The sequence below is a fragment of the Bradyrhizobium sediminis genome (assembly GCF_018736105.1).
In the GTDB taxonomy this organism is placed as follows: domain Bacteria; phylum Pseudomonadota; class Alphaproteobacteria; order Rhizobiales; family Xanthobacteraceae; genus Bradyrhizobium.
Genome location: NZ_CP076135.1, coordinates 4,098,760 through 4,156,084, shown reverse-complemented (window position 1 = coordinate 4,156,084; position 57,325 = coordinate 4,098,760). Strand labels below are relative to the sequence as shown.

Below are 57,325 nucleotides of genomic sequence, written 5' to 3'. Positions count from 1 at the left end.
ATGTGATGTACGGCCCGCGCCAGCAGGGCGTGAAGCCGGCGGAAGCCGAGGCGCAAAGCCGGGCGCTGATCGAGATGGTCGGGCTCAAGGGCTATGAGCATTTCTACCCGAAGGAATTGTCCGGTGGCATGAAGCAGCGCGTCGCGCTGGCCCGCACGCTCGCCTATCACCCCGCGGTGCTCTTGATGGACGAGCCGTTCGGCGCGCTCGATGCCCATACCCGCACGCGGTTGCAGAATGACCTGCTCAACATCTGGGAGCGCGACCGCAAGACGGTGCTGTTCGTCACCCATTCGGTCGACGAGGCGGTGTTCCTTTCCGACAAGGTCGTGGTGATGACGCGCTCGCCCGGGCGCATCAAGGTAACAGTTGATATCGACCTGCCGCGCCCGCGCCGCCGCTCCGAGCTGCTGCTCGATCCCCGTTACCAGAAATACGTGGTCGATATCGAGCGCATGATCGACGACACCGGCGCCGACGAGTTGCGGCCATGATCGCGGTGCGCGGCATCGTTTCGCGGCTGGCGCCGCTGCTCGCCTGCCTCGGCCTGCTCGGGATCTGGCAGGTCGGCGCGCTGATCCTGAATACTGAAAGCTTTCCGACCGCGGTCGAGGCGATTCGCGCGGTGCCCTCGATCCTCGGCGACAGGGAATCGCTGATCAACATCCTCGACTCGCTGCGCCGCATGGCGATTGCCTTCGCCGTCGCGCTGGCCGTCTCCGTTCCGCTCGGATTGATGATGGGCCGCTCGCGCGCCGTGGCCTCGTTCTTCAATCCGTTGCTGATGATCACCTATCCGGTGCCGAAGGCGGCGCTGATGCCGATCATCATGCTGTGGCTCGGCGTCGGCGATCTCGCCAAGATGCTGGTGATCTTTCTGGGCGTCAGCCTGCCCGTGATCTATCACAGCTTCCAGGGCGCCAAGGCGGTCGAGGAAAAGATGCTGTGGTCGGGCGCCGCGATGGGGCTGTCGGCGGCGCAGCGCATGATACGGATCGTGCTGCCGGCGGCGCTGCCGGAAATTCTCACGGGATGCCGCACCGGCCTGGTGCTGGCGCTGATCACTATGGTCACCTCCGAGATGATCGCGCGGCAGTCCGGCGCCGGCAACATCCTGTTCAATTCGCTCGACATGGGACAATACGACACCGTCTACGCCATGATCATCATCATCGGCGCGATGGGGATCGGTCTCGACGCCGCGTTCGAAAACCTGCGCAGCCGGCTGGTCAAATGGTCCGAGCCGGGCTTCGACATACCCTTGAGCTTTGCATGAACGCGCGCGCGCTCACCGCGGATGTTCTGTTAGGGATCGCGCCGATCGCGCTGCTGGTCGCGTTGTGGCAGGCGATTTCATCGTTCGGCTATGCGCCGGTGACGCTGTTGCCGCCGCCCGGTCAGGTGTTCATGCGGCTGGCGCAGCAGCTCGCCACCGGCACCTTCCAGCACGAGATCGCCGCCACCCTGTTCCGGCTGTTCGCGGGATTTTCCGTCGCGGTGATATCAGGCGTCGGCATCGGCCTTGCCGCGGCCGCGAGCCCGGCCGTCAACGCCGTGGTGCGGCCGATCGTGCGGGTGCTGGCGCCGCTGCCCAAAGTGGCGCTGTATCCGGCGCTATTGTTGCTGCTCGGCTTCGGCCATGAATCCAAGATCACGCTGGTCGCCGCGGACGCGCTGTTTCCGATCCTGCTCTCGACCTATTACGGCGCCTCGATGGTGGAGCAGAAGCTGATCTGGTCGGCAATGGCGGCGGGAACACCGCGCCGCCAGATCCTGCTCAAGGTGGTGTTGCCGGCGGCGATGCCCTCGATCCTCACCGGTTGCCGCATAGGGCTTGTGATTTCCTGCATTGTGGTGTTTCTCGCCGAAATGATCACCTCGACCGAGGGCCTCGGCCATCTCCTGGTGACGGCGGCGCGGACCTTCCAGGCGGTCGACATGTTCGTGCCGCTGATCACGATCTCGCTCTTGGGACTGATCCTCAACGGCCTGCTGCAGGGCCTGCGGTCCTGGCTGCTGCGCGGCTTTCCGGAAGTGTGATGCAATTCTTGAAGTGGAGATGGATATGTTCGCAGATCGCATAGAGGCGAAGTGGATCGACGCGTTCTGCGAGATTTTCGAGCGTTGCGCGGTCAAGCCGGGTGACACCGCGGCGATCCTGTCTGAGACGCAGTCGCGCGCGCTCAACATTCACCTCGCCGAGCTGGCGCTGCTGCGGATGGGCGCCAAGCCGTTTCACATCGTGGTGCCGACGCCGCGCAACCGCGAAGCTGTCCCGATCCGCTCGACCGGCGCCAGCATTGCCATCCAGAAGCTCGGGCCGGTGGTCTCGGCGCTGCAGCAGGCCGGATTCGTGGTCGACTGCACCATCGAGGGGCTGATGCACGCGGCGGAGACGCCGGAAATCCTGAAAGCGGGCGCGCGCATTCTCAACATATCCAATGAACACCCGGAGGCGCTTGAACGCATGGTGCCGGATACCGCGCTGGAAAAGCGCGTTCGTGCGGCCGTGAAAATGCTGCGCGGGACCAAGCGCATGCGCGTGACTTCCAAGGCCGGCACCGAGCTCGACGTCGATATGGTCGGCGCCTCCACCGCCGGCGTCTGGGGCTGGACCGACCGGCCGGGCACGCTGGCGCACTGGCCCGGCGGCATCGTCGTCAGCTTTCCCAAGAGCAAGACCGTCAACGGCACGATCGTGATGGCCCCCGGCGACATCAATCTCACCTTCAAGCGCTACCTGACCTCGCCGATCAAGATGACGCTGAAGGACGATTATGTCACCGACCTCGAAGGCGAGGGTACCGATGCGGCGATGATGCGGTCCTACCTCGCGGCATGGGGCGACCGCGAGGCTTATGCGGTGTCGCATGTCGGATGGGGCATGAATCCCGGCGCGCGCTACGAAGCGCTGACCATGTACGACCAGCGCGACACCAACGGCACCGAGCTGCGCGCGGTTTCCGGCAACTTCCTGTTCTCTACCGGCGCCAATGAATTCGCCGGACGCTACACCTCGGGGCATTTCGACCTGCCGATGATGGGAACCACCATCGAGCTCGACGGCGTCGCCGTGGTGCGCAACGGCGTGCTGCAGGACGTGTTCGGGTAAATCGTCAAGACTCCGAACGAGCCACACACTCCGCGTCGTCCCTGCGAACGCAGGGACCCATAACCATGAGTGCTGGCGTTTGGCTAAAGCCGTCCAACAGCGCCCTGCACAACAAGCGACGCGGCGTATGGGTCCCTGCGTTCGCAGTGACGACGATGAACCAATCTACTCGCCGTCCAGCACCGGCGGCCGGGCCAGCCCGAAATGCCTGAGCAGTTCGACCATCTCGGCGAGGCGCTTCTCGCGGTAGGCATCGACGTCGAGGCCGGAATAATCGAGGAAGCCGGCGCCGGTGCGCATGCCGATGCGGCCATCGCGCATGTTGTTCGAGATCACTTCGGGCGCGCGGTAGCGGTCGCTGTGCAGCGCGCCTTCGAGATAGCGGCTGGCGTAATAGAGGATGTCGCCGCCGCCCCAGTCGATGAATTCCAGAAGACCCAACACCGCATAGCGGAAACCGAAGCCGTAGCGGATCGCCTTGTCGATATCCTCTGCGCTGGCGACGCCTTCCTCGACCATCCGCGCCGCCTCGTTCATGGCGAGCGCCTGGATCCGCGGCACGATGAATCCGGGCGTGGCCGCGCACACCACCGGCACCTTGCCGATGCCTTCGAGCAGCGCCCTGACCCGTGCGGTGACATCCGGATCGGTCGCAGCACCCGGCGATATCTCGACCAGCGGGATCAGATAGGCGGGGTTGAGCCAGTGCACGTTGAGGAAGCGGTTGGGATTCTCGACCGCGCCGGAGAGATCGTCGACCAGAATGGTCGAGGTGGTCGAGGCGATGACCACGTCAGGCCCGACGCATTTCGACGCCGCCGCCAGCACCTCGCGCTTCAAGTCGACCACTTCAGGCACGCCCTCGAAGACGATCCCGGCGCCGGCGAGCGCGGCAGGCATATCCCGCGCGGGCGTCACCGAGACGCGGGCGATGACGGTGTCGGCGTCATGCTCGGCCAGTAATCCGAACCGCGCCAGGCTCGCCAGCGTCTTCCTGATCTCGCCGAGCGCCTCGGCCTGGAGCGCCGCGAAGCCGTCCGGGGAACGCTCCTTGACGTCGATCATGGTGACGGCGTGGCCGGCATAGGCGAAGGCCACCGCGATGCCGCGGCCCATGCGGCCGGCGCCGAGGCAGGCGATGGTGGCGCGAGGCCCGGTCATCGGCCAAAGCCCTCGCGCAACAGGGTCTGCAGCGCGGCGCGATCGAGATGGCCGAGCCCGAGAGCTGCGAGCGTGCGTCCGCTTTCCGAAAAATCCTCGCCGCAGATCGCGCCGCCGATGGCCAGAAAGCCCCTTGCCAGCGGCGTCGCGACGCCGGCCAGTCCGGCCACCGACACCAGAAACGACAGACCGAGATGCAGATCCTCGCGCATATAGCGATGCTCCCGGAGCACGATCCGCTCGCGCCAGTCGCCGGAATCGGTCAGGCGGTCGTGCGAGCCGCGGCCGTACATCCATTGCTCGCCTTCGCTGGCGTAATGATGCGCCAGCGGAAAATGCGGGGCGCCATAGCCAAGACCTTCGCGCACCGCGATGCGCTCGGCGTCGAGCGCGTCGGTGACCCGGCGGATCGATCCTTGCGTGCCTTCCTTGTGAATGTCCCAGCGCTCGAAATGCTCGATCGGGCCCGCATTCATCACGATCAGCGGCGGGTGGATGATCGGCCCGGCATTCATCAGCGCGCCCGACAGCGCGTCGCCGCAGGGTTCGATCACGCCCGGAAAAGCCCGCCCGATCACGTCGAGCGCATGAGGCGCGGCATCGAGCGGGAATACGCCGACCGGCAGCCGTTTGGCACGGATGGTGATGGCGACTTCGAACGGCCCGTGCTTGCGGGTCAGCCAGGGCAGCGTGCCGGTTTCGGCGAAGCTGACGTTGGCACGATTGCCGGCGTCGTGCGCAGCCTTGGCAAAGATCATCGAGCCGAAGGTGGCCGGCGGCAGGAACACCACCTGGCCGTCGGCGAGATGCGGCGCGATCAACCGCGCGATATCGGACTGGGCAAAGGCCGGGGCGGGACACAGGATCAGCTCGGCGCCGCGGATAGCCTCGGCGATGTCGGTGGTGACCAGCGCCAGTTGCACGTCGTGCCGGCCATTGATGTCTTTGAGCAGGATGCGGGAGCCCGTCGCGCGATGCTGCGCGACCTCAGCCGCGTCGCGCCGCCACAGCCGGACGTCATTGCCCTGCAAGGCAAAATCGCCAGCGGCCGCGAACGAACCATTGCCGCCGCCGAGCACTGCGATCTTCAAATGGCTTCTCCTTGCGAGGATTCCGGCGCGTCGAGCCGGCGCAGCATGAAGTGCTGCACCTTGCCCAGAGCCGTGCGCGGCAGGTCGTCGACGAAAACGATATCGCGCGGCACCTTGAAGCGGGCGAGCTCAGTCAGCACATGCGCCTTGAGATCCTCCGCCTCGACCGAACATCCCTTGCGCCGGATCACGTAGGCGACCGGCACCTCGTCCCATCTGGGATCGGGCCGGCCGATCACGCCGCATTCGACGACGTCGGGATGTTCCAGCAGCACGCGCTCGACTTCCGCCGGATAGACGTTTTCGCCGCCGGAAATGATCATGTTCTTCTTGCGGTCGTGGACATAGAAATAGCCGTCGGCGTCGCGCAGCCCGATGTCGCCGGTGCGGTACCAGCCGTCACGCAGCGCCTCGCGGGTGGCTTCCTGGTTGCCCCAATATTCGTAGAACACGTTGGGGCCGCGCACCGCGATTTCGCCCGGCGTGCCCGGCGGCAGCTCGGCGCCATCGTCGTCGATGATGGTGGCTTCGCAGCACAGGCCGGGAAGGCCGGTCGAGCCGATGCGCGAGAGATCGCCGCCGAGCCGGGTATAGACCGCGACCGGGCAGGTCTCGGTCGAGCCATAGACCTGCAGCACTGGCACTCCGCGCGCGACGAAGCGCTCGATCAGATGCGGCGGCACGATGGTCGATCCGGTCGAAATCGCCTTCAGCGAGGACAGGTCTGTCGTGGCCCAGCCGGGATGCTCGGTTACCGCCTGAATGGTCGCGGGCACCAGCACCGTCAGGGTCGGCCGGTCGCGCGCGATAGTCGCGAGCGTCGCATCCGGCGTGAAGCGCGGATGAATGGTCACGGTAGCGCCATGGTGCAGCGCCGGCGTGGTCTGAATGTTGAGGCCTCCGACATGGAAGAACGGCAGCACGGTGAGCACATGATCATCGGAGGTGAGGCCATGCATGTGCTGGCTCATCACTCCGTTCCACAGCAATGCCTCCTGCCGCAGCACCGCGCCCTTGGGCCTGCCTGTGGTGCCGGAGGTGTAGACGATCAGCAGCGGACAGGTGAGATCGGTGTGCGGATTGCGGCCATCGCCGCGGGCGCGGGTCAGCAACTCGTCGAATGCGCTGCCCTGCAGTGGCGCGAAATCGAGCCCGACGATGCTGGCCTCGGGCAGGCTGGTTTCCAGGGCGGGGAGGACTTCCGCGAAGGCCCGTTCCAGCACCAGCACCTTCACCGAAGCATCCGACAGGATGAACAATTGTTCGGCCACCGCGAGCCGCCAGTTCAGCGGCACCAGCATGGCGCCGAGCCGCGCGCAGGCATAGAGCAGCACGAGGTAATCGGGCCGATTCTGGCTGAGGATCGCGACGCGGTCGCCGCGGCTGACGCCGTATTCGGCCTTCAGCGCCTGCGCGGTCTGCGCGATGCGGGTACCAAACGCCGCGTAGCTCAGAACCTCGCCCTCGAAAATGGTCGCAGGCTTGTCCGGCGTGAACGCCGCGTTCCGTTCGATGAGATCGGAAAGGTCCATCTCGAACTAGTCGTCCGTCTCGCCGGCCTCGTACAGCGCCTCGCGGCCGATGCGGTCGAGACAGAGCTCGGCGGTCCATGGCAGCATCAGCGCGCCGCAACGGCTGTCGCGATAGATTCGCTCCAGCGGCAGCGACTTCAGCATCGCCTGGCCGCCGCAGGTGCGGATCGCCAGGGTCGCGATCTCGTTGGCGCCTTCCATGGCGGAATATTGCGCGGCATAGGCGCGCAGCACCTGTTCCTTGCTCGGGTTGGGCCCGGCCTCGGTGATCGCCTGGAACCAGATCGACTTGATCTGCTCGAGCTTGATCTGCATCTGCGCGACCGCGATCTGCTTGGTCGGATACATTCGCCGCTTGACCGGCGGCGTGCCCGGCACCTCGCCACGCAGGTAGCGCACGGTGAAATCGTAGGCGGCTTGCGCGAGGCCCATATAGGTCGGCGACAGCGTCAGGAACATGTGCGGCCAGCGCATCGCCGCCTGGAAATAGACGCCGCGCGGCATCAGCGCCGCATCCTCCGGCACGAACACATCCTTGAACAGCAGCGTGCGCGATACCGTGCCGCGCATGCCGAGCGGATCCCAGTCGCCGACCACCGATACGCCGTCGGTCTTGGCGGGGATCGCGAGATAGAGCGTGTTGCGCCGGGAGGCCGTCTCACCTTCGGCGACTTCGGTGCAGAGCACGCCGTAGTAGTCGGCGTGGCCCGCGAGCGAGGCGAAGATCTTCTTGCCGTTGACGATCCAGCCGCCCTTGACCGGCTTGGCCTCGGTGCCGAATGCGACGCCGCCCGCCGCCGCCGCGCCGCCTTCCGAGAACGGCTGCGAGTAAACCGCGCCATCGTCGACGATGCGCTTGTAATGCACCGCGCGGCGGCGCTCGTGCTCGTCGCGGGTGGCGGCGTCCATGTCGAGGTCGTCGGCCAGCGGCCCGGACCACAGCGTCGAGCAGACGTGCATGTTCCAGGTCAGCGCGGTCGCGCCGCAATAGCGGCCGATCTCGGCGGCGGCCAGCGCATAGGTCTGGTAGTCCGCGCCGAGGCCGCGGTGCTTCTTGGGAATGGCGACGCCGAGCAGGCCGGTGCGATGCAGGTCCCGGTAATTCTCGGTCGGGAATTTCGCCTCGCGATCGTAGGCCGCGGCGCGGCCGGCGAGCACGCTCTGGCCGAGCTGGCGCGCCCGCGCAATGATCTCGGCCTGTTCGTCGTTGAGGCGAAACGCATTGGGATCGAAGATCGGCGCATCCAGTACGATCCCGTTCATGGTCGCCACGCTCTTGCTTGCCTGTACCGTCATCATGCCGTCACTTGGGTTGCTGCCACATGGGCCTTCAGGAATCGATCCAGCGCGGCATTGAAGGCGCCGGGGCGCTCCAGATTGACGAGGTGCCCGACGCCTTCGAGCTCGACGTATTTTGCCGACGGAATATAGGTCGCCATCTTCGCCATCATCGGCGCCGGCGCATTCTTGTCCCTGGAGCCCGACAGCACCAGCGTCGGCACCGCGATATTCTTGAGCGCGGCGCGCTGGTCGAACCCCATCAGCGCCAGCATGGTGGCGCGGTAGGTGGCCTCGGGAACGGAGGCCATGCAGTCGCGGGCGAGCTTCATGCCGGTCTCGTCGGGATCGTCGCCGACTAATTCCTTCACCAGGGTCGGCGCCAGCGAAACCATGGTTTCACCGCGGTCGAGCGGGCCGAGCCGCGCCTCCAGGAACGATTTCTGCCAGTCGCCATCGGGTTTTCCGAACGCCGGGCTGGTCTGCGCAAGGACCACAGCGCCGGCGATGCCGGGCTCTTTCACCAGCAATTCTTGAACGATCATGCCGCCGATCGAATGCCCGACCAGGATCGGCTTTTTAGCGCCGACCTGCCGCAGGAAATCGGCCAAGGCGTCCGCGAGTGCGGCGATGCTGACGGCCGGAAGCGGCGCCGAGCCGCCATAGCCGGGCATGTCCCAGGCCATGGCGCGATAACGATCGCCGAAAAAATTCAGCTGGCCCCGCCACGCCCGCGCCGCGCCGCCGATTCCATGCAGAAACACCAGCGAAGTTCGGGCGGGATCGCCCGCGGCCTCATAGCCGAAGCGGCCGTCGCTGGTTTTCATCGCTGCAGAATCGGGCACGCCGGGCCTCCGCCAAGTCGGACCTGCCGATGCCAGCAGACCTCTCCAAGTCCGGCTGACGCTACCTGCAGGGTCCGCTCTGTCAAGCTTATCGCACGCCGGTTTCTTGCAAAAGCTTTAAGTTTAAAATATACGAAAGTTTCGATGCCGATGAACCGTTCAGGGAGGCCGCGCATGTCCGGACTGCCGCAATCCTCGCATGCGCTGGTTACCGGTGGCGGGCGAGGTATCGGTCGCGAGATCGCCTCCGCGCTGGTGCGAGCCGGGGCAACCGTCACGGTACTCGGCCGCAATCGCGCTGTTCTGGATGAGGCCATTGCCGCCGGCGCTGCACATTTTGCAGACGTCGCCGATGTCGCGGATCAGGCGGCTGTCGGCGCCGCGATTGCGCAAGCTGCCAGTCGCCAGCCGATCGATATCCTGATTGCCAACGCCGGCAGGGCCGAATCCGCGCCGTTCGGAAAGTCCGATGCGGCGCTGTTTCGGCGGATGATGGACGTCAATTTCATGGGCGTGGTTCACACCGTTCAGGCTGCGTTGCCTTCGATGAAGGGCCGCAGCTATGGCCGGATCGTTGCCGTCGCCTCGACCGCCGGTCTGAAGGGATACGCCTATGTCAGCGCCTACAGCGCCGCAAAGCATGCAGTGGTCGGGCTGGTGCGCTCGCTGGCGCTGGAGCTGGCCAATACCGGTGTGACCGTCAATGCGGTTTGCCCCGGCTTCACCGACACCGATCTCGTCGCCGGCAGCATCGACAACATCATGCAGAAGACCGGCCGCAGCCGCGAGCAGGCAATCGCCGAACTGGCCAGGCACAATCCGCAGGGCCGCCTCGTCACCCCTGCGGAAGTCGCCGACGCCGTGGTTTGGCTGTGCGGCGAGGGAGCAAGCGCCGTTACCGGACAGGCGATTGCGGTGGCCGGCGGAGAGATTTGAGACGAAAGGCGCCTTCGGTTAAGCCGTCATTGCTTCGTCGCAAGAGCTCATCGCAATGACGACGATGAGCAATAAGAGAACATCAAGGGAGATCCCATGAGCACCCCGGCCAATCCCGTCACGCTGCCACTGGCGCAGTATTCGCCCAAACATTTCCTGCTGGCGGTGACGGACGGCGTCGCGACAGTGACGCTGAACCGGCCCGAGCGCAAGAATCCGCTGACGTTCGAGAGCTATCGCGAGCTGACGGATTTCTTCCGCGCCTGTGCGATGGACGATGAAGTGAAGACCATCGTCGTGACCGGCGCCGGCGGCAATTTTTCCTCGGGCGGCGACGTGTTCGAGATCATCGGTCCGCTGGTCAAGATGGACACCAAGGGCTTGACCGCCTTCACCCGCATGACCGGCGATCTCGTCAAGGCGATGCGGGCCTGTCCGCAGCCGGTCGTCGCCGCGGTCGAGGGCATCTGCGCCGGCGCCGGCGCGATCATCGCGATGGCCTCCGACATCCGCCTCGCAGCCATCGGCGCCAAGGTCGCGTTCCTGTTCAACAAGGTGGGGCTCGCCGGCTGCGACATGGGCGCCTGCGCGATCCTGCCGCGCATCATCGGACAGTCGCGGGCCTCGGAGCTGCTCTATACCGGCCGCTTCATGACCGCGGAGGAGGGCGAGCGTTGGGGTTTCTTCAGCCGTATCGTTGCGCCGGAACAGGTGCTGTCGCAGGCGCAATTGCTGGCAAGGCAGATCGCGGAGGGCCCGACTTTCGGCAACACCATGACCAAGCGCATGCTGGCGATGGAATGGGCGATGTCGGTGGAGGAGGCGATCGAGGCGGAGGCGGTGGCACAGGCGCTGTGCATGACCACGGCGGATTTCGCCCGGGCCTTCGAGGCGTTCTCGAACAAGGTGAAGCCGGTATTCCAGGGCAATTGAGGTGCCGCTACGGGCTTGCGGGAAAAATGCTTTAGGTTTAAAGTAATTTCATGTCCCGCTAGGCCGGAGGCTCCTATGAAGATCGCGATCATCGGTGGTGGACCGGCAGGTCTCTATTCCGCGATCCTGCTCAAGAAGCAGCGGCCGGAGGCGGAGATCACTGTCTACGAGCGCAACCGCGCCGACGACACCTTCGGTTTCGGCGTGGTGTTCTCCGACGCGACTCTCGACACTTTCGAGAAAAGCGATGCCCCGAGCTATCGCCGCATCACCGAGCAATTCGCCTATTGGGACGACATCGCCGTGCACTTCCGCGGCACGGTGCACCGGGTCGGCGGCAATGGGTTCTGCGGCTGCTCGCGCCGTACGCTGCTGCTGATCCTGCAGGAGCGGGCGCGCGAACTCGGCGTCGCCGTTCTGTTCGAGGCCGATATCGAGGACGAAGCGCGCTTTGCCGATGCCGATCTGGTGGTGCTGGCCGACGGCATCAACAGCCGCTTCCGCGAAAAATATATCGAGCATTTCCAGCCCGAGGTGGATCTGCGCTCCAACAAGTTCGCCTGGATGGGTTCGACCCGGCCACTCGATGCCTTCACCTTCATCTTTCAGGAGACCGAGTGGGGTCCGTTTATCGCCCACGCTTATCAGTATGAAGTGGGGCACTCGACCTGGATATTCGAGACCGATCCCGCCACCTTCAAGCGCGCCGGCCTCGAGGGGCTGGACGAAAGACAATCCGCCGATCGGATGGCGCAGATTTTCGGCTGGTTCCTCGAAGGTCATCCGCTTTTGATCAACCGCTCGATGTGGCGCAATTTTCCGATGATCCGCAGCAAGCGCTGGGTCAAGGACAATATGGTGCTGCTCGGTGACGCCAAGGCGACCGCGCATTTCTCGATCGGTTCCGGGACCAAGCTGGCGATGGAAGACGCCATCGCGCTGGCGGAAGCCATGAATCGCGCGCCGACGGTCGAGGCTGCGCTGCAGCGGTACGAAGAGGGGCGACGCGAGGAAGTCGAGAAGATCCAGCACGCCGCCGACGTGTCGCTGGTCTGGTTCGAGCATGTCGATCGGTTCTGGGATTTCGATCCCGTCCAGTTCGCGTTCGGTGTCATGACCCGCGCCAAGGCGATCACCTATGACAATCTGACGCTGCGGGCGCCGGATTTTGTCAGTGAGGTCGACAAGGCCTTTGCGAAGCAGGTCCGCGCCCGGGGCTTCGACGTCGACGCCGACAAGCCGGTGGCGCCGATGTTCCAGCCATTGCGGCTGCGCGAAATGGAACTTGCCAACCGCGCGGTGGTGTCGCCGATGTGCATGTATTCGGCCAGGGAGGGCGTGCCCGGCGATTTCCACCTGGTGCATTACGGCTCGCGCGCGGTCGGCGGCGCCGGCCTGATCTTCACCGAGATGACCTGCGTTTCCCGCGACGCCCGGATCACGCCGGGCTGCGCCGGGCTTTGGAACGACGAGCAGGAAGCCGCGTGGCGGCGCATCGTCGATTTCGTCCACGCCAATTCGGCGGCGAAAATCGCACTCCAGCTTGGCCATGCCGGCCGCAAGGGCGCCACCAAATTGATGTGGGACGGCATGGACCGACCACTGGAACAGGGCGGCTGGGACATCGTGTCGGCCTCGCCTTTACCCTACTTTCCCGACAGCCGGGTGCCGCGCGAACTGGACCGCGCTGCGATGGATGCGGTCAAGGCGGCGTTCGTTCAGGCTGCCGAGCGCGGGGAGGCTTGCGGATTCGACATGCTCGAACTGCATTGCGCCCACGGCTACCTGCTGGCGAGCTTCATTTCGCCGCTGACCAACCAGCGCACCGACGCCTATGGCGGCTCGCTCGAAGGTCGCCTGCGTTTTCCGCTGGAAGTGTTCGAGGCGCTGCGGTCGGTATGGCCGGCGCACAAGCCGATGTCGGTACGCATCTCCGCCACCGACTGGGCCGAGGGCGGCATCACCGGCGACGATGCGGTCGATATCGCGCGTGCCTTCGCCGAGGCCGGCGTCGATCTGGTGGATGTGTCCACCGGCCAGACCGTGCGCGACGCCCAGCCGGTCTATGGCCGCATGTTCCAGACGCCGTTCTCCGAACAGGTCCGCAACGAGGCGCGCGTCGCCACCATGTGCGTCGGCAACATCACGACGTCAGACCAGGTCAACACCATCCTTGCCGCCGGGCGGGCCGATCTGGTGGCGCTTGGCCGCCCGCATTTGATCGACCCCTCGTTTACGCTGAAGGCCGCGGCTTGGTATGGCGCAGAGGTTGCCTGTCCGCCGCAATATCTGCCCGGCAAGGAGCAGATCTTCCGCAACAGTGTGCGCGACAGGCAGGATTTCGACGACCTCAAAATTAAGGCTAAGCCCAAGACCCGGGCTGAGCTCAAGGCGGAGGCGACAAAGCCGCTTGCGGCCGAGTGACCGCCCATGCGAAGTTTAAGGCCTTCGCGTAGCGTCTCGGTATGAGTGGAGTAGGGCGATGAAGGCAATTATCGTCGGCGGCGGTATTGGCGGCCTTACCACCGCGCTGATGCTGCGGGCGCGCGGCATCGGCTGCGAGCTGTTCGAGCAATCGGACTCCATCCGCGAACTCGGCGTCGGCATCAACACCCTGCCGCATGCGATCCGCGAACTCGCAGGGCTCGGTCTCCTGCAACAGCTCGACGACGTCGCGATCCGCACCGACGAACTCTATTACCTCAATCGCCATGGTCAGGAAGTCTGGCGCGAAGCCCGCGGCATCGATGCCGGTCACGACGTTCCGCAGTTCTCGATTCATCGCGGCCGGCTGCAGAGCGTGATCCACCGCGCCGTCGAGGAACGGCTCGGACGTGACGCGATCCACACCGGCTGCAGGCTGGGCGCCTTCACCCAAGACGAGGGCGGCGTGTCAGCCTTTTTCTTCGATCGCGCAGGCAGACACACCGAGACCGTCCGCGGCGATATCCTGATTGGCGCTGACGGCATCCATTCGAGGGTGCGGGAAACGTTGTTTCCGGATGAAGGGCCGCCGTGCTGGAATGGGCTGATGCTGTGGCGCGGCGCGCGCGACTGGCCGGTGTTCCTGAGCGGCCGTTCGATGATTGTCGCCGGCGGCCTGCATGCCAAGGTCGTGGTCTATCCCATCGCGGAGGGATCGAGCCCGGCCAGCCGTCTGACCAACTGGGCGGTGCTGGTGAAGATCGGCGAAGGCAACGTACCGCCGCCCCGCCGTGAGGACTGGTCGCGGCCCGGCAGGCGCGATGAACTGATGCCGCATGTCGCGCGGTTCTCGGTGCCCCATGTCGACGTGCGCAGCCTGATCTCGGCAACGCCCGAATTCTACGAATACCCGACCTGCGACCGCGATCCGCTGCCGTACTGGTCGAGCGGCCGGGTCACGCTGCTCGGCGATGCCGCCCATCCGATGTATCCGGTTGGATCGAACGGCGCCTCGCAGGCCATTCTCGATGCGCGGTGTCTCGCCGACGCGCTGGTGCGCTCGGAACATCCGCGTCAGGCCCTGATGGCCTACGAGCAGAAACGATTGCCGATGACGGCGGAGATCGTGCGTTCCAACCGTCGCGGCGGGCCGGAAGGCGTGATCGATGCGGTCGAGCAACTGGCGCCCGACGGCTTCACCGACATCGACAAGGTGCTCAGTTACAGCCAGCGCGAGGCTATTGTGCGCGGCTATGCCAGCAAGGCCGGCTTTGCGGCGATGCCGGGATTGACGGCGGTGCGGGCGTAGTTAGCAGCGCGCACAGGCTTCATCCTGAGGAGCCGCGCTCTCGCGCGGCGTCGAGCACCAGTCCCTCTCATCCTTCGAGACGCGGCCAAGTGGCCGCTCCTCAGGATGAGGTCAATCACGCGCCCGGCGGCGGTGGCAGGAAGTGGATGTTGAATTCCGCGGCCATCGCCACGACGTCTTCGGGCTTCTGCTCCTTCATGTTGTGAAGGCCCCAGAACAGGTCGTAGAGTTTCTGGGTCGGTGTTACCCAGAACAGCACTTTCGCTGTTTGATCGGACTTGTTGAAGATGCCGTGGGGAACCCCCATGCCGAGGCGTATCAGGTCGCCCGGGGTTGCCTGGGCTTCGGCACCGCCCAGCACGAAATCGAGCTTGCCTTCCAGCATGTACAGATACTCGTCCTGATCCGGATGGATGTGCGGCGGCACGAAGGTGCCGGGCGGCAACGTCGCATGCCAGGAGAAGCAGTGGTCGGTGCGGTTTTTCGGCACATAGACCTGGCCGAGGATATTCCAGGAAATTCCCTGCATGCCCTCGTTGGCCCGGGTGATGCCGGTGATCTCGCTTGTCATCGTCTTGTTTCCTTCCCTGGTTCTCTGGTTGCCCGGCGTACAATTAGTTGCCCGGCGTACAATCCTTGGCGTAACGGTCGCCGTAGTTCTCGGACACTCTTTCAGCGATTTCGGTCTGGAATTTTCCATCCGGCCGTTTCGCGACCTTGGTCAGATAGAAATTCTGGATCGGATAGCCGTTGGTGTTGAACTTGAAGCTGCCGCGCAACGAAGTGAAGTCGGCCTTCCTCAAGGCCGCCGAGACCGCTTCCTTGTTGGAAAGGTCGCCCTTGACCGCCCTGACAGCACTGTCGATCAGCATGGCGGTATCGTAGGCCTGCATGGCATAGGTGCCGGGTACGCCGTTATAGGCGGCCTCATAGCCGGCGACGAATTTCTTGTTCTGCGGATTGTCGAGATTGGGCGCCCAGTTCGCGCCCCCGAACATGCCGACCGCGGCGTCCTGCTGCGCCGGCAGCGTCGACTCATCGACCGTGAACGCCGAGAGAACCGGAATCTTGTCGGCAAGGCCAGCCTGCCTGTACTGCTTCACTAATGTTACGCCCATGCCGCCCGGCATGAAGGTGAACACGGCGTCGGGCTTCAGCGAGGCGATCTTGGAGAGCTCGACCTGGAAATCCAGGGTGCCGAGCGGCATGTAGGACTCCTCGACGATTTCTCCCTTGTAGTCGAGTTTGAACCCGGCGACGGAATCCTTGCCGGCCTGATAATTCGGTACCATGACATAGATGCGCTTGTAGCCGCGGTCCTGGGCGACCTTACCGAGGACCTCGAACACCTGGTCGTTCTGGTAGGAGGTCGCGTAGAAGAACGGGCTGCAGTTCTTGCCGGCGTAGCTGGAGGGGCCGGCGTTCGGGCTGATCAGGAACGTCCTGGTGTCGGTCACCGGCTTGTGGATCGCCTGCAGGATATTGGAGAAGATCGGTCCCACCACGAAGTCGACCTTGTCGCGTTCGAGCAGGCCCTTGACCTTTGTGACGGCGCCGTCCGGCTTGAGTTCATCGTCGACCGCCACGACCTCGACATCCCGGCCGCTCATCTTGCCGCCGAGATCCTTGACCGCGAGCGTGAAGCCGTCGCGGACCTGCTTGCCGAGCGCCGCCGCCGGACCCGACAGCGTGACGATGACGCCGATCTTGAGTTTCTCCTGCGCGATGGCCTGTCCGGCCGCGACGCTCAGGAGCACCGCCATTCCGGCCAACTTCAACTGCTGCTTCATGGCTGTGTCTCCCGTTGCGCCAACCCTGATCCGGGTGCGAGCTTCAAGCTTATTCCGATGATGGCGGTCGCCGCAAGCAAGCCGCAATGCGCGCCGATCCGGTCACGAGGCGCCATGCAAGCCGCGCGCCAATTGTTTGAAACCTAAAGAAACCGGAAAATGCACATCAACCGCCGTCGGCCGGCGTTTTGACTTGCAGCCATCCGCGAATTATTTGAAGGTCGAAATATACGCGGACGGATGCAATATTGTCGGCACCGGCATCCGTGCTGCCGCGAGGCTTGGCAGGTATGATTGCATCATGATCCTTGATTCCGAGACCAAGGCGGTCGAACTACCTGAAGATCACGGCGATGAACTCAGGCTTTGGCTACGCCTCCTGACTTGCACGACCCTGATCGAAGGCGAGGTGCGCAGCCGGCTGCGCGAGCGGTTCGATGTCACACTGCCGCGCTTCGATCTGATGGCTCAGCTCGACAAGGTGCCGGAAGGCATGACGCTATCCGATGTCTCGAAGCGGATGATGGTCTCGAACGGCAACGTGACGGGGCTGGTCGAGCGGCTCGTCGAATCCGGCCATCTCGACCGGCGCACGTCGGATACCGACCGGCGCGTGCAGCTCATCCGATTGACCAAGACCGGCCGGGCCGAATTTCGCAAGATGGCGGCGGAGCACCAGACCTGGATCGCCGATATATTTTCGGATCTGTCGCCGAAAGACGTTCGCGAATTGATGCGGCTGTTGGCCAAGACCAAGGGCTCGGCGCAGAAGTCCGCGCAGAAAAGAGTGCCGTAAGCGGTGAGCGCGCCGGTCGACTACGAGGTCGAGTACAACAACCGGGCCCGGGTTCCGGAAAACCCGTCGCTGATCGCAGGCTGGGCGAGGGATGCGGCGGCCTATCGCGAGCGACAGCCGCCTCGGTCTGTCCGCTACGGCGCCGGCGCGCGCAATGTAATCGATTACTTTCCAGGCAGCCATGACGGGCCGATGGTCGTCTTTATCCATGGCGGTTACTGGCAGGCGCTGGACAGTTCGTTTTTCAGCCATCTTGCCGGCGGCTTGAACGCCCACGGCATCGGCTTCGCCGTTCCAGGCTATGACCTTTGCCCCGACGTCACTATCGACCGCATCATTGATGAAATGCGGGATGCTTGCCGCGAACTGGGAAAGACCGGGCAATCCCTCGTCGTCAGCGGCCATTCTGCCGGCGGACACCTTGCCGCCTGCATGCTGGCGACCGACTGGCCCTCGATTGATGCCTCCTTGCCGCGAGACCTCGTGCCGTCGGCCTACGCCATTTCGGGACTGTTCGATCTTGGGCCGCTGGTCGAGACCTCGATCAACCGGGCCTTGCATCTCGACGATGCAGCCGCGAGGGCCGCCAGCCCGTTGTTCTGGGGCGCGCCCGCAGCGAAAAGCTTCGATGCAGTCGTGGGTGAGAAGGAAAGCGCCGAGTATCTCCGGCAAAGCCGAACCATCGTCGACGCCTGGGGCGCCGCCGGCGTCGCAACGCGGTTCGCAGTGGTTCCCGGCGCCAACCATTTCACCGCCATCGCGCCGCTCGCCGATCCCGCCTCGCCAATGGTTGCACGGCTGAAGCAACTGGCGGGGCGCTAGGTTTCAAAAAAATGTCGGATGGCCCGGATCTGGGCTATTGCGCCAAATTGCTTTAAGTATAAAATGTTTGCGAATAGGGCGCTGCCGGACGGCCTGGATATTGGTCTCATCCCGAAAAACGAGGGGCGATGAAATGTCAGGTGCTATTCCCAGCCTTGAAGTTCAAAATCTTGGCCCATCGGGTCACGTCGACGACTTCGCGCGGCGAAATCTTCCGCCATTCGAGCAATGGCCGGAACTGCTTCTCGACCGGCCGGAGTTTCAGTATCCCGAATATCTCAACGTCGCGGTCGAGCTGACCGATCGGATCGTCGAGAAGGGCTACGGCGATCGCATTGCGCTGATCGGCAACGGCCGCCAGCGCACCTACAAGGAACTCGCCGACTGGTCGAACCGCCTTGCGCATGCGCTGGTGGAGAATTACGGCGTCAAGCCCGGCAACCGGGTTCTGATACGCTCGGGCAACAATCCGGCCCTGGTCGCGGCCTGGCTTGCAGCAACGAAAGCCGGCGCCGTCGTCGTCAATACCATGCCGATGCTGCGTGCCGGCGAATTGACCAAGATCGTCGACAAGGCGGAGATCGCTCTCGCGCTGACGGACAGCCGGATCGCCGACGAACTGGTCGCGTGCGCAAAGACCAGCCGGTTTCTCAAGCAGGTCGTGAATTTTGACGGAACCTCGAACCATGATGCCGAACTCGACCGGGTGGCGCTGAACAAGCCGGTCCGGTTCGATGCGGTGAAGACCGGACGGGACGATGTCGCGTTGCTGGGATTTACCTCCGGCACGACGGGCGAACCCAAGGCGACGATGCATTTCCATCGCGATCTCCTGATCATCGCCGACGGTTATGCCAGGGAAGTGCTCAACGTCACTCCGGATGATGTCTTCGTCGGGTCGCCGCCGCTTGCCTTTACGTTTGGACTGGGCGGTCTTGCGATCTTTCCATTGCGGTTCGGCGCCACCGCGACGCTGCTGGAAAACGCGGCGCCCGGCGAGATGGTCAAGATCATTCAGACCTACAAGGCGACGATTTGCTTTACTTCGCCGACCGCGTATCGGGCGATGATGACCGCGATGGACAAGGGCGCCGATCTGTCGTCGCTGCGTCTTGCGGTTTCGGCCGGCGAAACCCTGCCGGCGCCGGTATTCGAAAGCTGGACCCGCAAGACCGGCAAACCGATTCTCGACGGCATCGGCAGCACGGAACTGCTGCACATCTTCATCACCAACCGGATCGGCGACGCCGTCGCCGGAACCACGGGACATCCGGTTTCCGGCTATGAGGCAAAGGTCGTCGACGATGACATGAACGAATTGCCGCCGGGTACCGTCGGCAAACTCGCGGTTCGCGGCCCGACCGGATGCCGCTATCTCGCGGATTCCAGGCAGACGAGCTATGTGCGCAATGGCTGGAACCTGACGGGCGATGCGTTCATCCGCGACCAGAAGGGCCGCCTGTCTTTCGTGGCGCGGTCCGACGACATGATCGTTTCCTCCGGCTACAACATCGCCGGTCCCGAGGTGGAAGCCGCATTGCTGAGCCATCCGGCGGTGGCCGAATGTGGCGTCGTCGGCGCACCGGACGAGGCGCGCGGCATGATCGTCAAGGCTTATGTGGTCCTCGCTGCCGGCATAGAGGGCGACGCCGCGCTGGCGGCCGACCTCCAGGACCATGTCAAGCGCGAGATCGCGCCGTACAAATATCCGCGCGCGATCGAATTCGTCGCGCAACTGCCGAAGACGGAAACCGGCAAGCTGAGGCGGTTCGCCCTGCGGCAGATAGCGCAGGCCGGGGCGGCCTCGGCGGGCATGGCCGCGGAATAATGCATTCGATGGAGATTTGCTTGTGAGCACGCCAAAGGCGCCGACACTCGCCGTGTTGCCGTTGACGAAGGGCGAGACGCCGGCCACCGACCCGCAGATCCTGCAGCCGAGCGGTTGGCTGGCGCCGAAGGGATATGCCAACGGCATGGCGGCCGACGGCCGCCTCGTGGTGACCGGCGGCGTGATCGGCTGGGACCATCAAGGTCATCTGGCAACCGGCTTTGTCGCGCAGGTCCGCCAGACCCTGAGCAACATTTCCGCCATCCTCGCCGAGGGCGGCGCGCGGCCGGAACATCTGGTCCGTCTCACCTGGTATGTCGTCGATATGGAAGAATACCTGGCGAACCTGAAGGCGCTCGGCCGGATCTATCGCGAACTGTTCGGCACGCATTACCCCGCGATGGCGCTGGTCCAGGTCGTGCGCCTGGTCGAAAAGGCGGCGCGGGTCGAGATTGAGGCGACGGCGGTGGTGCCCCGTTGAACTATTCTCCCGCGCAATCGCCGTAGTTTTGCTATTTTGAAGCCTCAGGACCGCTGATTCGGCGCGTCAGGTAAGCGGGCAGGGGTATCAACAAAACTGTGCAGATCGCGAAACGCGCGGTTTTTGCGCAAGTTTCGCAATACTGTCTGCGATGCGAATCAACCTACAGGAGCCCAAATGGCCGTACAGATGACAAAGTCGCAGCTGATCGAAAAAATCGCTGCCGAGAACGAAGTGGCAAAGAAGGACGTCAAGGGCGTGCTCGAGACCCTGGCGACGATCGGTTACAAGGAGCTCAAGAAGAGCGGCGTCTTCCTGGTTCCCGGATTTGCCAAATTCGTGGTGATCAAGAAGCCCGCCACCAAGGCGCGCAAGGGCACCAACCCGTTCACCGGCGAGCCCATGATGTTCAAGGCCAAGCCGGCCCGGAAGATCGTCAGAGCGCGCCCGGTCAAGGCGGCAAAAGACGCGGTGTGAGTTTCAAAAGGTCCCTTGCGGGACCTTTTGCATTTCGCGACTAGCCGAGTTCGAGGAAGCGCGCGCGGCCGGGCATCGATGGTGGCTGGACGGCGGACGAGGGATCGTCCGCCGCGCTCAGGCCACGGGACGGAAGTGTCCGGGCGCGTGTCTGGTATCGCGCCGGATCAATCGGCGAAGGGTCGAGGGCTCCGCATACCCGACCTTTCGCGCGATTTGATCGACGGGCAGGCGCGTGGTCTCGAGCAGCAGGCGCGCCGTCTCGACCCTGATCCGCTGCACGAACTGAATAGGGGTGAGGCCGCAGGTCGCCGCAAGCCGGCGCGCGAAGGTGCGGGGCGCCAAAGCAACCGCCCCGGCGAGTTCGTCGATACTGAAGTCCCGGGCAATATTGTCGCGAGCCCAGCTTTCGGCCTTCGCCATCCTGGGGTCCTGACCCGCCAGATAGGTGACGGCCATGAACGGCGCCTGTGAACGCCGTTCATCGAGAAGAAGATAGTTGGCGCAGGCCTTGGCCAGGCTTGTTCCGGCGAACCGGCTCACCACCGCAAGCATCAGATCCATCTGCGCCATCGCGGCGCCGCCAGTGGCAATGGGCCAATCGGCCACGACGATCTGGTCGGTCACCAGTTCGACCTCGGGATAGCGGCGCTGGAACACCGGCGCGAGCCACCATGTCGTGGTCGCCCGCCGGCCGTCCAGCAATCCGGTTTCCGCGAGCAGGAACGTGCTCGCACAGGATGCCGCGAGCGCGGCGCCGGCTTGAAACGCTTCAGCCAGCATGGCGGCCGCGCGCCGGCAGGCGGGGCTCTTCAGTTTTCCGTCCAGTTCATCCGCTGACGCAATGCCGAGCCCAGGGACGATAATCAGCTCGGCATCGCGCAGCGCTTCGCTGTTTCGGCGCGATCCGTAGCGGACCGTATCGACGTTGAACGGCAGAGCGCGCTTCGTCGTCCCGCTGATGCGGTTGGCTGTCGCCATCACGTCGTGCGTGATGGCGGCGCTCGAGGCCATGCAGCCCTGGATCTCGACGACCGCAACTCTGGTCATGTCAAATTTTGCCCGATTAATGTCATTTTTGACACTAGCTGCTCGGGCGCGGAATCGCAATGATTGCCGCATGAAAACAGCGAAGCGCTGCCTGCGGACCCGATGTCGCGGGTCCGCTGGTTTCGCCGCGAGCAGAGAGAGCCCCTGATGCCGAATATCATTGTGAAGGTGCCGCAAGGCGCATTTGACGCTGCCGGGTGCGACCGTTTGGGCAGGGGGCATTACCGCTGTCGCCAAACAGGTGGAGCAGATCGGCGATGATCCGCGCCAGGAGTTCACCACTTGGGTTGTGATCGAGGAGGTCAAGGCCGGCCATTTCTTTGCAGGCGGCAACGATCCTGCCTCGCGGGTGCTGCCGGTGATCGTGCTGTTCCACGCCCCGGCGGGCGTGATTGACGAAGCCGGCCGCGCCGGGGCCGTGCGCCTGATCCAGGAGGCCGCTGCTGCGGCCAAATCGCCAGCCGACCCGCGACCGGTGATGACCTCGGTAATCATCTCCGAGGTGGCCGACGGGACGTGGGGGGCCAGCGGCGCGTTGTGGCATCTCGCCGACTTCGTGAAAGCTGCCGGCTACAAGCACCTCCAGTCACTGGCTGCGCCTTCTGCCTGAGCGTCGCCCGATATTGCAGGAACCACCGATGCCGAAACGGTCGATGAAGCAGGACGATCCGCTGGAGGATTTCACGCGCCGCGAGATCACGCTCGACGGCGTCGCCAAGGCGGTGCATGTGGCCGGCAACGGGCCGGCGGTCATCGTCATGACGGAAATGCCGGGCATCAGCCCGCACGTGGCGCGCTTCGCGCGCTGGGTTCGCGACGCCGGGTTCACCGTCTACATGCCGTCGCTGTTCGGCCGCGACGGTGCCGTGCCCGGCGCGGAGGAGGGCGCGGCCGTCTTTCAGCGCGCCTGTGTCAGCGCCGAGTTCCGTGCCTTCGCCGCCAACGAGTCCAGCCCGGTGACGAAGTGGCTGCGGTCGCTGGCGAGATTTGCGCATGAAGAATGCGGCGGTCCCGGCGTCGGCGCCATCGGAATGTGCTTCACCGGAAATTTCGCACTGACGATGATGCTCGAGCCGTCGATGCTGGCGCCGGTGCTCTCTCAGCCGTCACTGCCGCTGAACAATCCCGCGGGGATCGAAATCGCGCCTGAGGAAGTCAAGGCGATCCGCCAGCGGCTGGAGCAGGACGATCTGACCGTGCTGGCCTATCGCTTCGAGGGCGACAAGTTCTGCATGGCCCAGCGCTTCGCGGCCTATGCCGAGGCGCTCGGCGACCGCTTCATCGGGCGCGTGCTTCCCGATAGCGCGGCGAACCGCGATCTGCCGCCGTTTTTCGAACGCCATGTCACGACCCCTCATAGCGTCGTGACCGCTCATTTGATCGACGAGGCGGGCCAGCCGACGATCGCGGCGCGCGACGAGATCCTGGCGTTCTTCACGCAAAGGCTGGCTCCGGAAGGCCGGTGAGCGAGGCCTTCAGTTGACCTGGCGGGTCCGGCCGCTCCAGAACGGTGCGCGCAACGCTGCCTTGTCGATCTTGTTGACGCTCGACTGCGGCAACGGCTCGCTGCGCAGATCGACGCTGCGCGGACATTTGTAGCCGGCGATCGAGGTTCGGCAATGCCGCTGGATCTCCTCGGCGGTGAGGCCGGTGCCGGCGCGCGCAACCACGATGGCATGCACGGCTTCACCCCAGCGCGGATCGGGAATGCCGATGACCGCGCATTCGGCGACGTCCGGATGCGAGGCGATCGCGTTTTCGACCTCGATCGAATAGACGTTCTCACCGCCGCTGATGATCATGTCCTTGATGCGATCGGCGATGAACAGGAAGCCGTCATCATCGAAATAGCCGGAATCGCCGGTGTGCATCCAGCCGTTGCGCAGCGTTTCGGCGGTGAGTTCAGGCTTGCGCCAATAGCCCATCATCACGATCGGTCCCCGCACGATGATTTCGCCGACTTCGCCGCGCGGCAATTCGTGATCCTCGGTATCGGCGACGCGGACCTCGGCGGAGTAGACCGGCCGTCCGGCGGAGCGCAATCGGCCGGGCGGTGCGCCCGGCATGTGATGCTCGGCACCGAGCATGGTTGCAACCGGCGACAATTCGGTCATCCCGTAGGACTGGGCGAAACGGACCTGGGGCAGGCGCCGCAGGCATTCCTGCAGCACCGGCTCGGGCATCGGCGAGGCGCCGTAGGTGATCAGCCGCAGGCTGGACAGGTCATAGCTCTCGAGATCCGGCAGCTCCAGCAGCATCGCCAGCATGGTCGGAACGAAGGTGGCGACCGTGACCTTCTCCCGGGCGATGGTGGCGAGCGCCTGTTGCGGGGTGAAGCGCGAGACCACAACGTGCTTGCCGCCGGCCACGGCCGTGGTGTAGACGCGCGCGCCGGCGCCGAGGTGGAACAGCGGACCGGAATGAAGATGCACCAGGTTTTCGTCGAGGCCGAGATGCGCGATCGTCGCCATCGCGTTGGCCCACAGATTGCTGTGGCTCAGCATCACCCCCTTCGAGCGGCCGGTGGTGCCGCCGGTGTAGAACAGACATGCGAGATCGCTCTCCTTGCGCATCGCATCCGCGATCGGCTTTGCGCCGCTGAGAGCATCCTCATAGCCAATGGACTTGACGGCCCGGTTGATGGCGACGGCATTTCCGGCCATCACCAGCGCTGCAATCGACGTTACATTTTTCGCCAGCTCCTCGCCCATTGCAGCAAAGGTGTCGTCGACGATCAGCACGACGGGTTCGGCATCGCGTGCCTGCTCGATCATTTCGGCGAGCGCAAAGCGCGAGTTGATCGGGACGATCACTCCACCGCCCCACAGAACGCCGAAATAGAATTCGACATAGCGGTGGCCGTTGGCCGCCAGCATGGCCACCCGGTCGCCGTCCCGCATGCCAAGGTCCCGCAGTGCCGCGGCAAGCCGGGCCACGCGATCGACGAATTGGTGGCGGCTCAGCCGCGTTTCCTCGCTGACAAGCGCCTCCGCTCCGCCGTCGAGTGCAAGCGACCGTCGCAATCCCATCGTCAAGGTCATCGAGACTTTCCTTTTTAATTGCACATCTACGTCGAAGCAGATCGTCCCGCCAGCGAGAAATTCGATTTCAATTCGCTGGGCACGACGATATCCTCGCGGCAAGCCGCGGGATGTACGGACAAGTCGGGAGCTCAATGTGGACGCCGTTATCGTCGAGATCAGGGATGACATTGCCGTACTGCGGCTCAATCAGCCGCAAGCGATGAATGCGCTCAGCGCGGCGATCAAGCGCGGCCTTGAGACCGAGGTCCCGCGATTGTTGTCCGACGGCGCCGTCCGATGCATCGTCATCACCGGGACGGAAAAGGCGTTCTGCGCCGGCGGTGACATCACCAACATGGCGGATCGCAGCGCACCATCGGTGCGCAGGCGGCTGCATCAAAGCCACGCCTGGGTCAAATTGCTGCTTGCCGGCGAAAAGCCGGTGATTGCGGCTGTCAACGGCGCCGCTGCGGGGGCGGGCTTTTCCCTCGCCATGATGTGCGATTTCGTGGTGGCGGCCGACAACGCCTATTTCCAGGCCGGATTCCCCGGACTTGGCGCCGCTCCCGATTTGGGCCTGGCGCTGACGCTGCCCCGCGCCGTCGGAATGCTGCGTGCCAAGGACCTTCTGATGACCAACCGGCGGGTCACCGCCGAGGAGGCGCTGACATGGGGAATGGCGACGCGCGTCGTTCCCGCGGCGTCCTTGATTCCGGAAGCGCTCGCGCTGGCGCAGTCGCTGGCCGCCGGACCAGCAACCTCGCTCGGCCTGACGAAATCCCTGCTCAACCAGGCCTACAACTCGATCCCGGACTTTCTCAACGAGGAGGCGATGACCCAGGCCATCGCCTTCGGCAGCGAGGAATTCGACGAAGGCGTCGCGGCCTTTCTCGGCAAGCGGAAGCCGCAATTTCGACGCCGCGGTCCGGCCTAGGCAAGTACCAGTTCGTCATACCCTTTAGCCGCCACCTCGTCGCATCTGGCCCGGTAGGCGGGAGCGCTGCCGCTATAGCGCGCGACGATGCGCGTCTGCTTGCCTTCGACATTGCTGTTGATCCCGGTCATCCAGGAGTTGACTTCGTTGGAGAGCAGCCCCACCCCGAGCGCCTTGACGTGATCGGTCCATGTCGCGACGCCCGCTGGCGTAGCCTCGACGCGCGTCAGGCCGGATTGCCGGGCATAACCGATCAGGCCGGTCACCCAGTCGACATTGTATTCGATGCTGCGCGGAATGTTGCCGAGCGCGGTGTGCGGTCCCATCAGCATCATCATGTTGGGGAAGCCATCGACCATGACGCCGAGAAAGGTCTGCGGGCCGCTCTTCCATTTGTCCTTCAGCCGCACGCCGTCTGTGCCGCGCAAGTCGATCTTGTCGAAACTGCCGGTGATGGCGTCGAAGCCGGTCGCGTAGATGATGATGTCGAAGTCGTATTCCTTGTCGCTGGTCTTGATTCCCTTGGGCGTAATGCGCTCGATCGGAGTTTCCGTGATGTCGACCAATTCGACATTGTCCCGGTTGTAGGCCTCGTAATAGAAGGTCTCCAGCGGCAGCCGTCTGGTGCCGAAGCCGTGATTCCTGGGGATCAGCTTTTCCGCGACCTTCGGGTCCTTCACCCGCTGGCGGATCTTGCGTGCCACGAAATCGCTGATCGTCGCGTTCGCCTTGCGGTCGATCAGGATATCGCGGAAATTGCCCTGCCAGATGCCGAAGCCGCGCTCGCTATAGAGTTTCTCGAAGAAGGCTTCGCGCTCCTCGTCGGAGACCTCGAACGCTCCGCGGGGGTCGGGGTTGTGCAGGAAGCAGGCAAAGGTCTCCTGACAGCGCCTGAATATTTCGGGGTAGCTAGCCCTGATCTTCTTCTGCGTCTCGGCATCGATCTTGCCGTTGTGCAACGGCGCGCACCAGTTCGGCGTACGCTGGAACACGGTGAGATGGCCGACGCTCCCGGCGATGGTCTGGATGGTCTGTACGCCGGTGGCGCCGGTCCCGATCACCGCCACGCGTTTGCCGGTGAAGTCGACCGGCTCATGCGGCCATCGGGCAGTATGAAAAGACTGTCCCTGAAAAACGTTCACCCCTTCAATCCGCGGCAAAGTGGGGGAGGAGAGCGGGCCGATCGCGGTGATCAGGAAGCGGGTGCGGAAGCGGCTGCTGTCCTGCAGCGTCACACTCCAGCTGCGCGTGCCCTCCGACCAGGTTGCAGCCGCGACCCGGCTGCGGAACTGGATATCGCGGCGCAGGTCAAACTTGTCGGCGACGTGATTGAGGTAGCGCAGCGTTTCCGGCTGGCCGGCGAAATGCTCGGACCAGTCCCACTCCTCCAGCAGTTCCGGCGAAAAGGAATAGCCGTAGGAGTAGCTTTCGGAATCGAAGCGCGCCCCCGGATAGCGGTTCCAGTACCAAGTGCCGCCGACGCCGGTGCCGGCCTCGAACACGCGCACCCGCATCCCGAGTTCACGCAATCGATGGAGCTGGTACATGCCCGACATGCCGGCTCCGATGACGATGGCATCGAAGTCGAGCGCCGGCGTCACGCCGGTTGAGGCGCTGGCTTCACGCGAAGCGGCCATGTGTCGTTTGCTCCCTGCAGGCGGCGAGATCCGGCTTTCTTGAAGCGAAGCCTATGCCCGGTTGATGTCGGGAGAAGGTAACCAGCGCTTCGGGCGTCGTGCAACGGCCATTGCGCCAACGGGGCTATGCACAAACCTAACCCCGCCGCACGCTCGCGCCACCGTCCACCGGCAGCGTCACGCCGGTGATGAAGCCGGCCTCATCCGAGGCCAGGAACAGGGCCGCGTTGGCGACGTCCCAGCCGGTGCCCATCTTGCTGCGCAACGGTACTTTTGCATCGCGCTCGGCCTCGACCTCGGCGCGGCTTTTCTTGAATTCGCGGGCGCGGGTATCGACCGCCATCGGCGTGTTCATCAAGCCGGGCAGGATGACGTTGGCGCGGATGCCATACTGCGCATTCTGGTAGGCGAGCTGCTCGGTGAAGGAGATCATCGCCGATTTGGTCGCCTTGTACGCGACATAGGGATAGGTGGTGATGGCGGCCATCGAGGAAATATTGATGATCGCGCCGCTCATCTGCTGGCGCATGATCGGGATGACGTGCTTGGCCGCGAAGATGCAGCTCTTGAGGTTGATGGCCACGCAGCGGTCGAGCGCCTCCTCGGTGATATCGAGCAGCTCGGCATCGCCGCCGGCGATGCTGACTCCCACATTGTTGTGCAGGATATCGACACGGCCCCAGCGGGCCACCGCATCCGATACCATTGCCTTGAGCTCGGCAGTCCTGGTGACGTCGGCCTTGAAGGCTGCCGCCGTGCCTCCTTTGGCGCCGATCATGTCGACCGTCTCCTGCGCCGAATTGAGATGGTGATCCACGCACAGCACGCGAGCGCCTTCGCGCGCGAAGGTGAGGGCGGTGGCGCGGCCGTTGCCGATGCCTTCGCCGGGGCTCTGGCCGGCACCGACGACGATGGCGATGCGATCTTTCAGGCGCATGTCAGTTCACTCCCGGAATCGGGTACTGTTGCAGTACCTCTTTGTAGGTGGGTTCATTGTCGATCTTCATGGTGGCGAGCACGCGGACCACGGCGCAGTAGAAGGCGATGGTGAGCACCAGGTCGGTCATTTGCTCGTCGCTGAGCTCTTTCTTGATTTCGGCGAAGGTGGCTTCGGACATCGCGAGTTCGCGCACCATCTCGCGGGCGCCTTTCAGGATCGCCCTGGCGAGCGGTTCGAGGGTTGAGGATTGACCCTCGGTCTCGGCCATCAGGCCGGCGATATCCTGATCGGAAACGCCGAACTCCTTGCCGATCTTCACGTGATGGGTGAACTCGTATTCCGATTTCTCCATCCAGCCGACTTGAAGGATCGCGAGTTCGCGCAACCGCGGGTCGAGTTTGCTGTTGAAGCGGATATAGCTGCCGACTCCGTTGAAGGCGCGCGCCATGTCGGGCGAATTGACCAGCAGTTTGTGCAGATTGGTGTTGCGCTTGAGCATGTCGCGATACTCGGGCGCGATCTGGTCGGCCTCGAGATAGGGCAGGCGAGCCATCTTGTTATTCCCGGTTGCATGGCCGACATCGGCCCGAGGGTGAGAAGAGGAATTTGCTCTGCTTCCTGTCGTTGCACAATCGGGATTCGAGAACGGGTTGGGCGACGCCTGCTCTTCGCACGCTGTGGAATGCCGGTTCGCCGGTTTCCAGCGCGCGCCTGCGCAGCAACGGTGCATGTCAGCCAATTCCGTAACACGGAACAAAATTCCGCTTGCATCGGAAACCAACCGAGGTTTCATGTTCGGCAACGAGCAGCCGAACTGGACGCCATGCGCGCTGGTCATTTGGCAACGAGGAAGCGTGATGGGGGCGTTGTCGCATCTGCGAATTGTCGAGATCGGAAGTGCGGCGGCGGCGAGCTACTGTGCACGCCTGTTTGCGGACTTCGGCGCGGCCGTTCACAAGATCGAACCGCCGCAGGGTGACCCGCTTCGCCGCACCGCGCCATTGACGCCGAAAGGGCAGAGCGCGTGGTTCGCATTCCTGAACTTCAACAAGTCGAGCGTCGCGCTCGATGCGGGCAGCGCGGCGCGCCTGACTGAGCTGATCGAAAACTGCGACATCCTGATCGACGGCCGCGCCGTGGACGCGGCGGACTGCCCGGTACTCGATCTCGCCGCGCTCAAGCAACGCCATCCCGGCCTCATTCATGTCGACGTCAGCTGGTTCGGTCCCGACGGTCCCTATGCGAAGTTCGAGGCAACCGACTCGACCATTCGCGCGCTGACGGGCCTGGTCAAGCTGGTCGGTCCGGTCGAGGGGCCGCCAGCGCACGCGCCCGATTTCCAGACCGGTATCTTCGCCGGCCTCTGGGGCTTCATCGCCGCGGCGTCATCCGTGCTCGGCCGCATGCAGGATGGACACGGCCGCACCAGCGCGCTCAGCATCTTCGAGTCGAGCATCGCCGTTACCGAATACATCATGTTCGAGTCGTTTACGCGCGGCGACATCATGCGCCGGATCGGCGTCAACCGTTTCTGGCCGACCTTTCCCGTCGGCATCTATGAAACCAAGCAAGGCTGGCTGGGCGTCACCACGGTGACCCCTGCGCAGTGGCGCGCCTTTTGCGAGATGCTCGAACTATACGACCTGCGCGACGACGCAACGCTGTTCATGGGCGTCGACCGGTTGCAGCGTATGGAAGAAATCGAAAGCAAATTCATTCCGAAGCTGAAACAGCGCACCGCGCAGGAGTGGTTTGCGGAAGGATTGAAGCGAAAGATCCCCATCGTCCCGGTGCCCGATATCGGCGACCTGATCGGCGACGCCGAAAAGAACTCGCGTGGAGCGATCGTCCCGATCGCCATCGGCGACGAGACCGGGTTTACTGCGGGCTCGATGCAGCGGCTGACGGGCACGCCGCCGCGGCGCGGCGGGGCGGTTCCGGCGATCGGCGAGGGGCAGCGAGCCACATCTCGTTCAAGCGACGTGGCCGTGCGCGCTCCGGCGATCGAACCGGGCGATCTAAAGCGCTTGCCGCTGGAGGGCGTGCGGGTGATCGATTTCTCGATGGGCTGGGCGGGCCCGATTTGCACGCGGACGCTGGCCGATCTCGGCGCCGACGTGATCAAGATCGAGGCAACTCAGTATCCCGACTGGTGGCGCGGCGTCGACCGGCGGCCGGCCTACGTGCTCGAACAGATGTACGAGAAGTCGGTGCGCTACTGCATCATGAACCGCAACAAGCGCGGCATCACGCTCGATCTGACCCGGCCGCAGGGCCTGCAGCTTGCCAAACGCTTGCTCGCCGACGCCGATCTCGTCGTCGACAATTACTCGGTCGAAGTGCTGCCGAAGCTCGGGTTGGGCTACGAAGTGCTCAGCGAGCTCAATCCAAGGATCGTCATGATGTCGATGTCGGCGTTCGGCGCGGGCAGCATCCACCGCGACTGCCGCGCCTATGGCTCGACGCTGGAGCAGGGCTCGGGGCTCCCGAGCGTCGTCGGCGACGCCAACGGGCCGCCGGTCATGAGCCACACCGCGTTCGGCGATGCCGTCGGCGGATTGAACGGCTGTGCGGCCGTACTCACGGCGCTGATCCACGCAAGGCTGACCGGCAAGGGCCAATTCATCGATCTCGCGCAGATCGAATGCATGATGCCGTTCGCCGCGCCCTGGATCGTCGCCCATTCGATCGACGGCAAGGCACCTGTGAAACATGGCAATCGTCACCCGGACTTTGTGCCGCATGGCTGTTTCCCCTGCGCCGGCAGCGACAACTGGATCGTGGTCGCCGTTTCCGGCGATGCGATGTGGCCAAAGCTGTGCAGGGTGCTGGGCCGCGCCGACTGGGCCGCGGACGAAACGCTGGGCAGCGCCGCCGGCCGGCGAAGCATCGAGGGCGAGATCGAGGCGGCCATCGCAAACTGGAGTTCGACGCGTACGCCCGACGATGCGATGGGCGCATTGCAGGCCGCCGGCGTCGCAGCGGGCGTGGCGCGGCTGCCGATCGAACTGCTGAAGGACCCGCATTTGCATGCGCGCGGATTCATTCAGGAGATCGATCGGGCCTTCATCGGCCGGCATCCGCAACCTTCGATGCCGTTCCGCGAGAACGGCGCGCCGTTCGAGATTCGCTCGGCTCCGCCGACGCTCGGCGAGCACAACCGAGAAATACTGGCCGGCATGCTCGGGCTGTCCGACGTCGAGATCGATCAGCTGGCGCGCGAGGGCATCATCGGTACCGAAATGCTGATGGAAGAGCAGCTCGTGAAAGAGAAGAAGCGGGCGGCAGGCTGATGGAAACGGGCCGCGCGGCAGAACGTATATCGGCAGCGGCTGCCACGGGCGGCCCGCTGATGTCGGTGCGCGGGCTCGGCATTCGCTTCAAGACCGCGCAGGGCGTGTGGCAGGCGACGCGCAAGATCGACTTCGACATGGCGCCGGGCGAGCGCGTCGGCATCGTCGGCGAAAGCGGTTGCGGCAAGACCATCACCGGCCTTTCGATCCTGCGGCTGCTGCCCAACAATCTCTCCGGCCTGGACGGCTCGATCCTGTTTGATGACGTCGATCTGGCCTCTTGCAGCGCAAGGACGATGCGCTCGATTCGGGGGCGCCGGATCGGGATGATCTTTCAGGAGCCGATGAGCGCGCTCGATCCGGTGTTCACCGTCGGGCACCAGATCGCCGAGACCCTGCGTGTTCACACCGATGTCGGCAAGGAGCAGGCGCGGGCGCAGACCATCGATATGCTTCGCCGGGTCGGCATCGCGTCGCCTGAACGGCGCATCGACGAATATCCGCACCAGCTCTCCGGCGGTATGCGCCAGCGCGTCATGATCGCGGCTGCGCTGATCTGCGGACCGCAATTGCTGATCGCCGACGAGCCGACCACCGCGCTCGACGTCACGGTGCAGGCGCAGATCCTGGAACTGCTGCGAAGCCTGAGCGAAACCTCGAATACCGCATTGATGCTCATTACCCACGATCTCGGCGTGGTCGCCGAAACCTGTACCCGCATGATCACCATGTATGCGGGCGAGGTGATCGAGGACGCGGCGGTCGACGCTGCGCTGGTTCGGCCGCTTCACCCCTATACCTCCGGCCTGTTGCGCTCGCTGCCGCACCTCAGTCCGCGCCTCGGAAAGCTGCCGTCGATTCCGGGGCGCGTTCCCTCGATTGCCGACATGCCCGAGGGGTGCCGATTCAAGGCGCGCTGCCCGCACGCCACCGCGGGCTGCGAGGCCGAGCAGGAACTGCTCGACGCCGGCGACGGCCGCAAGGTCCGTTGCTGGCGCTTCCGGGAGCTCGAACTGCCCGGCGCGTTGCAACACGCGGCCTCCGCGCCGATTGCGGCAAGGGTGGCGCGGCAATGATGTCCCCGGGCGCCGAAACCAAAGCGGATCCGATCGTCTCGGTGCGAGACCTCGAGGTGGGCTTTCAGACCATGGACCGCCGCGCGACGGTAAAGGCGGTCGATGGCGTCAGCTTCGACGTCCGCCGTGGCGAGACGTTCGGAATCATCGGCGAGTCCGGATCGGGCAAGACCACCATCGGCCGGGCGCTGGTGTTTCTCCTGAAGCCGACGGCGGGCGCCATTCTGCACAACGGCGCTGATCCGCAGGCGTTGCCGCGGAAGGCGTTCCAGAGCCATCGCCGTGACTACCAGATCATCTTTCAGGATCCGAATGCCGCGCTGAACCCGCGCATGACCATCATCTCGTCGGTGCTGGAACCGCTCGAACTGGCGCGTGCAGGGATCAGGGCCGAGCGCCTCGCGCGTGCACGGGAGGCGATGGATCGGGTCGGCTTGCCCGAGGAGATTGGCGAGCGGTATCCGCACCAGCTTTCCGGCGGACAAAAACAGCGCGTCATCATTGCGCGCGCACTCACGCTGCGGCCGAAGCTGATCGTCTGCGACGAGGTCGTGGCGGCGCTCGACATGTCGATCCGCGGCGACGTGCTCAATTTGTTCGCCGAGCTGCAGCGCGATCTCGGCCTGACCTATGTGTTCATCACCCATGACCTGTCGGTGGTTTCGCACATCAGCAACCGCATCGCGGTGATGTATCTCGGCCGCTTCGTCGAGCTCGGCCCGGCCGAGAGCGTTTCGGGGCGGCCGCTGCATCCCTATACCCATGCGCTGTTGTCGGCGGAACCGCTGCCGCTGCCCTCGTCGATGCGCAGCGACCGTCGCATTATCCTGCAGGGCGAGATCCCGAGCCCGATCGATCCGCCTTCGGGATGCCGTTTCCGCACCCGCTGCCAGTATGCGCAAGCGATCTGCGCCGGGCAGACGCCGGCCTGGCGCGAACTGGAGCCGGATCACTGGGTCGCCTGCCATTTCGCCGATCGCCCGAATTTTTCGCCGAGCTGACGATCATCACCTTCGATGGAGGACAATGCCATGACCAGAGTAAAGATGTGGACGACACGGCGCGAGGCGATGGCGTTGCTATCGGGCGCCGTGGCCGGCGTCGCGCTCGGCGGCAATGCCCACGCACAGGGCGCACCGAAACGCGGCGGCGTCCTGCGCATTTCGGCGCCGACCAACCCCTCGAGTCTCGATCCGGCCACCGGCGGCGCCGGCTCGGATCACGCATTCCTGTTCACCATGTACGACACACTGACCGAGTGGGACTTCGAGACCCTGAAGCCGAGGCCGGGTCTCGCCGAGAGCTGGAGCTTCACCGATCCGACCATCTTCGTGCTCAATATCCGCCCAGGCGTGACCTTTCACGACGGCACGCCGCTCGATGCGGAGGCCGTCAAGTTCAACCTCGAGCGCAACAAGAGCGATCCCAAATCCAACATCAAGGCGGATCTTGCGACCATGGCGTCGGTGGCCGTCACCGGTCCGATGCAGGTGACCTTGAAACTGAATGCGCCCGACGCCGCGTTGCCGGGCATCCTCAGCGATCGCGCGGGCATGATGGTGTCGCCGACGGCGCTCAAGGCCAGCGCGGCCGGCAACGTCGCGCGCACCCCGGTCGGCGCCGGCGCCTATACATTCGTCAGCTGGGCGGACGGCGAGCGGATCGTCGTCAAGCGCAATGAGAAATACTGGAAGGCGAACCGGCCCTATCCCGATGGCATCGAATTCGCGATCATTCCCGAGCTGACCACTGGCGTGCGCTCGGTCACCGCCGGGCAGAACGATCTGATCTATCAGCTGCCGCCACGGCAGAAGGTGGTCGTGGAACGCTCGAACAACCTCAAGGTCTTCAACGGCCCGACGCTCTACGTCTTCCAGATCTTCCTGAACTGGGCAAAGCCGCCGTTCGACGACATCAGGGTGCGCAAGGCGTTCAACTTGGCGATCGATCGCGAATCCTTCGTCAAGGCGGCGCTCGCGGGCCTTGCCGAGCCGGCCTACATGAACCTGCCGAAATCGCATTGGGCCTACGACAAATCGGTCGCCGCGCTCACGCCTTACGATCCCGGCCGGGCGCGCAAGCTGCTCGCCGAAGCCGGCTTCAAGGAGGGAACGACGATCGAACTCGTCGGCTATCCGGATCAGGATTCGGTTCAGCGCCAGGAAATCCTGATCGAGCAGTTCCGCAAGGTGGGCATCGGCGTGCGCTTCCTCAACGCGCCGATTGCCGAGGCCTCGGCGGCGTTTTTCGGCGCCGAGAAGCGGGGCTCCGGGCTGCTCGCCGCCTGGACCGGACGGCCGGATCCGAGCCTGACCTACTCGCTGATGTTCACCAAGGACGCCTATTACAACGGCGGCAGGGGGGCGGTGCCGGCGGAACTGGAAGCCGCGATCAAGGAGTCGCGCGCCTCCGAAGATATCCAGATCCGCAGCAAGGCATTCGCGACCGTGCAGCGGCTCGTGATGGAGAACGCCTTCGTCGCGCCGCTCGCCTTCCAGTTCGAACTGGTCGCGATGAACAAGAAGGTGCAAGGCTACAGGCCGAACCTGCTCGGCAAGCCGAAATACGACGACGTCTGGCTGGAGAGCTAGGGGATGGCGCGACGAAGTCCGGCAAAGGTGATCGGCAGCCGCCTGTTGCAGGCGCTGCCGGTGATCCTGCTCGCGACTTTCATGGTGTTTTCGCTGCTCAAGCTGGTGCCCGGCGACATCGCGGTGACGCTGGCGGGCGACAACGCTTCCGACGTCCGCATCGCCGAGATCAGGAAAATATACGGTCTCGACCGGCCGTTCATGGTGCAGTACGGCTCGTGGCTCGGAAACGCCGTCCAGGGCGACCTCTCGCAATCGCTGCTGACGGGAGAGAAGGTCGCGGTTTCGATCTCCCGGGCCTTTCCCAATACCCTTTTGATCGTAGCTATCGCGCTGGTGCTGGCGCTCCTGACCGGGATCCCGATGGGTATCGTGGCGGCGATCAAGCCCAACGGCTGGGTCGACAAGCTGGTCAGTATGGTCGCCTCGCTCGGCGTGGCGATCCCTGGATTCTGGCTCGCCATGATCCTGGTCGCCGAGATCTCGCTGAGGCTGAACTGGCTGCCGGCCACGGGAGCGAAATCCTTCGCGGTGTCGCCGTGGGAGGCGATCCGGCATGCGCTGCTGCCTGGAATTGCCATCGCAGCTTACGGCATGGCCGAGGTGGCGCGGCAGCTGCGCGGCTCGCTGCTGGAGGTGCTGTCGTCGCAATATGTACGGACGCTGCACGCCAAGGGGCTCTCGATGGCCAGAATTCTCTGGCAGCACGGCCTCAAGAACGTCAGCGTCAATCTGTTCACCATCATCAGCCTAATGGTCAATCGCATGCTGGCGGCGACCGTGGTCATCGAAGCGGTGTTCGCCATTCCCGGCCTGGGAAGTCTGATCGTTCGCGGCGCCATTCAGCGCGATTTCCCGATCGTGCAGGGTGTGGTGTTCACCATGGTGATCGTCGTCATCCTGGTCAACCTGATCGCCGATCTGCTGTGCGCGGCGGTCGACCCGAGGATCGAGCAATGAGCGACCTCGTGCTCCACAGCCGGCCTCGTCCGGCGGCAATGACGCGCCTGCGCCGCTTCGTCAGGTGGCTGGCCTCGGATCTGCGCGCGGCGCTGGCGATCGTCGTCCTGCTCGGACTCGTCGTCGTCGCGATCGGCGCGCCGTGGATCGCGCCCTATTCGCCGACCGCGCAGGACATCAACAATATGCTGGCGGCGCCCGGTCCAGGCCATCTGCTCGGCACCGACGATCTCGGCCGCGACATCTTCAGCCGGCTGATCTACGGCGCGCCGGCCACCGTGTATGCGAGCCTGCTCGCCGTCAGCGTCGCCGTCGCCATCGGGTTGCCGGTTGGATTGGCCGCCGGTTTCTTCGGCGGCTGGACCGATGATATCATCAGCCGAGTGATCGACACCTTTCTGTCGTTTCCCGCCATCGTGCTGGCGATCGCGGTGACCGGCGCGCTCGGCATCGGACTCACCAACGGCATGATCGCCGTCGGCATCGTGATGTTTCCGGCGCTGGCGCGGATCGTACGGGCGCGCACGCTGATCGTGCGCCAGGAACTCTATGTCGACGCGTCGCGCTGCTTCGGCGCGCCGGCCTGGCATATCCTGTGGAAGCACGTGTTGCCGAATTCGCTGCAGCCGGTCATCGTCCAGGTGACCCTGCTGTTGGCCGCGGCCCTGCTTGCGGAAGCCAGCCTCAGCTTTCTCGGTCTCGGCATCCAGCCACCGAACCCGAGCTGGGGCGCCATGCTGGCCCGCGCCTATCAATACATGGAGATCGCCCCGGAGCAGATGTATGCGCCCGGACTGGCCATTCTCGTCATTTCGCTGGCATTCAACGCGCTGGGGGAGTCCTTGCGCATCGTACTCGATCCCACCATGAAGGATCGCTGAGCTTCAACCGGAAACATCCATGCCCTTCCATAGACTACTGATCGCCAACCGCGGCGAAATCGCCATCCGTATCGCCCGTGCCGCAGGCGAAACCGGCCTTGCCACCGTCGCCATCTACCCATCGGACGACGCGCTGTCGCTGCACGTCCGGGCCGCCGACGAAGCCCACGAAATTCCGGGGCGGGGCGCGCGCGCCTATCTCGATATCGAAGCGGTGATCGCGACGGCGAAGGCTGCGAATTGCGACGCGTTGCACCCCGGCTATGGTTTTCTCAGCGAGAATTCGCTGCTGGCGCGCCGTTGCGCAGAGCAGGGGATCGTTTTCGTCGGGCCGTCCCCCGAAGCGCTCGATCTGTTCGGCGACAAGATCGAAGCCAAGCGGCTTGCCAAGCGCTGCGGCCTGCCCGTGATTGAAGGCGCCACCGGTCCGACCACGCTGGACGAGGCCAGGGCATTCTTCGCCTCGCTCGGCGCCGGTGGGGCGATCATGATCAAGGCGGTGGCCGGTGGCGGCGGCCGTGGCATGCGGTTCGTCGAGGACGCAGCGAAGCTGGAGGAAGCCTATGCGCGCTGCCAATCCGAGGCGAAGGCCGCCTTCGGAAATGCCAACGTCTATGTCGAACGCCTGATCCGCAAGGCGCGCCACATCGAGGTGCAGATCATCGGCGATCACTACGGGACGATCAGCCATTTGTGGGAACGCGAATGCACGGTCCAGCGGCGTAACCAGAAGCTGATCGAGGTCGCACCGAGCCCCTCGCTGAGCGATGGCTTGCGCACCCGCATCATCGATGCGGCAAAGGCGCTTGCAGCCGCGGCGCACTACGACAATCTCGGCACCTTCGAATTCCTGGTCGATGGCGAGACAACCGTCGGCGATCCGGCGTTCGCCTTCATCGAGGCCAATCCGCGGCTCCAGGTCGAGCATACCGTGACCGAAGAGGTGCTGGGTGTCGATCTCGTGAAGTCGCAGCTGGCGGTCGCCGCCGGCGCTACCCTGGCCTCGCTCGGCTTGGGGCAATCGGCCGTTCCGGCGCCACGCGGCTTTGCCATGCAGCTTCGCATCAACATGGAAGTGATGGACGAGAAGGGCGCGACGAAGCCGACCGGCGGTACGCTGGCGGTGTTCGATCCGCCTTCCGGCCCGGGCGTGCGCGTCGATACGTTTGGGTATGCCGGGTACAAGACCAGTGCAGCCTTCGACTCCTTGCTGGCCAAGGTGATCGTCCATTCGCCGGCCGCGAGCTGGCCCGATGTGGTGCAGAAGGCGGCGCGCGCCTTGCGCGAATTCCGCATCGGCGGTGTCGCCACCAACATTCCGTTCATCCAGGCGGTGCTGGCGCATCCGGATTTCGCCGCCAACCGCATTGCCACCGACTTCATCGATATCCATGTCGCCGCGCTGGTCAGCGCCACAAAGGAAATCGCACGGCCGCTGTTCTTCGCGGCCGGGAACGCTGCCGGGGAAGCGGCTCCATCTTCCAAAGCCAGTGAGACTGCCGCCGATCCGGCCGGGTCGGTGCCGGTGCCAGCGCCCCTGCAAGGCACCATCGTCGCCATCGAGGTCTCGGAGGGGGATCTGGTGCGTCCGGGGCAGCAGATCGCCATCCTCGAATCGATGAAGATGGAGCACCTGGTGGCAGCTCCGCACGGCGGCAAGGTTACGAAGATTGGCGCGGCAAGCGGCGCAACCCTGATGCACGGCGAGACGATTCTGTTTCTCGAGCCGGCCGAGATCGAGGGCGGCGAGGTGGAAGAGGAAGCCACCATCGATCTCGACCATATCCGCCCCGATCTTGCCGATCTCATCGCCCGCCACGCGATTACACTCGACGAGAACCGTCCCGCCGCGGTCGAGCGCCGGCGCAAGACCAATCAGCGCACCGCGCGGGAAAATATCGCGCAACTGGTCGATGAGGGCTCGTTCGTCGAATACGGATCGCTGGCGATTGCCGCCCAGCGCCGCCGGCGGAAGCTCGATGACCTCATCAGGAACACGCCGGCCGATGGCCTGATCGCGGGCGTCGCCACCGTGAACGCCGACAAGTTCGGTGCGCACGGTGCCCGCTGCATGGTGATCTCCTACGACTATACCGTGCTGGCCGGCACCCAGGGCCACATGAATCACAAGAAGATCGACCGCATGCTCGGCCTGGTCGAGCAATGGCGGATGCCGCTGGTATTCTATGGCGAAGGCGGCGGCGGCCGCCCCGGCGATACCGACCGGCTCGGCATGACCGGTCTCGACGGGCCGTCATTCGTGCAGTTTGCGAAGCTGTCCGGCCTGGTGCCGGTCGTGGGCGTGGTGTCCGGCTATTGTTTTGCCGGCAACGCCGCCATGCTCGGCTGCTGCGACGTCATCATAGCGACGAAGAATGCGTCGATCGGCATGGGCGGCCCGGCGATGATCGAAGGTGGCGGTCTCGGCGTCTACCATCCGGCCGAGGTCGGGCCGGTGTCGTTTCAGGCGCCGAACGGCGTCATCGACATTCTCGTCGAGGACGAGGAGGAGGCCACCAGCGCCGCGCAGAAATACCTGTCTTACTTTCAGGGTTCAGTTGCCTCCTGGAAGGCGCCGGATCAGCGCCTGCTGCGGCGAGCGATCCCCGAAAACCGGCTGCGGGTCTATGACATCCGCACGGTCATCGATCTCCTCGCGGATGAAGGATCGGTGCTTGAAATACGCCGGGATTTCGGCGTCGGCATGATCACCGCCTTCATCCGTATCGAAGGCAAGCCATTCGGACTGATCGCCAACAACCCAAAACACCTCGGCGGAGCGATCGATGCGCCGGCCGGGGACAAGGCCGCGCGTTTCATGCAGCTCTGCGACGCCTTCGACATCCCGATCGTGTCGCTATGCGATACGCCGGGCTTCATGGTGGGGCCCGAGGCCGAGAAGACGGCAATCGTGCGCCACGTCGCCCGCATGTTCGTGACCGGAGCGAGTCTTACGGTGCCGCTGTTCGCCGTCGTGCTGCGCAAGGGCTATGGCCTGGGCGCGCAATCCATGATCGGCGGCGGTTTCCACGCCTCCTTCTTCACGGTGGCGTGGCCGACCGGCGAGTTCGGCGGCATGGGCCTGGAAGGCTACGTCCAGCTCGGCTTCCGCAAGGAAATGGAAGCGATCGCCGATCCCGTCGAGCGGGAGAAATATTACCAGGCCAAGGTTGGCGAACTCTACGCCAACGGCAAGGCGACCTCGATCGCATCCGTCCTCGAGATCGACGAAGTCATCGACCCCGCCGAGACCCGCCGCTGGATCATGGCCGGCCTCAATTCCGTGCCGAAGCCCGAACCGCGCAGTCACCGCAAGCGGCCCTGTATCGACGCCTGGTAGGATCGCGAAAGCAGAGCCGATCCGTGCCCGGGGTTGTGCCGCCCTTCAAGGATGCCGATCGCGGGCCTTTGCGTTTGAAAGCTTTGACATGAACCGGGTGATGAGCGCCGCCACCTCGTCGGGCTTCTCGTCGAGCGCAAAGTGGCCGGCGTCGATGATGTGAACCTCGGCGCCGGGAATCTCGCGCTTGTAGGCATGCGCTTCCGCGGTCTCAAAAGACTGATCGTATCGCCCCCAGACCACCAGTGTCGGCGGTTTCGTCTGGCCGAGCCAGGCCTGCCACGCCGGATAGCTGGCGACATTGGTCCGGTAGTCGAAGAACAGATCGATCTGGATGTCGCTCTCGCCAGGCCTGTTCAGAAAGGCGAATTCGTCAGACCACAGGTCCGGATCGTAATTGGCCACGTTGGGGCTGGAGCCGAGATGCCTGCGCTGCGCTCCCGCCAGCGATGTCAGGCCCTGTTTGAAGCCTGCCTCGTTCGCCGCGCGGTCTGCCCAGAATTCCCGCATCCTGTTCCAGCGCGGACCGAGGCCGTCGTCATGGGCGACGGCGTTCTGGATGACGATGCCCTGCACGCGCTCGGGATGCGCGATCGCGAGCCGGAATCCGACGGGGCCACCGTAATCCTGCATATAGAGTACGTAGCGGCTGGCTCCGACCGTTTCGGTAAAGTGCTGCATCACTTCCGCGACATGATCAAAAGTATAGGCGAACGCCTTGGGATCCGGGGCATCGCTATGGCCGAAGCCCGGATAGTCGGGAGCCAGCAGGTGGAACTTGCCGGAAAGCCGCGCCAGCAGCGGATCGAACATCCGAGAGGACGAGGGAAAGCCGTGCAGCAGCAGGAGCGTCGGTTTGTCCGGCGCTCCGGCCTCGCGGTAGAAGATGTCCAGGCCGTCGACCTTGACGGAGCGATAGAAGACCGGCGGCGGTCCTTTTGGGGAAGGGGCGGTTGGCGTGGCCGCTTGCGCCAATCCGTAAAGCAGCAGTCCGAGACACGCTGCGGCGGAAACGCTTGAAAACAATCGGGACATAAATTCTCCGGGTTTGGGCGTGTCGATGGCTGGATGGTCAAGGCTCGCGTTCATCAGGACGGCCTGTATGAATGTTTCGGCCGACGATGGCGTCATGCGAATGAAGGATGGGCGGTACGCTGATTGTCTCGCGTCGAACACACACACGGCAATGTGATGCAACGCTGCTGGAATAACCGGACGTCGGCAAAGCGGTAACGAAAACGCAAACCTGATCGCGTCTCCGCATCACAAGTTGATGATGATGCTTTCCTCCAATCGCACGACGCGCCGCCGGCACATCCACCGCAATTTCAGAGTTCGCGAGGTGCACATCTGCACGCGCAACTGAATTGTGAGGATCAATATTATGGCCAATTTCATCGGAACCAGCGCCGACGAAATCATCATTCCGTCCTTCGTTTCATCGACGGTCCCGGCAAGCGGCGGGGTTCGTCCGTCGAACGCCGCGGACTCTATCGACGGCGGCGCCGGCAACGACATCATCGACGGTGGCAGCGGCAATGACGTCTTGCTCGGTGGCGACGGCAACGATTTGCTGATCGGCGGCAATGGCAATGACACCGTTACGGGTGGTCGCGGCAATGACACAGCGCTGCTCGGCAACGGCAACGACCTGTTCGTCTGGAATCCGGGCGACGGCAGCGACGTGGTCGAGGGCGGGGCGGGCACCGACACGTTGCAGTTCAACGGCTCCAATGTCGGCGAACGTATCGATATCTCGGCCAGTGGCGGCCGCGCGACGCTTTTTCGAGACGTCGGGACCGTTACGATGGACCTCAACAGCGTCGAGCGCATCCAGATTGCGGCTTCGGGCGGCGCCGACACCGTCACGGTCAACGATCTCTCCGGTACCAGCGTCAGGCAGGTCGCTGTCGACCTGGCAGCCGCGGGCACCGGCAATGGCGACGGCCAGGCGGATACCGTGGTCGTTAACGGGACTTCGGGCGACAATCGCATCAATATCGCCAGCAGCGGCGCATCCGTCACCGTCAGGGGGCTGTCCGCGCAGGTGATCATCGATCATGCGGAGGGCGCCGATGATTCGCTCGTCGTCAATGGTCTCGATGGCAACGACACCATCAACGCTTCGGCGCTCGTTGCCGGTCAGATCAGGCTCACGATCAATGGCGGCGCTGGTAACGATACGATCCACGCCAGTGATGGCGGAGATATCCTGCTCGGTGGCGACGGCAACGATATTCTGATCGGCGGTACCGGCGGCGACCACTTCTCGGGCAATGATGGCGATGATTTTATCATCGGAGGTGGTGGAAACGATGTGGCCGATGGCGGTGCCGGCAATGACCTCATCCGGACCGGCTCCGGCAGCGATTTCCTCCAGGGGGGCTCCGGCAACGATACGATCCAGGCCGGCGGCGGCAGCGACTTCATCGAGGGCGGCGATGGCAATGACATCATCGCCGGTGGAGCGGGCAACGACGTGGCGTTGCTCGGCGCCGGCGACGACCGGTATGCCTGGAATTCCGGAGACGGCAGCGACGTCGTCGAGGGCCAGACTGGTATCGATACGCTCGCCTTCGACGGCTCGAGCGCCAACGAGGTCATTGCGGTCTCGGCCAATGGCCAGCGCGTGCTGCTGACGCAGGATGTCGGCAATGTCACGATGGACATCAATGGCGTCGAGAACATCGCGATCAGCGCCGGCGGCGGCGATGACGTCATTGTCGCCGGTAACGGACTGGCGACGCTCACCAGCCGGACGATCGATGGCGGTGCAGGCAACGACAGGATCACCGGCGGTGACGGCAGCGACAGGCTGATCGGCGGCGATGGCGACGATACCGTCACGGGTGGCCGCGGCAACGACGTGGCGTTGCTCGGTAGCGGTAATGACCTGTTCGTCTGGAATCCGGGTGACGGCAGCGATATCGTCGAGGGCCAGGCAGGCTTCGATATGCTGGTGTTCATCGGCTCCAATGCCGGCGAGCATGTCGATATCTCGGCCAATGGCGGCCATGCAAGGCTGTTCCGCGATGTCGGCGCGGTCACCATGGACCTCAACGGGGTCGAGCGGATTCAGCTAGCGGCCCTGGGCGGCGCCGACACCATCACGGTCAATGATCTCTCCGGTACGGGCGTCAGGCAGGTCGCCATCGACCTCGCGGCGACCGGCGGCGCCGGTGACGCTCAGGCGGACAACGTGATCGTTAATGCTACGGCAGGCAATAACCGCATCAGCATTGCAGCTACCGGCAGCATGGTCACCGTCAGCGGGTTGCAGGCAGAGGTGACCATCGATCATGCCGAAGGCGCCGACGACTCGCTCCTCATCAGTGGTCTCGATGGCAATGACAGCATCGACGCTTCCGCGCTTGCCGGCCAGATCAACCTCACGATCGACGGCGGCGCGGGCAACGACAACATCATCGGCAGCGCCGGTGACGACGTGTTGAGCGGCGGCGACGGCAATGACGTTGTCACCGGCGGAACGGGGGCCGACCTGGTGCTGCTCGGCGCCGGCGACGACCGCTTTGTCTGGAATTCCGGCGATGGCAGCGACATTGTCGAAGGCCAGGCGGGTGTCGATACGCTGGTTTTCAACGGCTCGAGCGCCAGCGAGAATATCGACATCTCGGCCAATGGCGGCCGGGCGAGATTGTTCCGCGACGTCGGCAATGTCACGATGGATATCAACGGCATCGAGCGTGTCCAGATCGCGGCCTCTGACGGTCCCGATAACATCGTGGTCAATGACCTCACCGGCACCGGCATCACACAGGTTGCGATCGATCTGGCCGCGACCGGTACATCCTATGGCGACGGTCAGTCCGATCAGGTGATCATCAACGGAACCGCCGGAGGTGATTTCATCACCGTCGATCGCAGCGGTGGCGCCATCAGGGTGAGCGGGCTTGCCGAGACCGTGACCATCGCGCACGCCGAGGGCGTGCTCGACCGGCTGACGGTGTCGGGCGGTGCAGGCGATGACGTGATTGACGCCAGCAGCCTGCCGACCAATCAGATCGGCCTCGCTCTCAATGGCGGTACCGGTAACGACGTCATCCTGGGAAGCCGCGGCAATGACAGCGTCAATGGTGGCATCGGCAACGATGTGGCGGCGCTGGGCGACGGCAACGATCTGTTCACCTGGAAGCCGGGTGACGGCAGTGACGTCGTCGATGGCCAGCGCGGCGTCGATACGCTGGCGTTCAACGGCTCGAATATCGGCGAAAACATCAGCATTTCTGCAAACGGTGGGCAAGCGACGCTTACCCGGGACGTTGGCGCCGTCACCATGCACCTCACGAGCGTCGAGCGCATCGAGCTCTCGACTTTGGGCGGGGCGGATCACGTTGCGGTCAATGACCTCTCCGGTACCGGCGTGAGGCAGGTGGCGATCGATCTTGCGGCGTCGTTTACCGGCAGCGGCGACGGCCAGGAGGACACCGTCACGATCAATGGCACGGCAGGCAACGATTACGTCAATCTGACAGCTGCCGGCTCCTTGATCACCGTCAGCGGGTTGCCTGCGCAGGTGACCGTCGACCACGGGGAGGCGGGAGACCTTCTGACGGTCAACGGCGGCGCGGGCAACGACACCATCGATGCCTCTGCGGTGCCCTCCGGGGCGATGGCGCTGGCGCTCAGCGGCGGTGACGGCAACGATACGATCACGGGCGGCAACGGCAACGATGCCCTGGTTGGCGGCAACGGAAATGACACGTTCGTGTTCAATTTCGGCACGAGCGGCCAGGATGTGATCCAAGATTTCCAGGTCCACGGCTCAAGCGCGTCGGGTGACGTGATCGGGCTCGCCGGCTTTTCGGATCATACGTTCGATCAAGCTCTTGCGGATGGTCATATCGCGCAGTCAGGGGCGGATGTCGTCATTTCGGATGGAACCGGCATCATCGCGACGTTGCAGAACGTCTCGCTTGCCGCCCTTCATGCCAACGACTTCATGTTTTCGTGATCCGTGGCCCGAAAAGGTTTCGCTGCTGCCGCCTCAAGGGGCGGCAGCGTTTTCCTGGGTGCTGAGATTGACTTGGCTTCACCAGTAGGCCGCCCTGCGGGATTGCGAGGCCATCACCTGAGCTGCGTCGGCCGAGCGGACGCCAGTATCAATTTTATACAATACGACGCCATGTGCCAGGGCGATGCCGGCGATGGCGCATATCAGTAGGATTCGCTTCAGCACGATTCGCTCCTCTGGAATAGCGGAGCCACAGATAGGTTTCGATCGGCTCGTCGTCCTCCCCCATTCGGACGAAGTCCGATTACAATATTTTGATCCGCGAGCGAGGTTGACACGGCGGCAGGCAGCCGCCGTGTCAAGCAAGTGTCCGGAAGGAGAGGGGTCAGTTCGCCAGCGGCGTGGAGAAGCCTGCAACGAGCTTGACCAGATCGGCCTGGCGGCCGACGCCGGTCTTTTCGAACAACCGGCTGAGGTGGGTCTTGACGGTGGTAGCGGCAACGCCGAGAGACGCAGCCACCTCCGGAACGCCGCCGATATCGACGATGGCAAGCAGGACGCGCAGCTCGGCAGGCGTCAGCTTGTACATCTCGCCGATGACCTCGGCAGGCGAGGACTCGAGAGCGGCCTTTCGGACGAACAATGCGGCGACCGCATTGAAGCCAAGGCCGACGCCGCGCCGTGCACCGGAGGTCAGCGGCAACACATGGGCGATGTAGCGTTCGCCATTATGCGCGGTCAACGGCAGCGCTGTCCCCTTGACGCCGAGAACGGTGTCACCCGCGCTCGCGGCGACGAGGATATCGCGCAAGGCTGCGTTGGTCGCCGCGTCGCCGGCGACAAGCCGTCCGCAGGCGCCTTTGCGGAGGAAATCGGCGGCTTCAAGAAGGGCGCCGCCGACGGAGTTGGCATGGACAATGCGGCCGCTGGCGTCGACCAGGACCATGCCGGCACTCAGCCCATCGAAGACATCCGTAAAGCATATCGCCTCGGCTTCCTTGTGATGGATGGTCTTGCCGATCAGCAGCGCACGACGCACGTGGGGAATGACGAGCGCCATGCGATGGCGCATTTGGTCATCGACCAAGCCGCTCGTCTCCTGCCGCGCAACGCTGAGGAACGTGCAACTCGTCGCCGATCTCTCGATCACCGCGCTCGCAATGTCGCCCCAGCCATGCGGCTGCGCCCACTCGCGATAGAAGCGGCCCCGGCGAAATTCGTCATAGGGTACGAGATCTACAGCGCTCACGATCTGATCGACGCCGACGGACCCCGGATCCGCCGTCGAATCGAGCTTAGGATAGCTCTCCGAATAGGCCTGCAGGGTCTCGGGATCATTCCCGATGTAACAGTAGAGGTTCTCGGAATCGTTCAGGGCATGCTTCGAAAGGAGACTGCCCGAATGGCCACCGGTAAAGCCGGCAATTCTGTCGAGAACATCGGTTCGTAGGTCGGGGTCGAATACGGCGTCATAGATATCGCCGATCAGTGCGGAAAGCTGCTTTCTATCATCCATTATTAGTAGTCCCAGGGAAAATGACGTGGAAGGAAATGACGGTCGCGTCCCGCCGCCGAGACATTACGATTCAGTGGCATTTCCGTGGCAGGTCAAGCCGGGCACGTCATTGCGTGGCGCGAAACGGCTAGGCGACGCTTCAAATTAACGTGTCGGTGTGGAAGCGGGATTCACCATGCGATGACGGCCTCCTCCGATCGGAGGATATTGGGATCCGTTCAAGAAATTATCATCACCCGTCGTCTGACCGAATGACGACGGTAAGTCGCTCGAATTCTATGTTCGCGCGATACGCAACATAGCAAGCGAGGCAGGCCGATGCGCGCATACAGCAATGAAGCAACACGGTCATTCGAGCCGACGGTGGTCGCCACGCGACGGAGCTGGCGGAAGCGGCGAATCCATTTCCGGCTGCGCAGTTTCGGACGCGTCGCCGGATTACACATGAGCGGCATATGGACAGGCCTGATCAGGGCGCTTCATGACTCGCGGAGCCGGTTGGCGGCGCGCTTGATCGCTCAGCATCGGCATCTCATCCACGACGATCATTGTGCCGATCGCAAGGGGCCTCAGACGCGGGCAGCCGATTTCGTGGAGTGATAACGCGATGCCGTGGCGGCTTTACTTCGTGCTGGCGGCCTTGATGGTCGTCTTCGCATTCGCACACATACTGGCGCTGCAAAAACTGAATGCAATGCAGGGCGAGGGGCCGGCTGCGATCGATAGGCTGGTCGACTAGATCTCGCCGGACGCCGCGCCGGGAATCCTGCCTAGAGTGGCAATCCGACGCTGTGCAGCGCATCGAAAACCCGGTCGCAATAGGATTGCGGCAGCGGTGGCAGACCTTGTTGCACGTCCGAGATGGTCAGCTCCGGGTAGTCCTCCCGCAGCGCAGTTACGCTGCGGCGGGCTTCGGATTCATCTCCGATCAGTACGTAAGCGGGGCACATGGTGCGGTGGATCCAGGTCGCCGACGGATGCTCGGCCAGCGCGCGTTGTTGCCAATGGGCGGCTTCCGAATAGCGGCCCGACTCGAAATGGGCGCAGCCGATACCAACCATGCTGTTGAAGGCGAGACTGTCATGGGGCGCGAGGTCGAGTGCTATCTTGAACCGCTCGATCCCCGAGTCCGCGTCGCCGTTGTAAACGTCGATCCATCCGCTGCGGCTCCAGGCCCAGGCGGAACCGCCGTCGATCGAGAGCGCCTTGCGGATCATCAGATTCGCGGCATCGAGGTCGTGCAGGAAGGTGAGGGCGTTGCCCAGCACGGCAAGCACGGTAGCGTCCCCGCCAAGACTTTGCGCCTTCCGTGCCAGTTCAGCGCTTCGCGCGCGGTCTTCGGTCGGAGTCGTGGCGAAGTGATAGACCACGCGCTGCCCGTATGCCCATGCCGCGAGTGCGGTCGCCAGTGCATGGCCGGGGTCGCGTTTCATCGCCCGTTCGAGCAAGTCCAGCGCGTACGCGTTGCCTTCGGCATTGAGCGAAAGAACGAAGGGCATCGCCCGCAGCGCCAGGTCGTGCGGACTGAGATCGGCGTCCGCCTTGCGGCCGGCGCGATCGATTTCCGCCAGGCGCAGGCATGGTTGCACCGCTGCCACGATTTTGGTGGCGAGATGCTCGTCGGGGATGGTGTCGTCTCCAAGCGGGCCATCGGACCGATGCGCGGTCAGATGACAGCCGGTTTCGGCATCGATCAGCCGGAGGGTCAGGCGGGTTTGTCGATCCGATCCGCTGATCGTGCCCACGAGATGGTAGCGCGCCGCGCCGGGTTGCCGGGTGACGACGGCGCCGGCCCGGTTCAGCGCGGTGGTGAGTTCATCGGCAATACTGCGCGCGATGCCGCCGTGTTCCGGGGCGGCGTCGATCGGGCCGAGCGCGACCATGGGCCGGTCGCGGCTGGAGATGAAAAAGGCAGGCATCGCCGAGAGCGCATCGTTGAAGATAGCCTGCCGCTTCAAGGTCTGCGACGGCGTTTCGCCGAACTGGCGGCGATAGTCGACGGAAAACCGCCCGAAATGCGGGAAGCCGCAGCGCAGGGCGACATCCATCACCTTGGCATCGGGCAGGCCCTGCAGCAGTTCGCGGCGCGCGCGCTCGAATCGGACGTCGCGGAGAGCGGCGCGGGGCGTCTTGCCGAGAAACAGCCGGAATTGCCGCTGCAGCGTACGGCTGGACAAGCCCGCCGCCCCGGCCAGTTCGGTCACGCTCCAGTCGCGCCCGGGATTTCCGCGCATGGCGTCGAGCGCGCGGCGGACGCCGCGCGGCAGCGGCGCCGAGTTCGAAGTTCCGTGGGCGCATGCATTCATGGAGATACTCCGGCGATATGACTGTAAACACCGATGGCGGTGAAAAATTTCATATTCTGGATAGCCCTGTCGCGAATTGGATAGAGACGGGATGCCTCTTAGACTAGGTCTGCGGAACCGGGATTAGGTTCAGATCAGGAGCAATTTTTGCGACAGGATCTGATCGCGATCTGCGGAACATGAGCATTGGGCGGCGCCGATTGTGGCGAGCCAAAAGCACCAACATCGCCATCCAATTTGAACGGAGGAACAATTATGATTGCATCCGCGGCAGTACAGAACGCCCAGCCCAGCCCAGTCGATCTGGGGGTTCTCAAGACACGCCAGCAAGGCGCCTGGTCTTCCGGCGATTATGCGGTGGTCGGCACCACCCTTCAGATCGTCGGCGAGGAACTGTGCGAAGCCCTCGATCTTCGCGCCGGGCAGAAGGTTCTCGATGTCGCCGCCGGTAACGGCAACGTCACGCTCGCCGCGGCCCGCCGCTGGTGCGACGTGGTGTCGACGGACTATGTGCCGAGCCTGCTCGAACGCGGCCGGCTCCGCGCCGCGGCCGACGGTTTGTCGGTCGAGTTCAGGGAAGCCGACGCGGAGGCGCTGCCTTTTGCCGATGGCAGCTTCGATGCCGTGGTCTCGACCTTCGGCGTCATGTTCACGCCCGACCAGGACAAGGCGGCGGCGGAATTGCTCAGGGTATGCAGGAGCGGGGGCAAGATCGGCCTCGCCAACTGGACGCCGGAAGGCTTCATCGGGCAGGTCTTCAAGACGCTCGGCAAATACTTGCCGCCGCCGGCCGGTGCGAAGTCGCCCGCATTGTGGGGGACCCGGGCGCGGATTGCCGAAATGTTCGGACCTTCGGCCCTCGTCATCGAGGCCGAGCCGCGCAACTTCGTGTTCCGCTACCGGTCGCCGGAGCACTTCATGGAGATCTTCAAGAGCTATTACGGCCCGATACTCAAGGCCTTCGCCGCACTCGATGCCACAGGCCAGCAGGGGCTGCGAAACGACCTGCTCGCGCTGATCGGGCGGATGAACCGCGCCGAGGACGGCACGATGGTCGTTCCGAGCGAATACCTCGAAATCGTGATCGCCAGGCGCTGATCCGGATTTCTCCTGGCGAGGAAGTTCGCGCGAGGCCGGCCGCCGGGCAATCGATCGTCCGGCGGCCTTGCCTCGGCGAAATACCATCCGCCGAACTTGTCCGTTCTTGAGGGAATGGGTCAGACCATGATCGAAGACACACGTGGATGCATCGACTACGACGAATCCGGAGAGGGCCGGACTGTCGTGCTGGTGCCGGGATCGTGCAGCACCGGCGCAGCCTGGCGGCCGGTGATGGCGCAATGGGAGAACGACTATCGCTGCGTCACCACGAGCCTGCTCGGATATGGCGGCACGCTGGAACGGCGCAGCGCTGACGACGCCGATATTGCCCATGAGGCGGAAGTGCTGGAAGCCGTGATCCGGCGCGCCGGCTGCCCGGTGCACCTCGTCGGCCACTCCTTTGGCGGCCTGTCGGCGCTCGCCGTCGCGCTCCGGGCGCGTGTGCCACTCCTGAGCCTGACCATCGCCGAGGCGCCGGCGCTGGAGATCCTGCGGCACGCGGGCGAGTACCGGCACTATCTGGCGTTCCGGAAGATGTCCGAATCCTACTCCAGGGCCCATCAGGCCGGCGAGACCACGGCGATCGAACAGATGATCGATTTCTATGGCGGTGCGGGGACTTTCGCCGGCTGGCCGCAGCGCGTCCGCGATTACGCAACGCAGACCACCCCGGCCAATCTCCTGGATTGGGCCAGCGCCTACGGTTTCGAGCTGACGTCCGGGTTGCTCGCGACGGTGAAAATTCCGACGCTGGTGTTGTGGGGCGAGGCCAGTCACCCCGCCGCCAAGCGCGCCAACCAGCTTTTGGGCCAGTGCATCCCGGACGCCAAAGTCGCCACCATCGCAGGCGCGGCGCATTTCATGATCTTGACTCATGCCGGGGAGGTGGCGGGCATGATCGAGCGACACATGGCACGGGCGGAACACAGGGTGGCGGCGGCTGCGGCGGTGCCGGCCAACTGAATCTGGATTCGTCTTCAGCGACAAAGGGGATCCGGACCTTCGGATCCCCCTGCCTGTTCTATTGCAGATCGGATATTGGCGACCTCGCCGATCGACGGCTGTCGGATGAGGCGACCGCTATTCCGCGACGGCCTCGCCCGAGCCGCCAAATTCCTTCGGAAAATCCTTCAGCTTCGGCAGGCCGTCCCGCATCGGCAGCACCGTTTCGGCATAATTGACGTGAACGCCGGGCGCGAAGGCAAGCGTCGGGATCGTCGCGGTGAATACGTCGACGAGTCCCAATGGCGGGTGATTGGTCATCAGATGCCCGCCGCACTTCGCGCAATATTGGCGCTGGCTGAGCGGGGTCTTCTGGAACGTCGCCACATGTTCGGCTCCCGATGTTACGCGCACGGCTCCCGGCTTCCAGAGGCTGAAGGCATTCACGGGCCCACCGGACCACGAACGGCAGGAACTGCAGTGGCAATAACCCATGGCTTCCGGCGAGCCGGTGACCTCCAGTTTGACAGCGCCGCAGAAGCAGCTTCCAACATGAGCCATGGCTCTTCCTTTCGAGTTGGGATGTTGCCGGTCCACCACCGAGCGGCCGGGGATAATTGGCTCTGCGTTAGCAGACCGGCTGCCGCGCCGCGTCCGTCGATTGGATGACGGAGCCGCATCAATTCGTGATCTCTTGTGATCCATCGGTGTGTGCTTGCGCGTCATCGCGAACGTCCTCCGACCGCATGACGCAATGCATTGCGTGCAGCGCTACGGTGTGGCCGAAGCCCGCTTCATGCGAGATCATCGATCGAGGAGGTTTTTGTGGGAAATATGGCCGCCATTTCGTCGAGCAAGCTGGCGCTGGCCTGTGCGGATTTCCTGTGGCGACAGGATGCAGCCCTGCGAAGCCTCGGCCTGGAGCGGTTATCGATCGACGCGGGCCGGGCCACAGTCGCCATGACCGTGCTGCCGGGCATGGTCAACGGCATTGGCATCACGCACGGTGGCGCGATTTTCAAACTCGCCGACGCGGCATTTTCACTGGCCAGCAACGCCTACAATGAACGAACGGTCTCCGCGCATTGCAGCATTTCGTTCCTGCGGCCGACCAGGCTCGGCGACCGTCTCGTAGCGACGGCGACGGAGGTCGTGCGTTCCGTGCGCTCCGGAATCTATGACGTTCGCGTGACCTTCGAAGATGAAGTCGTGGCGGAATTCCGCGCACATTCGCGCGTCATCGGCGGCAGCCTGCTGTCGACTGCGCTCTGATCTTCACGGCTTCGATGCATCCGCAATATGCCGGCCCGCGATATAGCCGAAGGTCAGCGCGGGCCCGAGCGTGATGCCGGCGCCGGGATAGTTGCCGCCCATGATGCTCGCCATGTCGTTGCCGGCGGCATAGAGCCCTTCGATGACGCGGCCATCGCCGTCCAGCGCGCGGGCGCTCGCATCGGTTCTGATCCCGGCATAGGTGCCGAGATCTCCGATCACCATCCTGATCGCGTAGAAAGGTCCGTTTTCGACCGGGGCGACGCAGGGGTTCGGTCCGTGCAGCGCATCGCCCTGAAAGCGGTTATACGCGCGCGATCCCTTGCCGAAGGCCGTATCCTGTCCGCTCGCCGCCGATGCATTGAACTGCGTCACCGTCGCCTCGAGCCCTCGGGCGTCGATACCGGCCTTGGTCGCCAGTTCCGCCAGCGTAGCGCCGCGCATGAGGTAACCGGTGCTGAGGTGGCGGCCGATCGGCATCGGAAACGGCGGCACGCATCCGAGGCCATATTTGCGCAGGGTTTTGTGATCGCAGATCAGGAAGGCGGCGATCTCTTCGCCGGGCCTGGCGGCCTTCATCATGTCCTGGACGAAGTCGTGATAGGAGTTGCCCTCGTTCGCAAAGCGCGCGCCGTCGCGCATCACGGCGATCACGCCGGGCTTGGCGCGATCGATGAAATGCGGCATCACGCCGCTGGTGCCGTCTTTCCGCTTGGTGACCGATACCGGCACCCATGCCGCGGCATTGGGCAGTGTGTCTTCGACGCGTCCGCCGACCGCTTCCGCCATGCGCAGGCCGTCGCCGGTGTTGCCGGCCGGGCCGGGCGAATAATGCTGGGTGCCGTCGGGCGCGTGCGGAAACATCGCCTTGCGCCTGGCAACGTCATGCGGGAAGCCGCCGCAGGCCAGCACCACGCCGCGTCTGGCATGGACGCGGACGAGGCGTCCTTCCCGCTCGACCATGGCGCCGCGCACCGCACCGTTGTCGACGATCAGTTCGCGGACGGGGGATGACAGCCACAGGGGTATGTTGAGGTCGAAGGCGGATTTCGCCAGCCGTCCGGCAAGCGCGTTGCCGTTGGTCAGCGTCATGCCGCGGCCGTAACGCATCACGTCCATGAGATGGCGGGACAGCCGCTTGGCGACATAAACCGCCGACGTCAGCGATTTGGTCGCGCGCATGAAGTGGATGATCTCCTTGCCCGACCCCAGCATCATGCCGAACACGGTCAATTCCGGCAGCGGCGCGCCGAGATTCCTGACATGTGGGCCGAGCTCGCGTCCGTCGAACGGCCGCGTCACCATCGAGCGGCCGCCCTGGGTTCCGCCGGGTGCTTCGGCATGATAGTCGGGAAACACCAGCGGCATGTCGAAACGCAGTGCGGTTTGCGAGGTGAAGAAATCGACCGCTTCCGGTCCGGCGGTAAGGAAGGCATCGACCCGCGCCGCGTCGAAGCTGTTGCCCGCTTCATGCCGCAGATAGGTTCGCGCCTGATCCGGGCTCTCCTTGATGCCCCAGGCGTGCGCCAGCGACGTCCCGGGAATCCAGAGCCAGCCGCCGGAGCGCGCGGTGGTGCCGCCGAAACGCGGCTCCTTCTCGACAATGAGGACATTGAGGCCGCCATGGCCTGCGGTGACGGCGGCGGACATGCCGGCGGCGCCGGAGCCGACCACGAGCACGTCGCATTCATAAGTAGTGTCTGCGCCATCGCGCTCGCCGTCCGCCACGCCACCCCTCCCGGTTTTTCCAAGCAAAGCTGCTTTTGTCTGAATCTGCAATAGCATCACCTATGCTGTGACGCATGCTGACAGGCTGAAACGAACTGGCTATCAATGAATGCCGGGAGGAAAAAATCGATGCTTGAAAAAGTCGATGTCCTGATCGTCGGTTCCGGCGCATCTGGCGCCGCGGTGGCGTGGAGCCTTGCCGATACCAGGATGCGGATCGTCTGCCTCGAGCAGGGCGATTGGGTGAAGCCGGCGGACTATCCCAGCAACGGAAGGGATTGGGAGGCGCGCCTGTTCAGCGATTTCGCCATCAACCCCAACCGCCGCGCGCGGCCGACCGACTACCCGATCAACGACGCCAATTCACCGATCAAGGTGGTGAATTTCAACGGCGTCGGCGGCAGCACCATCATGTACACTGCGCATTTCCCGCGCATGCATCCCTCCGATTTCAAGGTGCGCACGCTCGACGGGGTCGCCGACGACTGGCCGATCGATTACGCCACGCTGGAGCCGTACTTCGCCGAGAACGACCGCATGATGGGCGTCTCGGGGCTCGCGGGCGATCCCGCCTATCCGCCGAAGCAGCCGCCGATGCCGCCGCTGCCGCTCGGCAAATCCGGCGCCCGGTTCGGCAAGGCGATGAACCAGCTCGGCTGGCACTGGTGGCCGTCCGACTCGACCATTGCCACCACCGACTACGAGGGCCGCGCGCGCTGCATCAATCTCGGCCACTGCACGCCCGGCTGCGCGCAGGGCGCCAAGGCCTCCACCGATATTACCTATTGGCCGCACGCGATCCGCGCCGGGGTCGAATTACGCACCATGTGCCGGGTTCGCGAAGTCACGGTCGATGAGCACGGCATGGCGTCCGGCGTCATCTATTACGACGCCGAGGGCAAGGAGCAATTCCAGCCCGCCGAAGTCGTCATCCTCGCCTGCAACGGCGTCGGTACCCCGCGGCTGATGCTGAATTCGGTGTCGGCGAAATTCCCCAACGGCATTGCCAATTCCTCAGGGCTGGTCGGCAAGAACCTGATGTTTCACCCTTACGCGCTGACCTACGGCTATGTCGACGAACCGCTCGATGGCAATCACGGCCCGCCGCTCTGCCTGTGGAGCCAGGAATTCTACGAGACCGACCCTGGCCGCGATTTCGTTCGCGGCTATACCTTCCAGTTCGGCCGCGGCGTCGGCGCCATCATGGAAGCGATCGTTAGCTCCGCCGCCGGGCGACTGCCCTGGGGCGACGACCACCATGCCGCCTACCGGAAACTGGTGAACCGCCGCATCGGGCTTTCGGCGATCTGCGAGGACCTGCCCGAGGAGCACAATCGGGTGACGCTCGATCCCGTGCTGAAGGATTCCAGCGGCATCCCCGCGCCAAAACTCGACTACACCATCAGCGCCAACAGCATGAAGATGATGAACCACGGCATCGCGCGGGCCAAGGAGATTCTGACCGCCGCCGGCGCCAGCAATGTCGCCGTCGAGAGTCCGATCCTGAACGGCGGCTGGCATCTGCTCGGCACCGCGCGCATGGGAACCGATCCGGAGCGTTCGGTGGTCAACGAATGGGGCCGCTGCCATGACGTGAAGAATCTGTTCATCGTCGACGGCAGCATCTGGGTGACGTCAGGCGGCGTGAACCCGACCTCGACGATTCAGGCGCTGGCGCTCTATATCGCCGACAGCATCAAGCAGCGCCTCGCCAATCTGTTCGACTGAAAGCGATTTTCATGCAGAACCACGAGCTTTCCCCCGACCAAATCCGCGACCTTCGCGCGCTGGCCGGCATGATCATCCCCGCGAGCACGGTCTACGACGTGCCCGGCGCCGACGACGATAAAATACTCAACGACATCCTGCGCAGCCTGGAGCGCGACCGCGACGACATAGCGCGTGCATTGGCGCATCTCGCCGCGATCGGCGGCTGTGCGTTCGCCGACCTGGAATCGGAGCACCGCACCGAGGTGGCCGCCGTCTTTCGTGAGGTCGGCGGCGCGTCGCTGGCTGCCTTGGTCCGCGTGGTGCTGCTTTGCTACTACCGCGACGACCGGGTGATGCGATCGCTCGGCCAGGAGGTTCGCCCGCCTTTTCCCAAGGGCCATGTGGTGGAACAGGGCGACTGGTCGCTGCTCGATCCGGTCCGCGCAAGGAAGCCGATGTATCGCACGGTCGACTAGGGCGTGGACGCATTGGCGCGTCATGGGCGGACTTGTCACTGGTTCCGCCCGGTCGCGAATGACCCATAATTCGGCGCTTCCTGGCCACGCGAGAAGCTGCTTCATTTCCGGTCCGCCCGCGGCTAGTCTCGACCCATCTGTTCGGACGACATCCACCTTACTCCCGCCGCGAGATGGGAAATCGGTGCGTTCGCTTGCTTCGGAAGGACGACAGGATGCGGGCAGTGATTGTCGGTGCGGGAATGGGCGGGTTGATGACGGCGTTGGCGCTGCGACAGTCCGGCGTCTTCGCATCGGTCGATATCTACGAGCAGACGAAGGTGCCCAGCACCGCAGGCGCCGGGTTGAACGTCCCGCCCAACGGGGCGAGGATATGTCGTTGGCTGGGCGTCGACCTCGATGGCGGGGATCCCAAGGGCCCCGACGGGGCGATCGACGGCGGCCGGGCGGCAATTCTGGAGTCGACACGGCAGTTCAATGCAGACGGGAGCGTGACAAAGAGGTCGTTCGATCATGTCACCGCGGCGGGCGACGGCGCCGGGTTTCATCACATGCACAGGCTGGACCTGTTGATGTGCCTGTATAAGCGGGTGTTCGAGTTCGGTCCCGACAGCGGGGCGCCATGTCCGATCACCGTGCATATGGACTGCAGGCTGACACAGTTGTGTCAGACCGCCGGCGAGGTGACGGCGACCTTTTCGAATGGTCGGACCGCCACGGGAGAGGTTCTCGTGGGTGCCGACGGGATCAACTCTGCCACGT

Annotated in this window: 48 protein-coding genes and 1 pseudogene (2 of these 49 running past the window's edge); 32 read left to right on the top strand and 17 right to left on the bottom strand. The window is 64.2% G+C overall.

The genetic code is table 11. The features are described 5' to 3' along the window. The 4 genes in view from KMZ68_RS19955 to KMZ68_RS19940 are tightly spaced (at most 25 nt apart) and all read left to right on the top strand, a layout consistent with a single transcriptional unit that may run on beyond the window. A protein-coding gene (locus KMZ68_RS19955; protein ID WP_215612884.1) for an ABC transporter ATP-binding protein crosses the window boundary here: on the top strand, positions 1-494 show its 3' portion. 352 nt of this gene lie to the left of the window's left edge; only the last 494 of its 846 coding nucleotides appear in the window; the start codon falls outside the window, past its left edge; the stop codon is at positions 492-494. Then, positions 491-1,276, top strand: a complete 786-nt coding sequence (locus KMZ68_RS19950; RefSeq protein WP_215612883.1) for an ABC transporter permease — start codon at positions 491-493, stop codon at positions 1,274-1,276. Before KMZ68_RS19955 ends, KMZ68_RS19950 begins: the two co-directional genes overlap by 4 nt. Further along, positions 1,273-2,040: an ABC transporter permease gene (locus KMZ68_RS19945; protein WP_215612882.1), complete on the top strand. Its 768-nt coding sequence runs from the start codon at positions 1,273-1,275 to the stop codon at positions 2,038-2,040. Before KMZ68_RS19950 ends, KMZ68_RS19945 begins: the two co-directional genes overlap by 4 nt. 25 nt (positions 2,041-2,065) lie before the next feature. Continuing rightward, positions 2,066-3,112, top strand: coding sequence for a peptidase M29 (locus KMZ68_RS19940; RefSeq protein WP_215612881.1), 1,047 nt, complete (start codon positions 2,066-2,068; stop codon positions 3,110-3,112). 165 nt (positions 3,113-3,277) lie between these two features. Here the strand turns inward: KMZ68_RS19940 and KMZ68_RS19935 are convergent, their stop codons facing one another. Genes KMZ68_RS19935 through KMZ68_RS19915 form a run of 5 tightly spaced genes read right to left on the bottom strand, consistent with a single transcriptional unit; the run spans position 3,278 to position 9,001 of the window. Beyond that, the gene (locus KMZ68_RS19935) at positions 3,278-4,228 is read right to left on the bottom strand and encodes a 3-hydroxybutyryl-CoA dehydrogenase (RefSeq protein WP_371741482.1); all 951 of its coding nucleotides are present in this window, start codon (positions 4,226-4,228) and stop codon (positions 3,278-3,280) included. Between the two features lie 41 nt (positions 4,229-4,269). Continuing rightward, entirely contained in the window at positions 4,270-5,364 is a 1,095-nt protein-coding gene (locus KMZ68_RS19930; protein WP_215612879.1) for an NAD/NADP-dependent octopine/nopaline dehydrogenase family protein, read from the bottom strand. Next, positions 5,361-6,896 carry a class I adenylate-forming enzyme family protein gene (locus KMZ68_RS19925; RefSeq protein ID WP_215612878.1) on the bottom strand — a complete coding sequence of 512 codons (1,536 nt, stop codon included), beginning with the start codon at positions 6,894-6,896 and terminating at the stop codon, positions 5,361-5,363. Before KMZ68_RS19925 ends, KMZ68_RS19930 begins: the two co-directional genes overlap by 4 nt. 6 nt (positions 6,897-6,902) lie before the next feature. Next, positions 6,903-8,192 carry an acyl-CoA dehydrogenase family protein gene (locus KMZ68_RS19920; protein ID WP_215612877.1) on the bottom strand — a complete coding sequence of 430 codons (1,290 nt, stop codon included), beginning with the start codon at positions 8,190-8,192 and terminating at the stop codon, positions 6,903-6,905. Continuing rightward, complete coding sequence (locus KMZ68_RS19915; RefSeq protein WP_371741481.1) at positions 8,192-9,001, bottom strand: alpha/beta fold hydrolase; 810 nt, start codon at positions 8,999-9,001, stop codon at positions 8,192-8,194. The genes KMZ68_RS19920 and KMZ68_RS19915 overlap by 1 nt, the downstream gene beginning before the upstream one ends. Before the next feature lie 192 nt (positions 9,002-9,193). Between KMZ68_RS19915 and KMZ68_RS19910 the strand changes: the two genes are divergently transcribed. The 4 genes from KMZ68_RS19910 (at position 9,194) to KMZ68_RS19895 (ending at position 14,621) form a co-directional block, all read left to right on the top strand. Then, positions 9,194-9,955 (top strand): SDR family NAD(P)-dependent oxidoreductase, encoded by a 762-nt coding sequence (locus KMZ68_RS19910; RefSeq protein WP_215612875.1) that lies wholly within the window; start codon positions 9,194-9,196, stop codon positions 9,953-9,955. A gap of 96 nt (positions 9,956-10,051) precedes the next feature. Beyond that, positions 10,052-10,888 carry an enoyl-CoA hydratase family protein gene (locus tag KMZ68_RS19905; protein WP_215612874.1) on the top strand — a complete coding sequence of 279 codons (837 nt, stop codon included), beginning with the start codon at positions 10,052-10,054 and terminating at the stop codon, positions 10,886-10,888. A gap of 75 nt (positions 10,889-10,963) precedes the next feature. Beyond that, positions 10,964-13,312: a bifunctional salicylyl-CoA 5-hydroxylase/oxidoreductase gene (locus KMZ68_RS19900; RefSeq protein ID WP_215612873.1), complete on the top strand. Its 2,349-nt coding sequence runs from the start codon at positions 10,964-10,966 to the stop codon at positions 13,310-13,312. 58 nt (positions 13,313-13,370) lie between these two features. Continuing rightward, positions 13,371-14,621, top strand: a complete 1,251-nt coding sequence (locus KMZ68_RS19895; RefSeq protein WP_215612872.1) for a flavin-dependent oxidoreductase — start codon at positions 13,371-13,373, stop codon at positions 14,619-14,621. A gap of 115 nt (positions 14,622-14,736) precedes the next feature. Here KMZ68_RS19895 and KMZ68_RS19890 read toward each other — a convergent pair whose 3' ends face one another. Continuing rightward, complete coding sequence (locus tag KMZ68_RS19890; RefSeq protein ID WP_215612871.1) at positions 14,737-15,192, bottom strand: cupin domain-containing protein; 456 nt, start codon at positions 15,190-15,192, stop codon at positions 14,737-14,739. A 43-nt stretch (positions 15,193-15,235) separates the two neighbouring features. Beyond that, positions 15,236-16,411 (bottom strand): ABC transporter substrate-binding protein, encoded by a 1,176-nt coding sequence (locus KMZ68_RS19885; protein ID WP_215612870.1) that lies wholly within the window; start codon positions 16,409-16,411, stop codon positions 15,236-15,238. Between the two features lie 301 nt (positions 16,412-16,712). Here KMZ68_RS19885 and KMZ68_RS19880 point away from each other — a divergent pair, with 301 nt between their 5' ends. The 5 genes from KMZ68_RS19880 to KMZ68_RS19860 all read left to right on the top strand — a co-directional run bounded on the left by KMZ68_RS19880 (position 16,713) and on the right by KMZ68_RS19860 (position 20,815). Continuing rightward, complete coding sequence (locus KMZ68_RS19880) at positions 16,713-17,207, top strand: MarR family winged helix-turn-helix transcriptional regulator (protein WP_215612869.1); 495 nt, start codon at positions 16,713-16,715, stop codon at positions 17,205-17,207. A gap of 3 nt (positions 17,208-17,210) precedes the next feature. Then, positions 17,211-18,029: an alpha/beta hydrolase gene (locus tag KMZ68_RS19875; RefSeq protein ID WP_215612868.1), complete on the top strand. Its 819-nt coding sequence runs from the start codon at positions 17,211-17,213 to the stop codon at positions 18,027-18,029. 133 nt (positions 18,030-18,162) lie between these two features. After that, positions 18,163-19,857: an AMP-binding protein gene (locus tag KMZ68_RS19870; protein WP_215616408.1), complete on the top strand. Its 1,695-nt coding sequence runs from the start codon at positions 18,163-18,165 to the stop codon at positions 19,855-19,857. Between the two features lie 22 nt (positions 19,858-19,879). Further along, positions 19,880-20,338, top strand: a complete 459-nt coding sequence (locus KMZ68_RS19865) for a RidA family protein (RefSeq protein ID WP_215612867.1) — start codon at positions 19,880-19,882, stop codon at positions 20,336-20,338. 177 nt (positions 20,339-20,515) lie between these two features. Then, positions 20,516-20,815 carry an HU family DNA-binding protein gene (locus KMZ68_RS19860; RefSeq protein WP_215612866.1) on the top strand — a complete coding sequence of 100 codons (300 nt, stop codon included), beginning with the start codon at positions 20,516-20,518 and terminating at the stop codon, positions 20,813-20,815. 117 nt (positions 20,816-20,932) lie between these two features. Here KMZ68_RS19860 and KMZ68_RS19855 read toward each other — a convergent pair whose 3' ends face one another. Further along, entirely contained in the window at positions 20,933-21,865 is a 933-nt protein-coding gene (locus tag KMZ68_RS19855; protein ID WP_215612865.1) for a GlxA family transcriptional regulator, read from the bottom strand. Between the two features lie 184 nt (positions 21,866-22,049). On the opposite strand from KMZ68_RS19855, the gene KMZ68_RS19850 reads away from it, so the two are divergent. Both KMZ68_RS19850 and KMZ68_RS19845 read left to right on the top strand, forming a co-directional pair. Continuing rightward, positions 22,050-22,475 (top strand): hypothetical protein, encoded by a 426-nt coding sequence (locus tag KMZ68_RS19850; protein WP_215612864.1) that lies wholly within the window; start codon positions 22,050-22,052, stop codon positions 22,473-22,475. Between the two features lie 28 nt (positions 22,476-22,503). Beyond that, positions 22,504-23,331, top strand: a complete 828-nt coding sequence (locus KMZ68_RS19845) for a dienelactone hydrolase family protein (RefSeq protein WP_215612863.1) — start codon at positions 22,504-22,506, stop codon at positions 23,329-23,331. A 9-nt stretch (positions 23,332-23,340) separates the two neighbouring features. Here the strand turns inward: KMZ68_RS19845 and KMZ68_RS19840 are convergent, their stop codons facing one another. Then, a complete protein-coding gene (locus KMZ68_RS19840) occupies positions 23,341-24,906 on the bottom strand; it encodes a long-chain-fatty-acid--CoA ligase (RefSeq protein ID WP_215612862.1) in 1,566 nt (521 codons plus the stop codon). 136 nt (positions 24,907-25,042) lie between these two features. Here KMZ68_RS19840 and KMZ68_RS19835 point away from each other — a divergent pair, with 136 nt between their 5' ends. Further along, positions 25,043-25,822: an enoyl-CoA hydratase/isomerase family protein gene (locus KMZ68_RS19835; protein ID WP_249779422.1), complete on the top strand. Its 780-nt coding sequence runs from the start codon at positions 25,043-25,045 to the stop codon at positions 25,820-25,822. Here KMZ68_RS19835 and KMZ68_RS19830 read toward each other — a convergent pair. The 3 genes from KMZ68_RS19830 to KMZ68_RS19820 all read right to left on the bottom strand — a co-directional run bounded on the left by KMZ68_RS19830 (position 25,819) and on the right by KMZ68_RS19820 (position 29,237). After that, positions 25,819-27,459 (bottom strand): flavin-containing monooxygenase, encoded by a 1,641-nt coding sequence (locus KMZ68_RS19830; protein ID WP_215612861.1) that lies wholly within the window; start codon positions 27,457-27,459, stop codon positions 25,819-25,821. The two genes, KMZ68_RS19835 and KMZ68_RS19830, sit on opposite strands and share 4 nt — an antisense overlap. Before the next feature lie 136 nt (positions 27,460-27,595). Then, entirely contained in the window at positions 27,596-28,396 is an 801-nt protein-coding gene (locus KMZ68_RS19825; protein WP_215612860.1) for an SDR family NAD(P)-dependent oxidoreductase, read from the bottom strand. 1 nt (position 28,397) lies between these two features. Beyond that, positions 28,398-29,237, bottom strand: coding sequence for a carboxymuconolactone decarboxylase family protein (locus tag KMZ68_RS19820; protein WP_249779421.1), 840 nt, complete (start codon positions 29,235-29,237; stop codon positions 28,398-28,400). 19 nt (positions 29,238-29,256) lie between these two features. Here KMZ68_RS19820 and KMZ68_RS19815 point away from each other — a divergent pair, with 19 nt between their 5' ends. From KMZ68_RS19815 to KMZ68_RS19785, 7 genes are read left to right on the top strand one after another with little or no spacing between them, the layout of a single operon-like run. After that, positions 29,257-31,692 (top strand): CaiB/BaiF CoA transferase family protein, encoded by a 2,436-nt coding sequence (locus KMZ68_RS19815; RefSeq protein ID WP_215612859.1) that lies wholly within the window; start codon positions 29,257-29,259, stop codon positions 31,690-31,692. Then, positions 31,692-32,768, top strand: coding sequence for an ABC transporter ATP-binding protein (locus KMZ68_RS19810; RefSeq protein WP_215612858.1), 1,077 nt, complete (start codon positions 31,692-31,694; stop codon positions 32,766-32,768). Before KMZ68_RS19815 ends, KMZ68_RS19810 begins: the two co-directional genes overlap by 1 nt. After that, entirely contained in the window at positions 32,768-33,769 is a 1,002-nt protein-coding gene (locus KMZ68_RS19805) for an ABC transporter ATP-binding protein (protein ID WP_371741480.1), read from the top strand. Before KMZ68_RS19810 ends, KMZ68_RS19805 begins: the two co-directional genes overlap by 1 nt. A gap of 30 nt (positions 33,770-33,799) precedes the next feature. After that, complete coding sequence (locus tag KMZ68_RS19800) at positions 33,800-35,359, top strand: ABC transporter substrate-binding protein (protein WP_215612856.1); 1,560 nt, start codon at positions 33,800-33,802, stop codon at positions 35,357-35,359. A 3-nt stretch (positions 35,360-35,362) separates the two neighbouring features. Next, positions 35,363-36,319 carry an ABC transporter permease gene (locus KMZ68_RS19795; protein WP_215612855.1) on the top strand — a complete coding sequence of 319 codons (957 nt, stop codon included), beginning with the start codon at positions 35,363-35,365 and terminating at the stop codon, positions 36,317-36,319. Further along, positions 36,316-37,200 (top strand): ABC transporter permease, encoded by an 885-nt coding sequence (locus KMZ68_RS19790; RefSeq protein ID WP_215612854.1) that lies wholly within the window; start codon positions 36,316-36,318, stop codon positions 37,198-37,200. The genes KMZ68_RS19795 and KMZ68_RS19790 overlap by 4 nt, the downstream gene beginning before the upstream one ends. A 19-nt stretch (positions 37,201-37,219) precedes the next feature. After that, a complete protein-coding gene (locus KMZ68_RS19785) occupies positions 37,220-40,540 on the top strand; it encodes a carboxyl transferase domain-containing protein (RefSeq protein WP_215612853.1) in 3,321 nt (1,106 codons plus the stop codon). Between the two features lie 45 nt (positions 40,541-40,585). On the opposite strand, the gene KMZ68_RS19780 is transcribed toward KMZ68_RS19785, so the two are convergent. Beyond that, a complete protein-coding gene (locus KMZ68_RS19780; RefSeq protein WP_215612852.1) occupies positions 40,586-41,575 on the bottom strand; it encodes an alpha/beta fold hydrolase in 990 nt (329 codons plus the stop codon). Between the two features lie 349 nt (positions 41,576-41,924). Between KMZ68_RS19780 and KMZ68_RS26255 the strand changes: the two are divergent. Continuing rightward, positions 41,925-43,388 (top strand): annotated as a pseudogene (locus KMZ68_RS26255) (calcium-binding protein); the annotation flags it as partial. A gap of 201 nt (positions 43,389-43,589) precedes the next feature. Next, positions 43,590-45,512, top strand: coding sequence for a beta strand repeat-containing protein (locus KMZ68_RS26055; protein ID WP_249779419.1), 1,923 nt, complete (start codon positions 43,590-43,592; stop codon positions 45,510-45,512). Positions 45,513-45,897: 385 nt separating this feature from the next. Here KMZ68_RS26055 and KMZ68_RS19770 read toward each other — a convergent pair whose 3' ends face one another. Continuing rightward, a complete protein-coding gene (locus tag KMZ68_RS19770; protein WP_215612850.1) occupies positions 45,898-47,028 on the bottom strand; it encodes a helix-turn-helix transcriptional regulator in 1,131 nt (376 codons plus the stop codon). A gap of 607 nt (positions 47,029-47,635) precedes the next feature. Between KMZ68_RS19770 and KMZ68_RS26160 the strand changes: the two genes are divergently transcribed. Next, positions 47,636-47,767 (top strand): hypothetical protein, encoded by a 132-nt coding sequence (locus tag KMZ68_RS26160; protein ID WP_256443685.1) that lies wholly within the window; start codon positions 47,636-47,638, stop codon positions 47,765-47,767. Positions 47,768-47,798: 31 nt separating this feature from the next. On the opposite strand, the gene KMZ68_RS19765 is transcribed toward KMZ68_RS26160, so the two are convergent. Beyond that, complete coding sequence (locus KMZ68_RS19765) at positions 47,799-49,334, bottom strand: helix-turn-helix domain-containing protein (RefSeq protein WP_215612849.1); 1,536 nt, start codon at positions 49,332-49,334, stop codon at positions 47,799-47,801. A gap of 255 nt (positions 49,335-49,589) precedes the next feature. On the opposite strand from KMZ68_RS19765, the gene KMZ68_RS19760 reads away from it, so the two are divergent. Then, entirely contained in the window at positions 49,590-50,432 is an 843-nt protein-coding gene (locus KMZ68_RS19760) for a class I SAM-dependent methyltransferase (protein ID WP_215612848.1), read from the top strand. A 126-nt stretch (positions 50,433-50,558) separates the two neighbouring features. After that, positions 50,559-51,398 carry an alpha/beta fold hydrolase gene (locus tag KMZ68_RS19755; RefSeq protein WP_215612847.1) on the top strand — a complete coding sequence of 280 codons (840 nt, stop codon included), beginning with the start codon at positions 50,559-50,561 and terminating at the stop codon, positions 51,396-51,398. Between the two features lie 117 nt (positions 51,399-51,515). On the opposite strand, the gene KMZ68_RS19750 is transcribed toward KMZ68_RS19755, so the two are convergent. Next, entirely contained in the window at positions 51,516-51,938 is a 423-nt protein-coding gene (locus KMZ68_RS19750; RefSeq protein ID WP_215616405.1) for a GFA family protein, read from the bottom strand. 273 nt (positions 51,939-52,211) lie between these two features. Between KMZ68_RS19750 and paaI the strand changes: the two genes are divergently transcribed. Next, entirely contained in the window at positions 52,212-52,649 is a 438-nt protein-coding gene (gene paaI, locus KMZ68_RS19745) for a hydroxyphenylacetyl-CoA thioesterase PaaI (RefSeq protein ID WP_215612846.1), read from the top strand. A gap of 3 nt (positions 52,650-52,652) precedes the next feature. Here the strand turns inward: paaI and KMZ68_RS19740 are convergent, their stop codons facing one another. After that, complete coding sequence (locus KMZ68_RS19740) at positions 52,653-54,299, bottom strand: FAD-dependent oxidoreductase (protein WP_249779655.1); 1,647 nt, start codon at positions 54,297-54,299, stop codon at positions 52,653-52,655. A 207-nt stretch (positions 54,300-54,506) separates the two neighbouring features. Here KMZ68_RS19740 and KMZ68_RS19735 point away from each other — a divergent pair, with 207 nt between their 5' ends. The 3 genes from KMZ68_RS19735 to KMZ68_RS19725 all read left to right on the top strand — a co-directional run. Then, positions 54,507-56,105 carry a GMC family oxidoreductase gene (locus tag KMZ68_RS19735; protein WP_215612844.1) on the top strand — a complete coding sequence of 533 codons (1,599 nt, stop codon included), beginning with the start codon at positions 54,507-54,509 and terminating at the stop codon, positions 56,103-56,105. Positions 56,106-56,116: 11 nt separating this feature from the next. Continuing rightward, complete coding sequence (locus tag KMZ68_RS19730) at positions 56,117-56,563, top strand: hypothetical protein (RefSeq protein ID WP_215612843.1); 447 nt, start codon at positions 56,117-56,119, stop codon at positions 56,561-56,563. A gap of 215 nt (positions 56,564-56,778) precedes the next feature. Then, positions 56,779-57,325, top strand: the beginning of a protein-coding gene (locus KMZ68_RS19725; protein ID WP_215612842.1) for a cytochrome b5 domain-containing protein. 1,136 nt of this gene lie beyond the right edge of the window; 547 of the gene's 1,683 nt are visible here — the first part of the coding sequence; its start codon is at positions 56,779-56,781; its stop codon lies beyond the right edge, outside the window.

Bases quoted from the DNA above. Each gene is read 5' to 3' on its own strand.
- KMZ68_RS19735 (WP_215612844.1), top strand. From the start codon at position 54,507: ATGCTTGAAAAAGTCGATGTCCTGATCGTCGGTTCCGGCGCATCTGGC.
- KMZ68_RS19855 (WP_215612865.1), bottom strand. From the start codon at position 21,865: ATGACCAGAGTTGCGGTCGTCGAGATCCAGGGCTGCATGGCCTCGAGC.
- KMZ68_RS19910 (WP_215612875.1), top strand. From the start codon at position 9,194: ATGTCCGGACTGCCGCAATCCTCGCATGCGCTGGTTACCGGTGGCGGG.
- KMZ68_RS19880 (WP_215612869.1), top strand. From the start codon at position 16,713: ATGATCCTTGATTCCGAGACCAAGGCGGTCGAACTACCTGAAGATCAC.
- KMZ68_RS19920 (WP_215612877.1), bottom strand. From the start codon at position 8,192: ATGACGGTACAGGCAAGCAAGAGCGTGGCGACCATGAACGGGATCGTA.
- KMZ68_RS19815 (WP_215612859.1), top strand. From the start codon at position 29,257: ATGGGGGCGTTGTCGCATCTGCGAATTGTCGAGATCGGAAGTGCGGCG.
- KMZ68_RS19940 (WP_215612881.1), top strand. From the start codon at position 2,066: ATGTTCGCAGATCGCATAGAGGCGAAGTGGATCGACGCGTTCTGCGAG.
- KMZ68_RS19785 (WP_215612853.1), top strand. From the start codon at position 37,220: ATGCCCTTCCATAGACTACTGATCGCCAACCGCGGCGAAATCGCCATC.
- KMZ68_RS19810 (WP_215612858.1), top strand. From the start codon at position 31,692: ATGGAAACGGGCCGCGCGGCAGAACGTATATCGGCAGCGGCTGCCACG.
- KMZ68_RS19805 (WP_371741480.1), top strand. From the start codon at position 32,768: ATGTCCCCGGGCGCCGAAACCAAAGCGGATCCGATCGTCTCGGTGCGA.
- KMZ68_RS19780 (WP_215612852.1), bottom strand. From the start codon at position 41,575: ATGTCCCGATTGTTTTCAAGCGTTTCCGCCGCAGCGTGTCTCGGACTG.
- KMZ68_RS19845 (WP_215612863.1), top strand. From the start codon at position 22,504: ATGCCGAAACGGTCGATGAAGCAGGACGATCCGCTGGAGGATTTCACG.
- KMZ68_RS19890 (WP_215612871.1), bottom strand. From the start codon at position 15,192: ATGACAAGCGAGATCACCGGCATCACCCGGGCCAACGAGGGCATGCAG.
- KMZ68_RS19870 (WP_215616408.1), top strand. From the start codon at position 18,163: ATGTCAGGTGCTATTCCCAGCCTTGAAGTTCAAAATCTTGGCCCATCG.
- KMZ68_RS19795 (WP_215612855.1), top strand. From the start codon at position 35,363: ATGGCGCGACGAAGTCCGGCAAAGGTGATCGGCAGCCGCCTGTTGCAG.
- KMZ68_RS19905 (WP_215612874.1), top strand. From the start codon at position 10,052: ATGAGCACCCCGGCCAATCCCGTCACGCTGCCACTGGCGCAGTATTCG.
- KMZ68_RS19760 (WP_215612848.1), top strand. From the start codon at position 49,590: ATGATTGCATCCGCGGCAGTACAGAACGCCCAGCCCAGCCCAGTCGAT.
- KMZ68_RS19770 (WP_215612850.1), bottom strand. From the start codon at position 47,028: ATGGATGATAGAAAGCAGCTTTCCGCACTGATCGGCGATATCTATGAC.
- KMZ68_RS26160 (WP_256443685.1), top strand. From the start codon at position 47,636: ATGCCGTGGCGGCTTTACTTCGTGCTGGCGGCCTTGATGGTCGTCTTC.
- KMZ68_RS19740 (WP_249779655.1), bottom strand. From the start codon at position 54,299: ATGTCCGCCGCCGTCACCGCAGGCCATGGCGGCCTCAATGTCCTCATT.
- KMZ68_RS19915 (WP_371741481.1), bottom strand. From the start codon at position 9,001: ATGAAAACCAGCGACGGCCGCTTCGGCTATGAGGCCGCGGGCGATCCC.
- KMZ68_RS19750 (WP_215616405.1), bottom strand. From the start codon at position 51,938: ATGGCTCATGTTGGAAGCTGCTTCTGCGGCGCTGTCAAACTGGAGGTC.
- KMZ68_RS19900 (WP_215612873.1), top strand. From the start codon at position 10,964: ATGAAGATCGCGATCATCGGTGGTGGACCGGCAGGTCTCTATTCCGCG.
- KMZ68_RS19895 (WP_215612872.1), top strand. From the start codon at position 13,371: ATGAAGGCAATTATCGTCGGCGGCGGTATTGGCGGCCTTACCACCGCG.
- KMZ68_RS19925 (WP_215612878.1), bottom strand. From the start codon at position 6,896: ATGGACCTTTCCGATCTCATCGAACGGAACGCGGCGTTCACGCCGGAC.
- KMZ68_RS19825 (WP_215612860.1), bottom strand. From the start codon at position 28,396: ATGCGCCTGAAAGATCGCATCGCCATCGTCGTCGGTGCCGGCCAGAGC.
- KMZ68_RS19860 (WP_215612866.1), top strand. From the start codon at position 20,516: ATGGCCGTACAGATGACAAAGTCGCAGCTGATCGAAAAAATCGCTGCC.
- KMZ68_RS19945 (WP_215612882.1), top strand. From the start codon at position 1,273: ATGAACGCGCGCGCGCTCACCGCGGATGTTCTGTTAGGGATCGCGCCG.
- KMZ68_RS19730 (WP_215612843.1), top strand. From the start codon at position 56,117: ATGCAGAACCACGAGCTTTCCCCCGACCAAATCCGCGACCTTCGCGCG.
- KMZ68_RS19840 (WP_215612862.1), bottom strand. From the start codon at position 24,906: ATGACCTTGACGATGGGATTGCGACGGTCGCTTGCACTCGACGGCGGA.
- KMZ68_RS19950 (WP_215612883.1), top strand. From the start codon at position 491: ATGATCGCGGTGCGCGGCATCGTTTCGCGGCTGGCGCCGCTGCTCGCC.
- KMZ68_RS19820 (WP_249779421.1), bottom strand. From the start codon at position 29,237: ATGACCAGCGCGCATGGCGTCCAGTTCGGCTGCTCGTTGCCGAACATG.
- KMZ68_RS19765 (WP_215612849.1), bottom strand. From the start codon at position 49,334: ATGAATGCATGCGCCCACGGAACTTCGAACTCGGCGCCGCTGCCGCGC.
- KMZ68_RS19830 (WP_215612861.1), bottom strand. From the start codon at position 27,459: ATGGCCGCTTCGCGTGAAGCCAGCGCCTCAACCGGCGTGACGCCGGCG.
- paaI (WP_215612846.1), top strand. From the start codon at position 52,212: ATGGCCGCCATTTCGTCGAGCAAGCTGGCGCTGGCCTGTGCGGATTTC.
- KMZ68_RS19755 (WP_215612847.1), top strand. From the start codon at position 50,559: ATGATCGAAGACACACGTGGATGCATCGACTACGACGAATCCGGAGAG.
- KMZ68_RS19885 (WP_215612870.1), bottom strand. From the start codon at position 16,411: ATGAAGCAGCAGTTGAAGTTGGCCGGAATGGCGGTGCTCCTGAGCGTC.
- KMZ68_RS19790 (WP_215612854.1), top strand. From the start codon at position 36,316: ATGAGCGACCTCGTGCTCCACAGCCGGCCTCGTCCGGCGGCAATGACG.
- KMZ68_RS19800 (WP_215612856.1), top strand. From the start codon at position 33,800: ATGACCAGAGTAAAGATGTGGACGACACGGCGCGAGGCGATGGCGTTG.
- KMZ68_RS26055 (WP_249779419.1), top strand. From the start codon at position 43,590: ATGGACCTCAACGGGGTCGAGCGGATTCAGCTAGCGGCCCTGGGCGGC.
- KMZ68_RS19935 (WP_371741482.1), bottom strand. From the start codon at position 4,228: ATGGGCCGCGGCATCGCGGTGGCCTTCGCCTATGCCGGCCACGCCGTC.